Origin of the sequence: Mycobacterium kansasii ATCC 12478, from assembly GCF_000157895.3 — a bacterium.
In the GTDB taxonomy this organism is placed as follows: Bacteria; Actinomycetota; Actinomycetes; order Mycobacteriales; family Mycobacteriaceae; genus Mycobacterium; species Mycobacterium kansasii.
The window spans coordinates 5,297,549-5,355,219 of the sequence record NC_022663.1 but is presented as its reverse complement, the minus strand read 5'-3'; the positions used below and the strand labels follow the sequence as shown (position 1 = coordinate 5,355,219).

Annotated in this window: 36 protein-coding genes (2 of these 36 running past the window's edge); 17 read left to right on the top strand and 19 right to left on the bottom strand. The window is 66.4% G+C overall.

What is annotated here, in order from left to right; genetic code table 11:
- A protein-coding gene (ffh, locus tag MKAN_RS23090; RefSeq protein WP_023372302.1) for a signal recognition particle protein crosses the window boundary here: on the bottom strand, positions 1-811 show its 5' portion. The gene continues 785 nt to the left of window position 1, outside the view; 811 of the gene's 1,596 nt are visible here — the first part of the coding sequence; the start codon lies at positions 809-811; the stop codon falls past the left edge of the window.
- 360 nt (positions 812-1,171) lie between these two features.
- Between ffh and MKAN_RS23085 the strand changes: the two genes are divergently transcribed.
- Entirely contained in the window at positions 1,172-1,387 is a 216-nt protein-coding gene (locus MKAN_RS23085; RefSeq protein ID WP_023372301.1) for a hypothetical protein, read from the top strand.
- Between the two features lie 236 nt (positions 1,388-1,623).
- Here MKAN_RS23085 and MKAN_RS23080 read toward each other — a convergent pair whose 3' ends face one another.
- Positions 1,624-2,382 carry an META domain-containing protein gene (locus tag MKAN_RS23080; protein ID WP_041327414.1) on the bottom strand — a complete coding sequence of 253 codons (759 nt, stop codon included), beginning with the start codon at positions 2,380-2,382 and terminating at the stop codon, positions 1,624-1,626.
- A 459-nt stretch (positions 2,383-2,841) separates the two neighbouring features.
- On the opposite strand from MKAN_RS23080, the gene MKAN_RS30785 reads away from it, so the two are divergent.
- Positions 2,842-3,006, top strand: coding sequence for a hypothetical protein (locus tag MKAN_RS30785; protein ID WP_155254713.1), 165 nt, complete (start codon positions 2,842-2,844; stop codon positions 3,004-3,006).
- A 431-nt stretch (positions 3,007-3,437) separates the two neighbouring features.
- Here MKAN_RS30785 and MKAN_RS32230 read toward each other — a convergent pair whose 3' ends face one another.
- The gene (locus tag MKAN_RS32230) at positions 3,438-3,626 is read right to left on the bottom strand and encodes a hypothetical protein (protein ID WP_225722987.1); all 189 of its coding nucleotides are present in this window, start codon (positions 3,624-3,626) and stop codon (positions 3,438-3,440) included.
- Between MKAN_RS32230 and MKAN_RS23075 the strand changes: the two genes are divergently transcribed.
- The 7 genes from MKAN_RS23075 (at position 3,564) to MKAN_RS23045 (ending at position 13,006) form a co-directional block, all read left to right on the top strand.
- Positions 3,564-6,389, top strand: coding sequence for a type 2 lanthipeptide synthetase LanM family protein (locus MKAN_RS23075; protein WP_225722960.1), 2,826 nt, complete (start codon positions 3,564-3,566; stop codon positions 6,387-6,389). The genes MKAN_RS32230 and MKAN_RS23075 overlap by 63 nt on opposite strands.
- 45 nt (positions 6,390-6,434) lie before the next feature.
- On the top strand, positions 6,435-6,632 hold the full coding sequence (locus MKAN_RS23070; protein ID WP_023372298.1) for a hypothetical protein: 198 nt from the start codon (positions 6,435-6,437) through the stop codon (positions 6,630-6,632).
- A 39-nt stretch (positions 6,633-6,671) separates the two neighbouring features.
- The gene (locus MKAN_RS28935) at positions 6,672-7,604 is read left to right on the top strand and encodes a tetratricopeptide repeat protein (RefSeq protein WP_023372297.1); all 933 of its coding nucleotides are present in this window, start codon (positions 6,672-6,674) and stop codon (positions 7,602-7,604) included.
- Complete coding sequence (locus tag MKAN_RS23060; protein ID WP_023372296.1) at positions 7,601-8,896, top strand: hypothetical protein; 1,296 nt, start codon at positions 7,601-7,603, stop codon at positions 8,894-8,896. Before MKAN_RS28935 ends, MKAN_RS23060 begins: the two co-directional genes overlap by 4 nt.
- Positions 8,897-9,055: 159 nt before the next feature.
- The gene (locus MKAN_RS23055; protein ID WP_036391972.1) at positions 9,056-10,801 is read left to right on the top strand and encodes an ABC transporter ATP-binding protein; all 1,746 of its coding nucleotides are present in this window, start codon (positions 9,056-9,058) and stop codon (positions 10,799-10,801) included.
- Positions 10,798-12,705, top strand: a complete 1,908-nt coding sequence (locus MKAN_RS23050; RefSeq protein ID WP_023372294.1) for an ABC transporter ATP-binding protein — start codon at positions 10,798-10,800, stop codon at positions 12,703-12,705. Before MKAN_RS23055 ends, MKAN_RS23050 begins: the two co-directional genes overlap by 4 nt.
- Positions 12,706-12,832: 127 nt before the next feature.
- Positions 12,833-13,006 (top strand): hypothetical protein, encoded by a 174-nt coding sequence (locus MKAN_RS23045; protein WP_155254712.1) that lies wholly within the window; start codon positions 12,833-12,835, stop codon positions 13,004-13,006.
- Between the two features lie 20 nt (positions 13,007-13,026).
- Here MKAN_RS23045 and MKAN_RS23040 read toward each other — a convergent pair whose 3' ends face one another.
- Positions 13,027-16,191 (bottom strand): type 2 lanthipeptide synthetase LanM family protein, encoded by a 3,165-nt coding sequence (locus MKAN_RS23040; RefSeq protein WP_023372292.1) that lies wholly within the window; start codon positions 16,189-16,191, stop codon positions 13,027-13,029.
- Positions 16,192-16,374: 183 nt separating this feature from the next.
- Here MKAN_RS23040 and MKAN_RS30780 point away from each other — a divergent pair, with 183 nt between their 5' ends.
- Positions 16,375-16,539, top strand: coding sequence for a hypothetical protein (locus MKAN_RS30780; RefSeq protein WP_023372290.1), 165 nt, complete (start codon positions 16,375-16,377; stop codon positions 16,537-16,539).
- 47 nt (positions 16,540-16,586) lie between these two features.
- Here the strand turns inward: MKAN_RS30780 and MKAN_RS23035 are convergent, their stop codons facing one another.
- A complete protein-coding gene (locus MKAN_RS23035; protein WP_023372291.1) occupies positions 16,587-19,748 on the bottom strand; it encodes a type 2 lanthipeptide synthetase LanM family protein in 3,162 nt (1,053 codons plus the stop codon).
- Positions 19,749-19,931: 183 nt separating this feature from the next.
- Between MKAN_RS23035 and MKAN_RS30775 the strand changes: the two genes are divergently transcribed.
- Complete coding sequence (locus tag MKAN_RS30775; protein ID WP_023372290.1) at positions 19,932-20,096, top strand: hypothetical protein; 165 nt, start codon at positions 19,932-19,934, stop codon at positions 20,094-20,096.
- A gap of 110 nt (positions 20,097-20,206) precedes the next feature.
- Here MKAN_RS30775 and MKAN_RS23030 read toward each other — a convergent pair whose 3' ends face one another.
- Both MKAN_RS23030 and MKAN_RS23025 read right to left on the bottom strand, forming a co-directional pair.
- The gene (locus MKAN_RS23030) at positions 20,207-21,049 is read right to left on the bottom strand and encodes a GerMN domain-containing protein (RefSeq protein ID WP_023372289.1); all 843 of its coding nucleotides are present in this window, start codon (positions 21,047-21,049) and stop codon (positions 20,207-20,209) included.
- A 208-nt stretch (positions 21,050-21,257) separates the two neighbouring features.
- On the bottom strand, positions 21,258-21,461 hold the full coding sequence (locus MKAN_RS23025) for a hypothetical protein (RefSeq protein WP_023372288.1): 204 nt from the start codon (positions 21,459-21,461) through the stop codon (positions 21,258-21,260).
- A 430-nt stretch (positions 21,462-21,891) separates the two neighbouring features.
- Here MKAN_RS23025 and MKAN_RS23020 point away from each other — a divergent pair, with 430 nt between their 5' ends.
- On the top strand, positions 21,892-23,613 hold the full coding sequence (locus tag MKAN_RS23020) for a DEAD/DEAH box helicase (protein ID WP_023372287.1): 1,722 nt from the start codon (positions 21,892-21,894) through the stop codon (positions 23,611-23,613).
- An 11-nt stretch (positions 23,614-23,624) separates the two neighbouring features.
- Here MKAN_RS23020 and MKAN_RS23015 read toward each other — a convergent pair whose 3' ends face one another.
- The 12 genes from MKAN_RS23015 to sepIVA all read right to left on the bottom strand — a co-directional run bounded on the left by MKAN_RS23015 (position 23,625) and on the right by sepIVA (position 39,034).
- A complete protein-coding gene (locus tag MKAN_RS23015; protein WP_023372286.1) occupies positions 23,625-26,072 on the bottom strand; it encodes a [protein-PII] uridylyltransferase in 2,448 nt (815 codons plus the stop codon).
- Positions 26,073-26,129: 57 nt separating this feature from the next.
- Positions 26,130-26,468 (bottom strand): nitrogen regulatory protein P-II, encoded by a 339-nt coding sequence (gene glnB / locus MKAN_RS23010; protein ID WP_023372285.1) that lies wholly within the window; start codon positions 26,466-26,468, stop codon positions 26,130-26,132.
- Positions 26,465-27,898 carry an ammonium transporter gene (locus MKAN_RS23005; RefSeq protein ID WP_023372284.1) on the bottom strand — a complete coding sequence of 478 codons (1,434 nt, stop codon included), beginning with the start codon at positions 27,896-27,898 and terminating at the stop codon, positions 26,465-26,467. The genes glnB and MKAN_RS23005 overlap by 4 nt, the downstream gene beginning before the upstream one ends.
- Positions 27,899-28,040: 142 nt before the next feature.
- Positions 28,041-29,330 carry a signal recognition particle-docking protein FtsY gene (gene ftsY, locus MKAN_RS23000; protein ID WP_023372283.1) on the bottom strand — a complete coding sequence of 430 codons (1,290 nt, stop codon included), beginning with the start codon at positions 29,328-29,330 and terminating at the stop codon, positions 28,041-28,043.
- A 57-nt stretch (positions 29,331-29,387) separates the two neighbouring features.
- Positions 29,388-32,993 (bottom strand): chromosome segregation protein SMC, encoded by a 3,606-nt coding sequence (smc, locus tag MKAN_RS22995; RefSeq protein ID WP_023372282.1) that lies wholly within the window; start codon positions 32,991-32,993, stop codon positions 29,388-29,390.
- 55 nt (positions 32,994-33,048) lie between these two features.
- A complete protein-coding gene (locus MKAN_RS22990) occupies positions 33,049-34,473 on the bottom strand; it encodes an EspA/EspE family type VII secretion system effector (RefSeq protein ID WP_023372281.1) in 1,425 nt (474 codons plus the stop codon).
- Positions 34,474-35,228: 755 nt separating this feature from the next.
- Positions 35,229-35,510, bottom strand: a complete 282-nt coding sequence (locus MKAN_RS22985; RefSeq protein ID WP_023372280.1) for an acylphosphatase — start codon at positions 35,508-35,510, stop codon at positions 35,229-35,231.
- Positions 35,497-35,910 carry an OsmC family protein gene (locus MKAN_RS22980; protein ID WP_023372279.1) on the bottom strand — a complete coding sequence of 138 codons (414 nt, stop codon included), beginning with the start codon at positions 35,908-35,910 and terminating at the stop codon, positions 35,497-35,499. The genes MKAN_RS22985 and MKAN_RS22980 overlap by 14 nt, the downstream gene beginning before the upstream one ends.
- Positions 35,911-36,031: 121 nt before the next feature.
- Positions 36,032-36,883, bottom strand: a complete 852-nt coding sequence (gene mutM / locus MKAN_RS22975; RefSeq protein WP_023372278.1) for a DNA-formamidopyrimidine glycosylase — start codon at positions 36,881-36,883, stop codon at positions 36,032-36,034.
- Complete coding sequence (gene rnc, locus MKAN_RS22970) at positions 36,884-37,609, bottom strand: ribonuclease III (RefSeq protein ID WP_023372277.1); 726 nt, start codon at positions 37,607-37,609, stop codon at positions 36,884-36,886.
- Positions 37,606-38,199 carry a YceD family protein gene (locus MKAN_RS22965; RefSeq protein ID WP_080674136.1) on the bottom strand — a complete coding sequence of 198 codons (594 nt, stop codon included), beginning with the start codon at positions 38,197-38,199 and terminating at the stop codon, positions 37,606-37,608. The genes rnc and MKAN_RS22965 overlap by 4 nt, the downstream gene beginning before the upstream one ends.
- A 97-nt stretch (positions 38,200-38,296) precedes the next feature.
- Positions 38,297-39,034: a cell division protein SepIVA gene (gene sepIVA / locus MKAN_RS22960; RefSeq protein ID WP_036391957.1), complete on the bottom strand. Its 738-nt coding sequence runs from the start codon at positions 39,032-39,034 to the stop codon at positions 38,297-38,299.
- Positions 39,035-39,346: 312 nt separating this feature from the next.
- Between sepIVA and MKAN_RS22955 the strand changes: the two genes are divergently transcribed.
- The 5 genes from MKAN_RS22955 to MKAN_RS22935 all read left to right on the top strand — a co-directional run.
- Entirely contained in the window at positions 39,347-40,078 is a 732-nt protein-coding gene (locus MKAN_RS22955; RefSeq protein ID WP_023372274.1) for a thioesterase II family protein, read from the top strand.
- A 678-nt stretch (positions 40,079-40,756) separates the two neighbouring features.
- Positions 40,757-42,508, top strand: coding sequence for a long-chain-fatty-acid--AMP ligase FAAL26/FadD26 (gene fadD26, locus MKAN_RS22950; RefSeq protein ID WP_023372273.1), 1,752 nt, complete (start codon positions 40,757-40,759; stop codon positions 42,506-42,508).
- Positions 42,505-48,057: a type I polyketide synthase gene (locus tag MKAN_RS22945; RefSeq protein ID WP_023372272.1), complete on the top strand. Its 5,553-nt coding sequence runs from the start codon at positions 42,505-42,507 to the stop codon at positions 48,055-48,057. The genes fadD26 and MKAN_RS22945 overlap by 4 nt, the downstream gene beginning before the upstream one ends.
- A complete protein-coding gene (locus MKAN_RS22940; RefSeq protein ID WP_023372271.1) occupies positions 48,054-52,661 on the top strand; it encodes a type I polyketide synthase in 4,608 nt (1,535 codons plus the stop codon). The genes MKAN_RS22945 and MKAN_RS22940 overlap by 4 nt, the downstream gene beginning before the upstream one ends.
- Positions 52,658-57,671: the 5' portion of a type I polyketide synthase gene (locus MKAN_RS22935; protein WP_023372270.1), read on the top strand. 1,532 nt of this gene lie beyond the right edge of the window; only the first 5,014 of its 6,546 coding nucleotides appear in the window; its start codon is at positions 52,658-52,660; its stop codon lies beyond the right edge, outside the window. Before MKAN_RS22940 ends, MKAN_RS22935 begins: the two co-directional genes overlap by 4 nt.

Below are 57,671 nucleotides of genomic sequence, written 5' to 3'. Positions count from 1 at the left end.
CTTCGCGGACCGACAGCGCCGCGCCGCCGCGGGCATCGCCGTCCAGCTTGGTCAACACCACACCGCTGAAGCCGACGCCCTCGCCGAACGCCTGAGCGGTGGCTACCGCATCTTGACCGATCATCGCGTCCAGGACGAACAGCACCTCATCGGGGTCGATGGAGTCCCGGATGGCGGCGGCCTGGGCCATCAGCTCCTCGTCGATGCCCAGCCGTCCGGCGGTGTCGACGATGACGACGTCGAAGTGTTTGGCCCGGGCTTCGGCCAGTCCCGCCGCGGCGACGGCGACCGGGTCGCCGGGTCCGGATTCAGGTGATGCGCCGGGATGCGGGGCGAACACCGTCACCCCGGCGCGTTGGCCGACGACCTGCAGCTGATTGACCGCGGCCGGGCGCTGCAGGTCGCAGGCCACAAGCAGCGGTGTGTGTCCTTGGCTCTTGAGGCGCGCGGCGAGCTTGCCGGCCAGCGTCGTCTTACCGGAGCCCTGCAGACCGGCGAGCATGATGACGGTCGGCGGCGTCTTGGCGAACACCAGTTCGCGGGTCTGGCCGCCGAGGATGCCGATGAGTTCGTCGTTGACGATCTTGACGACCTGTTGTGCCGGATTGAGTGCCCCGGACACCTCGGCGCCGCGGGCGCGTTCTTTGATCCGGTGGACAAACGCCCTGACCACGGGCAGCGAAACGTCGGCTTCCAGCAGCGCCAACCGGATTTCACGCGTCGTGGCATCGATATCGGCGTCGGTCAGGCGACCTTTGCCGCGCAGGCCCTGGAGGGCACTGGTCAACCGGTCGGACAGCGATTCAAACACGCCCGCCAGCCTAGCCGGGCACCGATACGGGCCTCACCATCGAGCCCGTGGGCAGGGCCGTGCCCGCGAAGCGGGACGGCCCTGTGCCGCGACATCTACACCGCCACGACGCGCCAGGGCAGATCGCGCTGAGGTAAATCTCGGTGAGTGCGTCCGGCCCAACGTGGCCGAGCCGAGCAGGGCGGCTCGCGAAAGAAACGCCTTGGCCGGTGACAGCGGGGCCGCCTTATGGCGTTTATGGCCCCAGCGGTCTACCGGTGAGTTTTCGCGCCGACTATGGGCTGCGCTGACGAGCTGCCCGACTTGGCCGCTGCACATTACCGACGATTGAAGGCAGTGCGAAAAGGATAATCAGGTCGCATGGTTGAGTTTCGAGTAATCGACCCACACGGCGCGATTGTCGCAACGAAGAATCTTGCCAGTGCCGAAGCCGCGCATGCCTGGTTTGACGGCTCTGTCGCGGACAAGTCCGAGCTGGGATGGCGTATGGAGGTCAACGACTCCGGGACGTGGGCGTTCTTCGACGACACCGGAGGTTTTACCGCGCTGGCGAGCCGCCGTCCCGCACGACACTGAATCGCCGTCTGGGCGACACCCGGATCGCTCCCATTTCTCTTCCGGGTTCGCAGACGGCGACTGGTCCCCATAATCGTGCTCCGATTCGTGCGACGGGCGGCTTGGCGGTCATTGCGCGAAACCAACTTCAAGCTTTCCGGTGCGACGGCAATCGCCCTCCGGCATTTTCCTATTCCCACAAGTCCCCTACGAGGACCGAGCCAGAGCGTTCCGAGCTTGCAGAGCTTTCACAGCCCTCAAGGGGCGACCAAACGCGCAAGCGTGGTGCCGTCGGAGGCCAACAGGTAGAGCTCACCTGGTGGGCCGGTCACGCTACGAGTGCGATCCAGCGCGGCCTGCACTCCGTACTCCACCTGCATGATGTCCGGATCGCACATCTTCTTGGTGTAGGAGAGCCCCGAAAAGGCCAGGACGGAACCATCCATTTCGTAGCGCCCGAAAAAGTGGTTGCAGCCCGAGAACCCTACCGCCTCGCCATTTGACAAAAGCTCCAATGTTGCCGCGATCGTCGTCGGCGTGGCTGCACCCATAACCTCGGCGAATCGCCAGGTTGTCCCCACCACGTCTGACGGGGCGGGCTCATCCAACGGCACCGTCTCCGGCCGACGAGCGTGTTCACCCGACCCGGTGCGGCTGGCCGACGCGGGGATGTAACCGACATCGCGGCCGCGCACCGGGCCGGCATCGGCCGTCGCGCGGATCGTGCACGTCAGAGCGACCACGAGGGCTGCGGCCGCACATGCGACCAGCCTGATGGCCAAACCTGACCGGCCATTGCCAAGCCTGGACATGCGGCGACGTGTGCGATGCCAAGAGCTACCCAGGCCGCTGAAAGCGACGATTTTCACCGCCCCCGCGTGGGCCCCCAGCGTGCGTCCAACCCGTCGGACGATAACCGCATCCCACAAATGCCACCTGAAATCATCACTGGCAGAGACGATCTGCTCGCCGTCGCGACTGAAAACCCCACTCTCCACCACGTGGAAGCCGGTCATCGGGATGACGGGCCAACCGATACGTCTGCCGGCCGCAGGTCGCACGCCGACGACGTGGTCCTTGCGGACGGCCCGGACGCCGACCCATTCACCCACCGACCCATCTCCTTCTTCCCGCTAAATCATTCCAGATCAAAGCAATTCAGCCGAGGGCTTTGCTTGCCTGCTTGCCGCCAGAACATCGATGCGTCGAGTCTCGCCTTTCCAGCGATGTGGCGGCAGGGCCTTTCGACTCTCGTCCGGGTCGACCGTCCATCACGGGCCGGGAACCGGTAGAGATCGACGCCGGCGCCGGAACGAGCCTCGGTATCTCCGGGGACCTTTGGCCCTACCGCGCCGGTTTGCGGGCGGCTATCGTTAACGAACGGGAGACTGTTCCGCGCTGATTTCGTCTGCACACGGTGCGATTCGCATCCTGAACCCCGCGGCTCAAGGAACGGGAAGTTGGAGGGAGTTAACGTGACCGGTAACAAGCTGACTCTGGAATTGCCGCCTTTTCTGATGGTGGAGAAGCTTCAGGAAGAGCCTGGCGATGAGGAACGCGCTGACAGCAACTTCCAAAGTTCCATTATCTACAACTGCTGCAGTCAATTTCCCTGTACGTTCTCGAAGTCCCGCTACTAGGCTCGACGGCACCGAGTTCAAACGTTGCCCAGGCGACGCCGTCGAGGCAGCGGGTTGTTGACGCGGGTTAGCCCCGAAGCCTCGGGACTGCTGCCGTCGGGGGTGATCAACACGTGCAAGTGAAAGGGCCGGCAACGCGGCCCGAGGTGGAACTGAGCCATGCGGAGCGCCTCGCGTTGGTGTCCCGAGCGAGTTCCCTGCGCGAACGCATCACGCATACAGATGCCTTCGACTCGGCCGGGGTTTCGCGTGAAGCCGCGGCACGGCTGAAGAAGTGGTGCAAGATCGTCGCCGACGGCGACGCCGGCCAGTTTCGCCGCCGGTTGTCGCTCGACTCGCTGGACCAGGAAAGCGTACGGGCATTGCTCGGAGACGTAGCGAGGCCGGAAGTCTTCGCCATGCCGACGTGGACTGAGGTGTTGGACGAGGTGTTACGGGCGGGCGCTGCCGGTGGCATCGGTACCGGAGGCGACCGCGAGCCGCCCTTTCTGCACGCGGATACGCCGGTGCCATTCGAGGATCTGCTGCTGCCATTCCTCGCCGTTGCCGAAAACCGGCTGACAGAAGCCGCCAGCGACTACCGCACGCTGCCGGTCCAGGTTCGCGGCAGCATGGAACATTCTCTGCTGCAAGCCCTCTCACGAATTTCCTCGCGGGTGCTGGAGTTGGAGTTCCGCACTTATCTGGCGTGCCGTCAACTCGACGGGCTGCCCTGTCCGGACCCCGCACGGGCACACGAGTCAAGGACCGCGTATCTGGAGTTTGTCGCGGACATCCGGAGAACCGGCTGGCGGCCCTTGTTCGCAGAGTATTGCGTGATGGCAAGGCTGATGGCGGTCGCTGTGCTGCAGTGGGTGGCCAACAGCGCCGAGTTCCTCGCCCGGCTGCGAGCCGACCGCGCAGACATCGGCCGGATCTTCGGTATCGCCAACCCCGGTGATCTCGCGGCCATCAAGATGGATTTGTCAGATCCCCACTTCGGCGGCAAGTCGGTGGTCGCCATCGAGTTCGCCACCGGGGAAATGCTGATCTACAAGCCGAAGGATCTGGCACTGGAAGCGGCGTACTTCCGCTTCACCACTTGGCTGAACACACTCGGTGCAGATCCCGCGTTTCCGGTGCTGAAAATGCTCGAGCGCGACGGATACGGGTGGGTGGAATTCATCGACAACCGGGCCTGCGAGTGCGACGACCAGGTTAGGCGCTTCTACCGCAGGTCAGGCGCGCTCCTGTGCTTGCTCTACGCCTTCAACGGCACCGACTTTCACTTCGAGAACCTGATCGCCTGCGGGGAATATCCGGTGCCGGTGGACCTCGAGACCATCTACAGCCATCCGATGGCCACCGACGATTCTGAACTCACGGATGAAGTCGCCCGGCGGCTGGGGCGATCCGTCTTGGCCACCCACTTCCTCCCGAATCCTGTCAAGGGCCAACACCGCCACTACGACATTTCGGCGATCGCGCGATCTGCGGATGAAGAAGGCGAATATGAAGTCTTGACCTGGCAGCACATCAACACCGACGGATTGGGATATCGATACGGAAGGGTCAAGGCCAAGCAGGGGGATAACCTGCCGCGTTTCGAAGAGCAATACCTGTCCCCGGACAGCAATGTCGAGGAGATTGTCGACGGCTTCCAGTCGGTCTACCGGCTATTGACGTCCCACCGGGAACAGCTTCTGGCGCCGGACAGCCCATTTCGCGAGATCTTCACTTACCCGGCACGTTTCATCCTTCGCAGCACCATGCATTACATGTCCGTCCTCAACAGCGCCTGCCACCCCGACTGCCTGCGCGAAGGCATTGACTTCGACATCCAGTTGGACGTGCTGTCGCGGCCGTTCCTGCATGACAAACGGCGGCTTGAGCTTTGGCCGCTCGTCCGCGAGGAGGTGGCGGCATGCTGGCGAACCGATGTACCGAAATTCACCGCGCGCGGAGACAGCGATTCGCTCGTACTGCCGTCCGGCGAAACGGCGCAAGCGTGTTTCACCGATTCCGCATTCAACCAATCGCAGCAGAATTTGTCGCATTTCGGCGAGGATGACCTCTGCTGGCAGGTCAAGCTGATCAGGGGGTCGATGGATGCGCGCGATGCAAGAAGATTCATCTGGTATGCCCCGCCCGCCGAGTACGACGACGAGCAGATGGAGCCGTTGGACCGGGCGCAATTGGTGGACCAGGCGGTCGCGTTGGGACGCGGTCTGGAACGCGCCGCAATTCGCCAAGCCAATGGCGAGCCGGGATGGCTGGTTCTCAAGAGCCTACCTCAGGGTGACGAATTCGCTTTGCGGGCAATGGAATTGGAACTCTACAACGGCCGGTGCGGGGTAGCGCTGTTCTTCGCCGCGCTCGAAAAGGTGGCCCCGGATCTCGGATTCGGTGAGTCGGCGCGGGCCGCCTTGGCGATCGTGCGCCGCTGGCTCGCCAAGGCCGACAGCCACGACATCGCATCGCTCGGGATCGGCGGCCTGCTGGGATTTCCCTCGGTGGCATACGCCCTCGCGCGCGTCGGGGTCCTGCTGGACGATGGCGGCCTGGTCGAAGAAGCGGTCGGCGCGGCCCGCCGGATCGGCCCGGAGATGGTGAACGGGGACAAGGCATTCGATGTCCTCGGAGGCGGGGCCGGAGCGATCCTGTGCCTGCTCGCGTGCTGGCGTGCCGGCAACGATCCGGAATTGCTCGCCATCGCCGAGGCATGCGGCCGACATTTACTAGACGCACGCAGCCCGACGGCCTCCGGGCACCGGACGTGGGCCACCCTTGCCGGCAAACACCTGACCGGCATGTCGCACGGAGCGGCGGGCATCGCCTACGCCCTGGCCGCGCTGTTCGGCGCAACGGACGAACGCGAATTCCTGGAAGCAGCCAGGGAAGCGGTGCGCTTCGAAGCTTCGGAGTTTTCTCCCGAAAAGAACAACTGGCACGACCGCCGGGAGGTCCGCTATCCGGGAATGACTGTGGACCAGCCCGGGTTTGGCGTGTTCTGGTGCCACGGCGCCCCCGGGATCGGCTTGGCACGCCTGGGTGGCCTGCCCGCACTCGATTCCCCTGAGATCCGTCGCGACATCGCGGCCGCGTTGGCAACCACCCGTGATTGCGGTCTGTTGCCACGCGATCATATCTGTTGCGGCAACATGGGTTTGGTGGAGACGCTACTGACGGCCGGTCAGGTGCTCGATGACCCATCATGGACCCGGGAAGCGCTCCAGATCAGCTCGCGCGTGGTAGCACGGGCCGGGCGCATCGGGGATTTCGCGATCACTTTCCGCCATGGCTTCCGAAGCCCGAACTTGTTCATGGGCGCGGCCGGAGTCGGCTATGAGCTGCTGCGCGTTGCCTATCCCGACGATTTGCCCGCGGTTCTGCTGCTGACGTAATCATCGGCCAAGCACGACCGGAGCACCGAGACCAGAGGAGCGAGAATGGACGATCCCCCGATCCTGACCGAGGACGAACTACGATCCGCGGTTCGCCAGGTGTTCAAGCGCGCCCAGACCGACTGGGAATTCCGCCAGCTATGCCTGTCCGATCCCGCCGCAGCGATTCGTCAGGTCAGCGGCAAGTCGCTGCCGTCCGGCTTCGCACTACAGTTCACGGACACGCGAGAATCCGTCGGCTGAACGTTCATTCACCCAACCGATTGCCCGCGCTTGCTCCACATGGAACTCTACGAAGTTGTCAGAGAAGCGGTGAACCCGCAGATGCTCCAACTCATCAAAGATTCACTGGTCATCTCGAAAGATGCTGCCTACGCCATGAACGGCGTGCCGCTGTCCGACACCAAGCACTTCGGGGACCGTCAATGCCCGGACAGCTGGGCGTGTTATAGCCACCCGGTATGCGAGGCACTGCTGCTCACGGTCGCGCCCGTTGTACGGCAGGTCAGCGACAAGGAGTTGGTGCCCACGTATAGCTACTGCCGGATCTATTGGAACGGCGCCGTGCTGGAAAAACACACCGACGGTGCGAGTTGCCAATACAGCGCATCGCTGTGCGTTGATGTTGACCCTGAGCCGTGGCCTCTTTACATGGCAGACACCGAACTAGTCTTGAACCCCGGCGATTTGGTCTGTTACCGGGGCATCGACGTGGTGCACTGGCGCAAGGCCTACACCGGCAATCAGCAGATCCAGGTCTTCTTGCATTACGTCGACAAGAACGACGAACACGCGGCGTGGGCCTTCGACAAACGGCCCACGCTGGGCTTCGACACGAAGGCGGCGGAAATCCGCACCCATGACCTCGTCCGGCAAGCGCTGGCCGCACACCAGCAGGGCCGTTCAGATGACGCTCGTGCGACGTGCGAAGAAGCCCTGCGCATCGAGCCGCGTCAGTTTGATGCCATGCACGTGTTAGGTGTGATTGCGCGTCAATCCGGGCAACCAGAGCGCGCGCTTGAGTTGATTTCACAAGCAATCGAGATTTACCCGAAGGACCCGGCGTTCTATCTGAACTTGGGCAAGACCCACCAAGACCTGGGTAACTCAACTGCTGCGATCGCCGCTTTCGAAAGCGCACTGCAGCTCAAACCCGACCTCGAGGCGGCGAAAGCTGCGCTGAGGACTGCTCGAGAACAACCATTGGGCCGGTGATGCTCGCGATGAAAGCCGCGTCTGTTGAGGCCGCCTTCGGCAAGCTCGGCGAGGGCATCGAAAGACAATGGCGCACTCTTGACTATGACCAGGACGCCTTCAACGCGATCGCGGTCGAGATGCTCGCCTCCGCCGGAATCGTCGGCTCGATCGGCTCCGAGGACATACTCGACTGGGCCATGACGTCGCGCCAGCTACCCGCGCAACACGACCTCGCAGCAACTTTCGGGCAGCCGCCGTTGACCATGTACCGGACCGAGCGCTTTCACGTGTCAGTGCTCTTCTGGCTGTCTGCGACCGTCTCCATTCACGAGCACGGCTTCGAAGGCGCATTCGGCGTCCTCGATGGCTCCAGCATCCACTCGAGTTGGACATTCGAACAGACGCTGTCGATCAGCACCAACCTCAAGCTCGGCACGGTCCGCCGTAACTCGACCGAGCTGCTGGAAATTGGTGCGATACGGCCGATCCTGGCGGGACCGTCCGGCGCGCATTCCCTGGTGCATCTGGATACGCCGTCGGCGACCGTGGTGATTCGCACCTGCGCCGACCCCCGTCACCACCTTCAGTACAACTACCTGGTGCCCGGTGTGGCCATCAATCCCGAATATCCCGACCAGACGCTCGTCAAGAAATGCCAGCTGATCAAGCTGATCGCGTCCCACTACCCAGATCGACTCGGTGCGCTCATCGACGCATCGTTGGCCGGCGCCGATGCTCTGTCCGAACTCGAACTGCTCTCGGCGGCAATCACGACCGGCGCGTGCCGCCGCTGGTTCCCGAGCGACAACGCAGCGGTCCCGGTACCCGCCGCGAGCGCGCCGTGGATCCAGTCCGTCGTCGACGAACGGCGCCGGGAAAGCATGTTGATGTCCCTGCGGAGCCGCAGTCAGGATCCGGCCCACCGGCTGGCGCTTGCCATCATCATGAACCACCTCGACGCCCCTACCGCCATCGAGCTCTTTGCCCGCAAGGGGTTCGCCGACCCGGTTGCGAGGATGGCGTCGGCAATCACCGAGCTACTGGCCAAGGGGCCGTTCAAGGAGGTCGAAGATCCTCCAACACCAACGCTGCTGCACGATGTGATATCCAGGTTGATCGATGGCTGGAGCCTGGACCAGATCCGATCGTCGTTCGCGGACAAAGCAAGTGGCACCACCACGGACCAGGAACTCCTGACGCTCGCGGAGATTCTTCGGCGCTCGACCTTCCTAGCCGACCTGATCCCGGCCGATCCGCTCATTTCACATCAGCGTTGCGTCGGGCCGACATCGTCGGTGTTCGACCATTGACCCGGTGCTGGCTGAGGCCCCCAGCACCGCAATCCGATCCGGCCGCGACCGCGATGGTGACGCTTCAGATGTCGATCGGCCTACCGTCTTGTCGATCGCGGTGCACTTTCGAAGCTAAGCCCCCTGCACCCCACTACGGTGTTGTGCGACAGTAACCGGATGCTGGCGGGACTACTACGGCACTATGCCTGGCCGTATCGATGGCTGATCGCGGTAGTTGCCGGACTCCAGCTGATCAGTACCCTTACGTCGCTGTACTTGCCGACGGTCAATGCGTCGATCATCGACAACGGCGTCGCCAAGGGTGACACCCACACGATCATCCGGCTCGGTGGGCTGATGCTGATGGTAACCGGCCTGCAGGTGCTGTGTGCGCTGGGCGCGCTCTACGCCGGGTCACGCGCCAGTATCGGGTTCGGCCGGGATCTACGGTCGGCGATGTTCGATCACGTCACCGAGCTCTCGGAACCGGACACGGCGCGCATCGGAACACCGTCACTGCTGACCCGCACGACCAACGACGTACGGCAGATCGAGGTGGTGGTGCAGATGACGAGCACCGTGCTGATCACCGCTCCGATCATGTGTGTCGGTGGCGTAGCCATGTCGATTCACCAGGATGTCGGCTTGTCGTGGCTGTTGGTTGTCAGTGTTCCGGTGTTGACGGTGGCGAGCTACCTGATGATCTCCCGAATGCTGCCGCTGTTCCACCGCCTGCAAAGCCTGATCGACAACATCAATCGCGTCATGCGAGAACAGCTTTCGGGTATGAGGGTGATCCGGGCCTTCGCCCGGGAGCGTTTCGAGCAACGACGGTTCACCAAGGCCAACCGCGACGTGTTCGTGACCGCGCTGGCGGTCGGTCGGTGGCAGGTGCTGATGGCGCCGGTGACGATGCTGGTGATCAACCTGTCCAGCGTGGCGCTGACGTGGTTCGGCGGCCTGCGCATCGACGCCGGGCAGATGCAAGTCGGCTCGCTGATCGCATTCTTGTCGTATTTCCTGCTGATCCTGATGTCCGTGCTGATATTGATGGAATTTCTCGAGCTGTTGCCTCGCGCGTCGGTCTGTGCCGGGCGCCTGGGCGAAGTGCTGTCGACGGCTCCGGCTATCACCAGCCCGCCGGACCGGAAGCGGCCGGCATACGGCATCGAGGGGGCGGTGCGGCTCGATCGGGTGACGTTTCGCTATCCGGGCGCTGATCGCCCGGCGCTGCAGAATGTTTCGTTGACCGCGTCGCCGGGAACCGTGACGGCGATCATCGGTAAGAGTGGTTCGGGCAAGTCGACGCTGGTATCGCTGATCTGCCGGTTCTACGACGTCGCCGACGGCGCGGTGCTGGTGGACGGAATCGACGTTCGCGACTACGACACCGAAGAGCTTTGGTCGGCGATCGGGCTGGTGCCCCAGCGCGGTTATCTGTTTTCCGGCACCGTGGCCGACAACCTGCGCTTCGGCCGGCCGGGTGCCAGTGAAGCCGAGATGTGGGAGGCGTTGCGGGTGGCCGCCGCCGACGATTTCGTCCGCGAGCATGCAGATGGCTTACACATGCAGCTGGCTCAGGGCGGCATCAATCTTTCCGGCGGGCAGCGGCAGATGTTGGCGATCGCACGCGCGGTGATCAACCGGCCCGCCGTCTATTTGTTCGACGACGCATTCTCCGCCCTTGACGTGCAGACCGACGCCCAGGTGCGCACCGCCTTGCGTGAGGTGGCCCCGGACTCGACGGTGATCATTGTGGCACAACGTATTTCGACGGTGGCGGCGGTTGACCAGATCGTGGTGCTCGACGCCGGCGAGGTGATCGGCACCGGCACGCATGATCGGCTTCTGGCGACGTGCCCGGCCTATGCCGAACTCTCCGAACTGCAGTCGCTGCGCGCCGATGTGGTGGGCTGGCAATGACGTCGACATCGGCTCCCGTCCAAGGGCAGCTCGAGAATTCCCGCGAGAAGCCGCAAAGCTTCACCGGGTCGGCGATACGGCTCGCGCAGCGCCTCACGCCGCACGCCGGATTGATCGCAGCGGTGCTCGCCGCCGCTATCGCCGGGATCGCGTTGGCGGTGGTCGGCCCCCGCGTTCTCGGTCACGCCACCGACCTGTTGTTCAACGGTGTGATCGGCAAGCAGCTGCCGCCCGGCCTCACCAAGGAGCAGGCGATCGCAGCGTTGCGGGCGCGCGGCGACAACGGTTTCGCCGATCTGGTGTCCGGGATGAATGTCGTCCCGGGCCAGGGCATCGACTTCGGCGCGGTCGCACGGACGCTGATGGTCGCGTCCGGCATATATCTGGCGTCGTCGCTGCTGCTGTGGGCCAAGGGCCGCCTGCTCAACGTCATCGTGCAGCGCACGATCCTGGTCCTGCGCGCCGACGTGGAGGACAAGCTGTACCGGCTGCGGCTGTCGTATTTTGACGGGCATCAGCGCGGCGAGTTGCTGAGCCGGGTCACCAATGACATAGACAACATCGAGACATCGCTGTGGATGACGATCAGCCCGTTGCTGACCGCGGTGCTGACAGTGGTGGCGGTTTTGTCGATGATGCTGTCGATTTCGTTGTTGCTGACCGTGATTACCGTCCTCACCGTGCCGCTGTCCATATGGGTCACCCGGGTGATCGCGCCGCGTGCACGGCGGCTGTTCGTGGAGCAGTGGGCCGTTATCGGGCGGCTCAATGCCCACGTCGAGGAGACCTACAGTGGGTTGCCGTTGGTCAAGACCTTCGGTCAGCGCGCGCGTGCCCAGGAGCGGTTTCGCGACCTCAATGCCGGGGTCTACCGCGCCAGTTTCGGCGCCGAATTCCTGTCCGGGCTGATCTCGCCGGCGGCCGAGTTCATCGCGAACCTCAACTACGTTGCCGTGGCCGTGCTCGGTGGTATGCAGGTGGCGTCGGGACACATCACGCTGGGCAGCGTGCAGGCGTTCATTCAATATGTGCGCCAGTTCAACCAACCGGTCATCCAGATCGCCTCGATGTATTACGTCGCTCAGTCGGGGGTGGCGAGCGCCGAGCGGGTCTTCGAGTTGCTGGACGCCCCGGAGCAGGAACCCGACCCCGCGGCGACGCTGCCGGCGGCCGTCGAGCCGGGATCATCCGGGCGGGTGGAGTTCCAGCAGGTGAATTTCAGCTACCGACCGGGCATCCCGGTGATCAAGGATGTGTCGCTGGTCGCCGAACCGGGAACCACGGTCGCGATCGTCGGACGTAACGGATCGGGTAAGACCACGCTGATGAACCTGCTGATGCGGTTCTACGAAGTCGATTCGGGTCGAATTCTGATCGACGGTGTGGACATCGCGACCGTGAGCCGGCCCTCATTGCGTTCCCGGATCGGGATGGTGCTACAGGACACCTGGCTGTTCGAGGGGACGATCGCCGACAACATCGGCTATGGGCGTCCGCACGCCAGCCGCGACGAAATCACCGCGGCTGCAAAAGCAGCCTGCGTGGACCGCTTCGTCGAGACGCTGCCCGACGGCTACGACACGCGGATCAGCGATGAGGGTGGTGACGTCAGCGTCGGCGAAAAGCAACTGATCACGATCGCTCGGGCTTTCCTGGCCCGCCCGCAGCTACTGATCTTCGATGAAGCCACCAGTTCGGTGGACACCCACACCGAGGTGCTGATTCGGCGGGCTATGCGTGAGCTGCGCCGTGGACGTACGAATTTTATTATCGCTCATCGCCTTTCAACTGTCCGCGCTGCCGATATGATCCTCGTGATGCAGGGCGGGAAGATCATCGAACGTGGCACCCATGCCGAGTTGCTGGCGCGCCGCGGCGCCTATTATGCGATGACCCGGGCCTGAACCGAAGCCTGCGGCCTACCGGTGACTAAAGGCCCTTGTAGGGATTTGCGGCTGCGGCCGACAGTAAACCTCTATGTCAGATCGCTCGATACACCAGCAGCAGGGCTTGATCAGAAGGGGTAGGGCCATGGACGACGTCAGGACCGACATGCAGCTTGCGGACGATGTTTTCGTGCAAGCTGTTTCCGACGACGCGCTGGAAGCTGCGGCGGGCAGTAGGTGGATCGGTTCGAAGAAGACCGATGCGGGTTCGGCATGGTGTTGCGGGGACGAAACGATTCTCCACACCTGCGGAGGCTAGTTGGCACCTACGCGGCGCGACTATTCCCACACCAAGACGTTGGGCAGCGAATCGTCAACCTGGCGTAGGGCGGTGTAACCGACGCCGGCGAGCCCGCGGAACATTCCGGGGTTGAAGCGGCTGTTGCCGGCGGTCCACCGGTAGTCGCCGCGTTCGCCGGCGGCCGAGATGACACCGGCCAGGCGACGCGCCGCCAGCTCGCGAAGATCGTTTTGGTCCAAGGCTATTCCCGCTTGGGAAAGAAATTCGACGCTACCCAGCGCGCCGCAGCACAGCGTGTCCCGCAGTTGGACCGACCATTGGCTTTCCACCGCCACCGCGGCATTGCGGATGTCGGCGGTCAGAACCGCCGTATCCGCCCCGGGCAGCCTGGCCATGGCGATGCGTGCCAGACCGATACCGGGGGCTCCATGGCACCACTGGCTGGGCCAGCGCATGTCTTCGTCTCCGCGCAGATCGGGCCAGTTGTGCCGTCCCGGGTCGTAGCTGGAGTTCTCGAACGCGACGCATTCGGATGCGGCCAGCGCGAAATCCTCGCGCCCCGTCGCCGCCGCCAGTGCGGCCAGAGCGTAGGCAAAGCCGGCCGCGCCATGCGATATCCCGTTGAGCGCCTTCCCGGAATCGGGTCTGCTCCAGCTGCGGCGCCCCTGGGGCCCGACCCTGCGTTCACCCAGCAGGTGCTCGCCGCACCGCGCCGCGCGCGCGAGCACGTCGCCGCAGCGGGTGTCGCGATAGAGCCGAAGCAGGCCGAGGATCGCGCCGGCGCTGCCGCCCATGACGTCCAATTGCCTGTCGGCGGAGATCAGGTCGTCGGTGATCAGCGCCGCCACCATGTGCGCGTCGGCCAGCAGTGCGTCATCGCGCAGGCACTTCGACATGACGGCGAGTGCATAGACGATCGACCCCAGGCCGCTACCGCCGCCCAGTCCCAGCGCGCGCGCCGCCGGCGCCGCATTTCCGCCTCGAAATTCCTTGCGCAGGTGCGCAACTGCGGCCAGCGCCAACTCGCTTGACGGAGCACTCCCCGTCACGGCCGCATGCGCGGCGAGGAAGAGCGCAATGCCCGACACGCCGTTGTAAAGGTCGTGGCCCAGGCAGATCAGCTGGAAGGTGTCGGAGTCGCTCGACCAGTCGAGCGCGATCCACGCCGCGGACGGTCCCCGGCGTACCGCGTATCGCACCAGCTCGGCGGCGGCCCGATCGGCCTCCGCGACGAACATCTCCCGGGTCGGTGCGATGTCTGCGATGTTCTCGCCCGAGTTCGGCGCCGGGTCCCCGCTGTCGGCCGTCAATGCGGCCATTTTCACGAACGACGCCATGTTTTGCCGGATGACCGTGACCTGCCAGTCGATTTCGCCGCTGTCGAGGCCGCGAACTCGGGCCGACGCGCGCTGCAGTCCGGACGCGCCGTTCGGCCGGATGCAGGTGCCGGTGCGGTCGCGAATGTCGGCGCCATCGCTGGCCGAGAGGAAAAACGGCACGTTCAACGTGATGAGGGCCGATCGTTCGGCCTGCAGCAACGGCCATCGGGGGTCGTCGTCCTTGTCCCAATCGGCCAGCCTGGCAACGAAATCGGCCTGCGCGGACCACAGTGCGCCGTCATCCATGCTGCGATGGTCGTGGAGCCGCGCGAGCAGCATGGCGTAGAACTTGGTCGGACGGGCCACGGTGCGGACCGGCAGGCCGGCGAACCCGTCGAGCAACCCGCCCGTCGTCGTATCGATCTGCCACCGGGCGAGAAACCGCGCGTAGGTCCGGAATCCCGCGACGAAAGTCTCCAAGTGGTCAATGAACCTGGCGTAGCGACCGCCGAGGTACGGAAGGTTCGGCGTGGTCTTGCCGGCTTCGGTCGATCGTGTGGGTCGCATGTCGTCGGTGTTGATGTCCGTCCAGCGGATCGGTGCCTTGACGTTCCAGTTGGAAACCAACCCGCCGCTGGCATAGATCTTGTTGTCGGGAGACCGCTCGTAGGACGGGAGCAGGCCCACGCTCATGGCCGAATCGGCAATGAGCGTCAGCGCGTCACGAAACGCCTGACTTTCCGGATCGGGGTCCGCGGGCTCCGCCATCGTTGGCTGCAGGATGGTTTCGATGTCGATGGGTACGGGGTGGGCGCCGGCGGCGATGATGTTCTCCTGGTGCATGTCGCCGGCGGCAAAGCAATAGAACAGCGCCAGCCATGCACCGGCCCGGGTGAAGTAGGTCTGGACGTCGCGATCATCGGCGCAGGGCGCATGCTCGACGAACTCGGTCCACCCGTAACCGTCGCGGGCCAGCGCCCGCACCGCCCGCAACCTGACCGGCGCCACCGCGTTGAGCCGCTCCACCAACGCACACCACGCGACGTCGACCCGTAAATCCTTGGGCTTATACACAATTCGAGTACCATCCTCGAACACCACGACATGCACCGACCGACCGCCATTGTGCAAATCACCAAGCCCACCCTCGACACGGGCCACCCGACCCGCCTCCGGCGCACCCAACAACTCAGCACTGATCACCGCCGAATCCGCACCCAACCGCACCACCAACTCCGCGCTGGCATCGATCCACTGCCGAGTCACAACCGCCATCAGCCGCAACAACACCGGCTTGGCCTCAAACAACCGCCGAAACCCCTGCCCCCGCATATCCACCACGAACTGCCCATAACTCAACGACCCCGCACGCGCAGTATCGAACAACGCATACAACGCCGGCGCACACAACTGCGAAAGCTGCTCCACCAACGCCCGACGCAAACTCGCCCGCCCACCCTCACCAAACAACCCGGCCACCGGCGCCGCCACCGCCGACCACAACCGCGCCTCAGCCTGCACCACCACCGGCATCAACAACTGCTCAAACGCACACCCCAACCCCCCACCACCACCGGCATCCACCCCCCGCAGCGCCGCCTCGATCCACACCGCATCCTGCAACCACCCCGGCACCGGCGCCGACGAAACCCGCCGAACACCGGCAAACCGCTCCAACACCAACGCAAAATCCCAGCCATCGCGATCCAACCGCCGAGCAAACTGCCGCCAATCACCACTGGCACACGACCGACACCACGCCGCCAACCGCCGCCCCGCCCGATCAGCATCCGACTTCTGCCCCGGCACCGACTCGAAATCCCGCGACAACAACTCATCAACACTGGCCGCACCCACCAACACCCGCTCAAAAAACGCGTCCATCCCGTCCCTTTCGCCGCAACCCGGCGTAAACCCCGCCCCACCACCATAATTGGCCACCACACCCACCAAAACACCCGACGACCATCAGCGCCCACCTTGAGGACCAAAGTCCCTACAAGCCCACACCACTACGACAGACAGTAAAAGTCCACCAACCACCCACACCCAGAAAGGACCACCCCGATGAACCACACCACCATGCAATTCCCCCAACTCGACGACGACATCTTCGCCTTCAACTTCTCCGACGAAGCCATCGAAGCCGCCGCCGGCATCAGCAGCGGCATCGAAGACACCACCCAATGCACCTGGTCAGTCACCACCCTGTGCAACCCCTGCAAAGAATAAGCCCCCCAACACCATTCACACCCCTGGTGCCGGTCGGTGCGCTGCGGCTATTCCCACACCAAGACGTTGGGAAGCGAGTCATCGATCCGGCGCAGGAGCGTGTAGCCGACACCGGCCAGGCCCTGGAACATTCCGGGGTTGAACCGTCTGGTACCGCCGCTCCATCGGTAATCGCCGCGAGTGGCGGCGGCCGAGATGACCCCGGCCAGGTGCCGTGCCGCCAGATCACGCAATTCGTCTCGTCCCAAAACGGTTCCGGCTTCGCTGAGGAATTCGACGCTGCCGAGGGTGCCACAGCACAAGGTGTCCCGACGGATGCCGGCCCAGCTGTTCTCCACGGCGGTCAGCGCGTGCGTTACGTCGTTGTACAGCAATGCGGTATCGGTTCGTCGCAGTCCGGCCATGGCGATGCGCGCCAAACCGATGCCCGGAGATCCGTGGCACCACTTACACGGCCACACCTTTTCTCCGTTACTGTCCAGATCGGCCCAGGCGTGGCGGTGCGGGTCGAAGTTGGCGTTTTCAAACGCAATGCATTCCGCGGCGGCGTCGGCGAACTCGTCGATTCCGGTTGCCTCGGCCAACGAGGCGAGGGCGTAGGCGTAACCCGCTGCGCCGTGAGAAATGCCGTTGAGATCCAGTGACCCTGATCCCTGCCCGCTCCAGCTGCGACGCCCCGCTGAGCCGATACGCGGTTGACGCAAGAGGTGCTCGCCGCAACGGGCTGCGCGGTCGAGCAGATCGCGCGATCCGGTGTCGCGGTACAGACGAAGCAACCCGAGGACGGCACCGGCGCTGCCGCCGATGACGTCAAGTTGATTGTCCGCCGCGATCAGGTCGTCGGTGAGCAGCGCCGCCGCAACCTGCGCATCGGCGAGCAGCCCATCGTCTCGCAGGCACGCTGACATCACGGCAAACGAGTAGATAACCGATCCCAGACCGCCACCGGCGCCGACTCCCAGCGACCGGGCGAAGCGGGCCGCGTTGCCGCTGTTGAGTTCCTTGCGAACGTGGGCCAATCCGGCCAGCGCCAGTTCCCCCGAGCGGGCGCAACCTGTCACCGCCGCATGGGCAGCCAGGAAGACCCCGATACCCGACACGCCGTTGTAGAGGCCGGGGCCCAGGCAGATCAGCTGGAAGAGTTCGGAATCCCCCAGCCAGTCGAGCGCGATCCATGCTGCGCTGCGTCCCCGGCGAATCGCGTACCGCGACAGGTCCTCGGCGATCCGGTCCGCCTCGCAGCGAAACATCTCTGTCGTCGGCACACCGTCTACGTCGGGGCTTTCTGTCGGCTCCGGCCCGACCGCTTCCGCGGATATGCGGCCCCGCGCGAAGGATTCCATGTTCTGCCGGATGATGGTGACCTGCCACTCGATCCCCGCGCCGTCGAGGCCGCCGGCCAGGGCCAGTGCGTGGCCCATGCCGGATACGCCGGTGGCATGGACCGAAATGCCGGTGACGTCACGGATGTCGGTGGTGTCGCTGGGCATCACAAAATACGGAGTGTTCAACGCCAGCAGCGCTGAGCGTTCCGCCCGCACGAGCGGCGACTGCGGATCGATGTCCTTGTCCCAATCGGACAGCCGGGCAACGAAGTCGGCCTGTGCAGACCAGATGACGCCGTCGTCCATGCGCCGTGGGTCCTTCAGCCGCTGCAGCAGCATGGCGTAGAACCTGGTGGGACGCAGTAGTTTTCGGACCGGCAGGCCGACGAAGCCTTCGAAGAGCCCGCCCGTCGCAGCGTCGGCACGCCACTCGGCCAGGAACCCCGCATAGGCCCGGAAGCCCTCGACGAAAGCCTCGACGTGGTCGGCGAACTTGGCGTAGCGGCCGGCCAGGTGCGGCAAGTTCGGTGTGGTGCTGTCGGTTTCACGCGGTCTGGCCGGGCGCATCGCGTCGGTGTTGACGTCGGTCCAGCGGATTCCTTCAGCGGGCGCCCAATCCGACAGCAACCCGCCGATAGCCCCGACCTCATTGTCGGGATAACGCAGGTAGGACGGGATCAGGCGGACCATCATGACGGAGTTGGCGATGGTCTCCACGGCGGCCCGATGGGCGTCGCTCTCCGGATCTCCGGCATCGGGCCGGTCGATGGTGGCCTGCAGGATGGTTTCGATGTCGATGGGTACGGGGTGGGCGCCGGCGGCGATGATGTTCTCCTGGTGCATGTCGCCGGCGGCAAAGCAATAGAACAGCGCCAGCCATGCACCGGCCCGGGTGAAGTAGGTCTGGACGTCGCGATCATCGGCGCAGGGCGCATGCTCGACGAACTCGGTCCACCCGTAACCGTCGCGGGCCAGCGCCCGCACCGCCCGCAACCTGACCGGCGCCACCGCGTTGAGCCGCTCCACCAACGCACACCACGCGACGTCGACCCGTAAATCCTTGGGCTTATACACAATTCGAGTACCATCCTCGAACACCACGACATGCACCGACCGACCGCCATTGTGCAAATCACCAAGCCCACCCTCGACACGGGCCACCCGACCCGCCTCCGGCGCACCCAACAACTCAGCACCGATCACCGCCGAATCCGCACCCAACCGCACCACCAACTCCGCGCTGGCATCGATCCACTGCCGAGTCACAACCGCCATCAGCCGCAACAACACCGGCTTGGCCTCAAACAACCGCCGAAACCCCTGCCCCCGCATATCCACCACGAACTGCCCATAACTCAACGACCCCGCACGCGCAGTATCGAACAACGCATACAACGCCGGCGCACACAACTGCGAAAGCTGCTCCACCAACGCCCGACGCAAACTCGCCCGCCCACCCTCACCAAACAACCCGGCCACCGGCGCCGCCACCGCCGACCACAACCGCGCCTCAGCCTGCACCACCACCGGCATCAACAACTGCTCAAACGCACACCCCAACCCCCCACCACCACCGGCATCCACCCCCCGCAGCGCCGCCTCGATCCACACCGCATCCTGCAACCACCCCGGCACCGGCGCCGACGAAACCCGCCGAACACCGGCAAACCGCTCCAACACCAACGCAAAATCCCAGCCATCGCGATCCAACCGCCGAGCAAACTGCCGCCAATCACCACTGGCACACGACCGACACCACGCCGCCAACCGCCGCCCCGCCCGATCAGCATCCGACTTCTGCCCCGGCACCGACTCGAAATCCCGCGACAACAACTCATCAACACTGGCCGCACCCACCAACACCCGCTCAAAAAACGCGTCCATCCCGTCCCTTTCGCCGCAACCCGGCGTAAACCCCGCCCCACCACCATAATTGGCCACCACACCCACCAAAACACCCGACGACCATCAGCGCCCACCTTGAGGACCAAAGTCCCTACAAGCCCACACCACTACGACAGACAGTAAAAGTCCACCAACCACCCACACCCAGAAAGGACCACCCCGATGAACCACACCACCATGCAATTCCCCCAACTCGACGACGACATCTTCGCCTTCAACTTCTCCGACGAAGCCATCGAAGCCGCCGCCGGCATCAGCAGCGGCATCGAAGACACCACCCAATGCACCTGGTCAGTCACCACCCTGTGCAACCCCTGCAAAGAATAAGCCCCCCAACACCATTCACACCCCTGGTCGGTCTGATCACTCGTCTGTCGAAAGAGCCTGATTCTCTTGGCAATCGAGTTGCCGAGCTGTCTAGGGCTACCCGGATTGGGTCAGAAGTTCACCGGAACCTCGTAGACGTTGCGGTGGGATCCGTCCTTCATGCTCACTTCCCAGACGGTGACACGGCCCAGGCCATGCTGTTGCGTCGAGTAATTCGAGGTGAATGCGAAGGGGCCCCAGTTTCCCCATTCCAGCCCCGTCACCGTGGTGAAACCCTGGTCGAGTTCGGCGCCGTCCGGGGCGTTGACCGAATACGTGACCGTTCCCTCGAAGACGTTGGCGATTCCGGAGACCTTCAACGGTGACGTCACAGCTTCCCCGGGCACCGGAGACTCGATCAGAATCCTCGGTAGCACGGCGTCGACGTCGGCGCGTTTGAGGTTGGCCGCCCCATCCAGCGGCTTCCCGTCGACGGTGATGGTTACCTGGTCGACGCCGGCGAACTGGGTGAGCGTGCAGACGACCTCGGCGACACGCAGCTGCATCGGGACAGCGGACAACGCGGCGCCGTCGGCCCGGAAGTCATTGGACAGGTCGACAGTCGCGGTGCCGCCCGCGACGTTGAGGCCCAGCAGCTTGGTGGCGGCCGGAATCTCCGTCGACAGGCCGATTCCCCGCTCGAAGTCGTCGGGCCCCGCCAGTAGCGCCCGGACCGCAAGTTCGGCTGCCATGGATGAGTGGGGATCGGCCGCGTTCCGCCCGGCAGTGGCGACCTTGCCAGCCCGCACGAAGTAGACCCGAAGGGCAACGCCGGTACCGGGCATCGTCGTCGGCGCCGTCGACGTCGCACCGGACTTCGACGACGTAGTCGCAGCCGGCGGCTGGTGCGTGGCGCATGCAGCTCCCGCGTATAACCAGCCGATGGCCGAGATCAAGCACAGTGCCCGCCGCATGGGCTGAGAGTGCCACCAGAACATCGTGGTGCGCCAGGGACGAATGGCCCCTCCTGGCGCCTCCTGGCGCCTCCTGGCGCCTCCTGGCGCCTCCTGGCGTCGCTCCCCTGCCCAAACCGCACCCCGGATCGGGTCACATCATGCGGTGGAGCCATCCGTGTTCGGCGATGGGCCAGCCCGCCCACCGTAGAGCAGGCCGCGCCACCTATTACGATCGGTTGGCTTTCCACCAGTTGTACAGGCCGGCGAGGTCGGGTCCGCTGGCCAGAGCCAGGAGCAGGTCGCGGTCTTTCGTCCACTCGACCGCGACATCGTCGCCGCCTTCGACGCGTCCGCACAGGGTCGAACCGGCGGTCGTGTTCGGCGCGCTGTCGTACCCCCAGGGCCCGGGCGAGGGTTGCCCTCCGGGCACGGCACGGGGTGTGGATGCCTGGCACTGACGTCCCTGAGGAACTGAGCGGCCAGCATCGAGGGGTCTGCGAACAACTCGTAATACGCGTATTCCGGACCAACCCGACGCCGGCCAACCTTCACACCGATACCCGCTTTCAGCGATGTGACGTCTCCGGCGCAACCGTCGGCCCGAAGAACGCGGCGGGCCGATCCGGACGTGACCCATGTCGCGACTGCACCGAAAAGCGTTGCCATGCTAGATTTCACACTCGCGGCCCAGCCGCACTGATCCGACCCGCAACGTATTCGTCGCGCCCGCCGGTGTGCCGACAACGGCTCCCCGCGTGTTGTGCCGCGACATGCCAGCGCGTCGGGTCGGCGTGCGGAGCCATGTGACGGCGTGAACGTGAACCGCCACGCGCGGGTGAGCATCTGGGGGGCAGTGTTCGATGCAGCAGGTCAGTCACGCCGACGCCGAAGGCAGTCGGCCGTTGCGGGGCTGGCAGCGCCGCGCAATCGTCAAGTACCTGGCCGCCGAGCCGCGGGATTTCCTGGCCGTGGCCACCCCCGGATCGGGCAAGACGACGTTCGCCCTGCGGATCACGGCCGAATTGCTGAGCCATCGCGCGGTCGAGCAGGTCACCGTCGTGGTGCCCACCGAGCACCTGAAAATTCAGTGGGCACAGGCCGCCGCGCGGCACGGGCTGGCCCTGGACCCCAGGTTCACCAACTCCAACCCCCAGACCTCACCGGAGTACCACGGCGTCGTCGTCACCTACGCCCAGGTCGCCGCGCATCCGACGCTGCACCGAGTGCGCACCGAACAACGCAAGACGCTGGTCGTTTTCGACGAGATCCACCACGGCGGCGATGCCAAGGCCTGGGGCGACGCCATCCGGGAGGCGTTCGGCGACGCCTCCCGCCGGCTTGGCCTGACGGGCACACCGTTTCGCAGCGACGACAGTCCGATCCCGTTCGTCAGCTATGCGCCCGACGGGGACGGGGTGCTGCGTTCCCAAGCCGACCACACCTACGGCTATGCCGAAGCCCTTGCCGACGGCGTGGTCCGGCCGGTGGTGTTCCTCGCCTACTCCGGGCAGGCGCGCTGGCGCGACAGCGCCGGCGAGGAGCATGAGGCGCGCCTGGGTGAGCCATTGTCGGCCGAGCAGACCGCACGGGCCTGGCGCACGGCGCTGGACCCTGCCGGCGAGTGGATGCCGGCGGTCATCACCGCCGCCGACCAGCGGCTGCGTCAACTGCGCGCCCAGGTGCCCGACGCCGGCGGCATGATCATCGCCTCGGACCGGACGGCGGCCCGAGCCTATGCCGGGTTGCTGACCAAGCTGACGTCCGAAGCGCCCACCGTCGTCCTCTCCGACGATCCCGGATCTTCCTCCCGCATAGCGGAATTCGCCTCGAGCACCAACAGGTGGCTGGTCGCCGTGCGAATGGTTTCCGAAGGCGTCGACGTCCCTCGCCTGTCGGTCGGGATCTATGCCACCAGTGCGTCGACACCGCTGTTCTTCGCGCAGGCGGTTGGCCGGTTCGTGCGGTCACGCCGACCCGGTGAAACCGCAAGCATCTTCCTGCCGTCGGTTCCCAGCCTGCTGCAGCTGGCCAGCGAGCTGGAGGCCCAGCGCAACCATGTGCTGGGCAAGCCGCACCGGGAATCGGGCGACGATCCACTTACCGGTGATCCCGCCACCAGGACGCAAACCGAACCGGGTGAAACCGGCTTCACCGCACTGGGAGCCGACGCCGAATTGGATCAGGTCATCTTCGACGGGTCGTCGTTCGGCACCGCCACTCCGGCGGGAAGCGACGAGGAGGCCGACTACCTCGGCATCCCGGGGCTGCTCGACGCGGAGCAGATGCGCGCCCTGCTGCACCGGCGCCAGGACGAGCAGCTCCAAAGGCGGGCCCGCCTTCAGCACGCGGCCGCGCAGTCGGGCCCGGCCCAGCCGGCTACCACCCACGGCCAACTCCGCGAGCTGCGCCGCGAGCTCAACAGCCTGGTGGCGATAGCTCATCACCGCACCGGCCGGCCGCACGGCTGGATACACAACGAACTTCGCCGCCGCTGCGGCGGCCCGCCGATCGCCGCCGCAACCCGCGAGCAGCTCAAGGCGCGCATCGAAGCGTTGCACCAGTTGAACGCCGAGCAGCTGTGACCGGGGCCGGGCTAATCGCCGACGGGCTCGTCGACCAATACGTCGGCGGGGGTACCCAGCACCGCCGACAGCTGCTGCTCGACCGCAGCAGGTACGTCGAACTCCCCGGGAACGGTCACGCAGAAAACGTCGGCCGCGGTCGACCCGAAAGTGTTGACCTTGGCCCACCGGATATCGGCGCCCGCGCGCTCCAGGGCGTGCGCGAGCAGCGCGAGCAATCCCGGTCTATCCATGGCACGAACCTCAAGGAGGAGCTGGCCGGGGATCGCGGATTGGAGCCACAGGATGCGCGGCGGGGCGGCCGAACGCGTGACCGGCACTCCGGCCACCACCTCACCGGCTCGTTCGGATGCGAAACTGCTGGCCTCGCTGTCCCGCTTTTCGACCATGGCCAGCACGTCGACATCGCCGCCGAGGGCACCGACGAACTGCTGGCGCAGCAGTTCGGCCGCCGGCGGCGAACCGAACAGCGGGGACACCACGAATTCGGTGATCGCAACGCCGTCGTGGCTGTTGACCGCCGCGGAATGGACGCCCAGCGAATTCAGCGCCAGCACGGCGGCGGCTTTGGAGACCAACCCCGGTTTGTCCGGTGCGACCATCACCACCTGGTACATCCGCGCGCTGTCGCCGGGTCCGATCTCCACGTGCACCCCGTGATCGGCTGCCAGTGAAAGATAATGTGGCGCAAGCGGTTTCGCCTGCGGCAGCGCCTCACCAGCCATCACCATCCGGCAGCGTGACACCAGTTTTTCGACCAGCGAAGCCTTCCAGTCACTCCATACTCCCGGGCCGGTGGCCTTCGAGTCCGCCTCCGTCAGCGCGTGCAGCACCTCCAGCAGTTGCGGGTCTCCGCCCAGGGCCTCGGATACGCCCTCGATGGTTTTCGGGTCGTTCAAGTCGCTTCGGGTGGCTACCACGGGTAGCAGCAAGTGGTGACGCACCAGCTTGGACAGCACGTCGATGTCCGCGGGCGGCAGACCCAGCCGTTCGCCGATCTGCATGACCATTTCGGAGCCGAGCACGCTGTGATCGGCGCCCCTGCCCTTCCCGATGTCGTGCAGCAGCGCGCCGAGCGCCAGCAGATCGGGTCGCGCCACTCGGGTAGACAGCGGCGCGGCATGGATGGCGGTCTCGATCACATGACGGTCCACGGTCCATTTGTGGGCGACATCGCGGGGCGGGAGGTCGCGGATGCTGCCCCATTCCGGCAGCAATCGGCCCCACAACCCGGTGCGGTCGAGCGCTTCGATCGTCCCCACCGCGGTGGGGCCGGCCAGCAGTACCACCAGCAGGTCGTCCAATACCTCACGCGGCCAGGGCGTCGGCAGCTCCGGAGTGCACGTGGCCAGCCGGCTCAAGGTAGCGGCGCCGATGGGCAGTCCGGTGTCGGCCGCGGCGGCGGCCACGCGCAGCATCAGCCCGGGATCACGTTCGGGGTGAGCGTCACGGGCCAGCACGATCTCGCTGGCGTATTCGACCACGCCCTCGTCGAGCGGCCGCCGCTTCGGCCGGTGCCGCAAGGCCGAGATGCCCCGCCGCGGCAACGCGTTGACGGCGGTGCGCAGCCCGGTTTCGGAGTGGTAGGCGATGGTGCGGCCGGCGCCGGACAGCATTCGCGCCAGGTCGAATCGGTCGCCGAAATGCAGGGCTGCGCTGATGTCGTCGGCGTGCTGGGCCAGCAGCAGATCGTGTCCGCGGCCCGATACCCGGTGCAGTTCGGTGCGCACGTTGAGCAGCGTGAGGTAGGCGTCGTCCAGCGAACCCACCGGCAGGCCCGGAGCGGCCATGCCGTGGCGGTCGATGAGCTGCGCGATCGCCAGCGCGTTGAGCAACTGCACGTCACGAAGGCCACCGCGACCCGACTTGAGGTCGGGTTCGGCGCGCTGGGCGATGCGGCCGTAACGCAACCAACGGTCATGTGTGATTTCGACGAGTTCGTCCATGCGCGAACGTATTCCGCTGCGCCATTGCCGCCGCACGCCTTCGATCAACCCGTCGGAAAGTCGCTTGTCGCCGGCGATGTGACGGGCTTCCAGCATGCCCAGGGCGGCCACCAGGTCGGAATTGGCCACAGCCAGCGCGTCGGGAACGGTTCGCACGCTGTGGTCGAGCCGAATGTTGGCGTCCCACAACGGGTACCACAGCTTGTCGGCGACCTCCCCCAGCACCTCGGCAGGCTTGCCGTCGTGCACCAGCAGCAGATCCAGGTCGGAATGCGGCAGCAGCTCGCGTCGGCCGAGCCCACCGACCCCGACGATCGCGAACCCGCTGTCGTCGGTGATCCCGATTTCTGCGGCCTTGGCGGTCAGCCAGGACTCGTGCAGGTCCAGCCAGGCCTGTCGCAGCTCCGCAGGATGCGGTGCCCGCTGGTCGTGGGAAAGCAATTGGCGCCGTCCGGCAACCAAATCGCTTGCCGGGCAGGCGGTTCCGCACTGACCTGGCTGGTCGGGAGTCATCCCGGGTGGGGCCGGCGCCGGCCCGTCCCAGATCTGTTCAGCAATGCGCGGCGACTCTCACAGCGCGTCCGGTCCGCGTTCACCGGTGCGTACCCGCACGATGGTGTCCACGGGGCTGACCCACACCTTCCCGTCGCCGATCTTGCCGGTGCGCGCCGCCCGCACGATGCTGTCGACGACCTTGTCGACAATGGAATCGTCGACGACGACTTCGACCCGGACCTTGGGCACGAAATCGACCGAGTATTCCGCACCCCGGTAGACCTCGGTGTGGCCCTTCTGCCGTCCATAGCCCTGGATTTCGCTGACGGTCATCCCCAGGACGCCGGCGTCCTCGAGGCTGGCCTTGACGTCGTCGAGGGTGAACGGCTTGACGATCGCGGTGATCAGCTTCATTTCGGCTCCGCCTCCACTTTCTCGCTCACTCGCTCTTCCAGGCCGTTACGCGAACCCAGCGCCGGGCCGGGACGGGGAAGAACCGAACCGCTGGTGACCGCGAAATCATAGCCGCTCTCGGCGTGCTCAGCCTCGTCGATGCCCGCGTATTCTTCCTCCGCACCCAACCGCAGCCCGATGGTGTACTTCAGGATAAGAGCCAAGATAAGCGTGACGACGCCAGAGTAGACCAGAACGCTGAACGCGCCGACCGCTTGCCGTTCCAGCTGCGCGAACCCGCCGCCGTAGAACAACCCCTTCGACACTCCGGCCACGCCGTTGATGGCCACACTCTCGGGTGCGGCCAGCAGACCGATCAGCAACGTGCCCACCAGACCGCCGACCAGGTGTACCCCGACCACATCCAGCGAGTCGTCGAAACCGAACTTGAATTTCAGCCCGACCGCCAGGGCACACAGCACACCGGCCACCGCGCCGACCGCCAATGCGCCCAGAACGTTGACCGACGAACAGGACGGGGTGATGGCGACCAGCCCGGCGACGATGCCCGAGGCCGCACCCAGCGTCGTGGCCTTGCCGTCGCGGATGCGCTCGGTGAGCAGCCAGCCCAGCATGGCCGCGGCGGTCGCGACGGTGGTCGTGATGAACGTCGACCCGGCGGCGCCGTTTGAACTGGTGGCCGACCCGGCGTTGAACCCGTACCAGCCGAACCACAGCAGCCCGGCCCCGAGCATCACGAACGGCAGGTTGTGCGGCCGGAACAGCGTCGTGGGCCAGCCCTTGCGCTTGCCCAGCACGATCGCCAGGACCAGGCCGGCCACACCGGCGTTGATGTGGACCGCGGTGCCCCCGGCGAAGTCGATGGCATGCAGCTTGTTGGCGATCCAGCCGCCGTGCGCGGAGGCGAATTTGTCGAACGCGAAGACCCAGTGCGCCACCGGGAAGTAGACGAACGTCGCCCAAAGCCCGGCGAACGCCAGCCAGGCACCGAACTTGAGCCGGTCGGCCACCGCACCCGAGATCAAGGCAACCGTGATGATCGCGAACATCAGCTGGAATGCCACGAACACGGTGGCCGGCAGGGTGCCGGCCAACGGGATGTTCACCGCCGCGGTTTGCGTCGCGGGATCGGCGGCCACCGCGTTGCCACCGATCAGGCCCTTCAGGCCCCAGTATTCGGTCGGGTTGCCGGCAATGTTGCCGACGTCGTCGCCGAACGCCATCGAGTAGCCGTAGAGCACCCAGAGCACGGTGACGACGCCCATCGCACTGACGCTCATCATGATCATGTTCAGCACGCTCTTGGCGCGCACCATGCCGCCGTAAAAGAAAGCCAGGCCCGGCGTCATCAACAGCACGAGGGCGGAACTCGCCAGCATCCAGGCCGTATCGCCGGTGTTGGGCACGCCCATGATCGGGAATTGGTCCACTCGCTATCACCTCCAGTCAGCGTTGGGAGGGCCCCAGGACTATGACTGGCGACCTGATCCAGAACCATGCGCAGTAGTTGTTGCGGCGATGGTGCGGCGATGTTTCGTGAGGATTAACGTAAAACTTGCTGTGTAAGAGCTGCTAGCCGAGCAGGGCGTCGACGAAGGCGGCCGGTTCGAACGGCGCCAGGTCGTCGGGGCCTTCACCGAGCCCGACCAGCTTGACCGGCACGCCAAGCTCCTGTTGGACGCGGAAGACGATGCCGCCCTTGGCCGTTCCGTCCAGTTTGGTGAGCACCACGCCGGTGATGTCGACGACTTCGGCGAAAACCCTGGCCTGCGCCAGTCCGTTCTGCCCGATCGTGGCGTCGAGCACCAGCAGTACCTCGTCAACGGCGGCACGGCGGGTAACCACCCGCTTGACCTTGCCGAGTTCGTCCATCAACCCAACCTTGGTGTGCAGCCGGCCGGCGGTGTCGATGAGCACGACGTCTGCGCCGTGTGCGATGCCCTTGTCGACGGCATCGAAGGCCACCGATGCCGGGTCGGCGCCTTCGGCCCCGCGCACCACCTCCGCACCCACCCGGGCCGCCCAGGTCTGCAGTTGATCGGCCGCCGCGGCCCGGAAGGTGTCGGCCGCGCCGAGCACGACCCGCCGGCCGTCGGCCACCAGCACCCGCGCCAACTTACCGACGGTGGTGGTCTTGCCGGTGCCGTTGACACCCACCACCAGCAACACCGAGGGATGGTCGGCGTGCGGCAGCGCCCGGATCGAGCGGTCCATGATCGGCTGCAGTTCTTTGACGAGGACCTCTCGTAGCACGGCCCGGGCATCCGCCTCGGAACGCACATCGGCGCTGGCCAGCCTGCTGCGCAGCTGCGACACCACCGACTGGGTGACCACCGGGCCCAGATCGGCGACCAGCAAGGTGTCCTCGACGTCCTGCCAGGAGTCCTCGTCCAGGTCGCCGCCGCCGAGCAAACCCAGCATGCTGCGGCCGAAGGCGTTCTGCGACTTGGCGAGCCGCCCGCGCAGCCGCTCCAACCGCCCTTCCGGCGGCTCGATCGCCTCGACTTCCGGCGCTACCGGCGGCGCAACGGTCTCGGGTCCGGGCTCGACCTCGGGGAGATGGACATCGGAGATGGTGCGTTTGACGGCGTCACGCGGGAGGGTCGCATCGTCGCCGACTGCGGGCAGTCCGCTGGTGTCGATCCGATCGGCCGGTTCGACGGTCTCGACAGCCGAGGGCGTCTGGCTGAAGGTGATGCCGGACGACGCCGTGTAGCCGCCCGAACGGTCGATTACCCCCGGTTTCGGCTGGGTCGACAGGCGGATCCGGCGACGGCGATAGCGCACCAGGCCGATGACCAGCGCGGCGATGACGACCAGGACGGCGACGACCGCAATGGCGATCCACAGACCTTCCGACACACTGACATCCTTCCAGGGGCTTACCGGGGCGCCCGGGCCCCACGCTACGGGTCACCGTCACGAAGAATTGGCGACCAGCTCATCCAGCTGCTGACCCCGCATGCGCTGCGAGATCACCGCGGTGATGCCATCACCTTGCATGGTCACGCCGTAGAGGGCATCCGCGACTTCCATCGTCGGCTTCTGGTGCGTGATGATGATGAGCTGAGATCGGTCGCGCAGCTGTTCGAAAAGGCCGAGAAGCCGCCGCAGGTTCGTGTCGTCCAGGGCGGCCTCCACCTCGTCCATGATGTAGAACGGCGACGGTCGGGCCCGAAAGATCGCCACCAGCATCGCCACCGCGGTCAGCGCCTTCTCCCCACCGGACAGCAACGACAGCCGGGTGACCTTCTTACCCGGCGGACGGGCTTCCACCTCGATACCGGTGGTCAGCATGTCGTCGGGCGCAGTCAGCCGCAGTCGGCCTTCGCCGCCGGGGAACAGCGAGCCGAACACGACCCGGAATTCGCGTTCCACGTCGACGAACGCATCGCTGAAAACCTGCAGGATGCGGGCGTCGACGTCGGCGACGACGTCAAGCAGATCCTTGCGGGCGGCCTTGACGTCCTCGAGTTGGGTGGACAGGAAGTTGTAGCGCTCTTCCAGCGCCGCGAACTCCTCGAGGGCCAGCGGATTGACCTTGCCGAGTTCGGCCAGGTCACGTTCGGCGCGTTTGGCCCGGCGCTCCTGGGTAGCGCGGTCGAACGGCATCGGGGCGGGCGCGACCACCTGCTCGCCGCGTTCGCGGGCCTGCTCGAACTCGGCCATCTCCAGCTCGGTGGGCGGCAGCGGAACCTCGGGACCGTACTCGGCGATCAAATCGGCCGGCGCCATCCCGAACTGCTCCAGCACCATGTGTTCGAGCTGCTCGATTCGCATTGCCGCCTGGGCATCTGCCACCTCGTCACGGTGCAGCGAATCGGTCAGCGCAGCCACCCGCGCGCTCAACGTGTTGGTCTCCTCGCGAACCGCCGCCATCGCCGCCAACCGCTGCCCGCGTTCGGCGGCGAGCTCGTCACGAAGTTGCGACGCCGCGGCCACCACCTGGTTCAATCGCCCCGCCAACAGCCGCCCGGACTCGGCGACGGCCGCGGCCACCGCCGCCGAGCGCAGTCGCGCTTCCAGCGCCTGCTGGGCCCGCAGCCTCGCCTCCCGTTCGGCCGCAGCCGCGCGGCGCAGCGAATCTGCTCTTCCCCGAACGGCATTGGCGCGCTCCTCGGCGGTCCGCACCGCCAATCGCGCCTCCACTTCAACGGCCCGCGCGCTTTCGGTCGCAGCCGCGATCGCCTCCCTGGCTGCTGCCGTGCTGGGCTCAGCCGCCTGCACGTGTTGGGTCTGTTGGGCGTTGCGCAGCCTGGTCTCGAGCTCGATGACCTCCTCGAGCGTCTGCGCCCGCCCGTCTTCCAGTTCCTCGCGCTGCCGCAGCAGCCTGGTCCACTCTTCCTCGGCCGCACGCGCGTCCTGACCGAGCCGGCCCAGCTGCTCGTAGGTCGCCGAAATGGTGGCGTCGGATTCGTTGAGCGCGGCCAGCGCCTGGTCGGCCGAGTCCTGGCGAGCCGCTTGTTCGGTCAGTGCGCCGGACAGCGCCGCACTCAGGTGAGCCACCTGCGCCTCGGCCGCGGCCAGCTCGGTGCGGGCCTTGTCGATCTCGGAAGTGATCTCCAACGTGCTGGGCTTGCGGTCGGACCCGCCACTCACCCAGCCGGCTCCGACCAGGTCACCGTCCAGGGTGACGGCTCGCAGCTGGGGCCGAACCGCCACCAGGTTCAGCGCCTCGGCCAGGTCGTTGACCACCACGACGCCCGAAAGCATCGCGGTGATCGCCCCGCGCAATCGCGGCGGCGCCTCGATCAGATCCAGTGCCCACCGCGCGCCGCCAGGTAACTCCGGGGCGGGATTGTCCGGGGCCGGCCAGTCACTCAACACCAGCGCCGCCCGGCCGCCGTCGGCCTCCTTGAGCGCGCTGACCGCGGCGCGAGCCGCGCCGGGGCCGTCGACGGCCAGCGCATCGGCCGCCGCTCCCAGCACCGCCGCCAGTGCGGCCTCATAGCCCGGGCGGACCTTGACGAGCTGGGCGATCGGCCCGAGAACTCCCGCGCCACCGTGGTTGCGGGCAAGCCACGCCGCGCCGTCCTTGCGGTCCAGTCCCACCGAGAGGGCGTCGATGCGGGCCCGCAGCGACGCCACCCGGCGTTCGGCGTCGCGTTCGGCCACCTGGAGTTCGGCCACCCGCTGATCGGCCAGCCGCAATGCGGCCACCGTCCGCTCGTGCTGCTCGTCCAGGCCGACCTCGCCCTGGTCCAATTCGCCGACGCGGCCCTGCACGGCTTCGAATTCCGCGCGAGCCTGCTGAGCACGCGCGGCGGCCTCGTCGATCCGTTCAGACAGCCTCGCGACGCTGTCGTCGATCGACTCCACGCGTGCCCGCATGGTTTCCACCTGCCCGGCCAGGCGCGCCAGCCCCTCGCGCCGATCGGCCTCCGCGCGGACCGCCGCCAGATGGGCGCGGTCGGCCTCGGCGGCTTGGCGCTCCCGCTGGGAGAGCTCGGCCCGCGCGGCATCCAGCCGGGTACGCGCGGCAGCGAGTTCCGCCAGCAACTGCTGCTCGGCGGCGGCCACCCGCTCGGCCTCGGCTTCCAGCGCCTCGGGGTCGGTATCGCTGGCCGCCACCGGCTCGACATCGAGATGCTGAGCGCGCTCGCTCGCGATGCGTACCGTCGCGCCCACCCGTTCGGCCAGGGCCGAAAGGCCGAACCAGGTGTGCTGTACCGCCTCGGCCCGTTGGGAGAGCTCGGTCAGCGCGGCCTCGTGTGCGGCCAGCTCCTCGGCGGCCACCGATAACCGCGCGGCGGCCTCGTCATGTTCGCGACGCATCGCGTTCTCGGCGTCCAAAATCGATGCGCGCTCAGCACGCCGGCCGACCAGATCGTCGGCGGCCAGCCGCAGCCGGGCGTCGCGCAGGTCGGCCTGGATGGTCGCCGCACGCCGAGCCACCTCGGCCTGGCGGCCCAGCGGCTTGAGCTGGCGGCGCAGTTCGGTGGTCAGATCGGTGAGCCGGGCCAGGTTGGCCGCCATCGCGTCCAGTTTGCGCAGCGCCTTCTCTTTGCGCTTGCGATGTTTGAGCACGCCCGCAGCTTCTTCGATGAAGGCCCGGCGCTCCTCGGGCCGCGACTGCAGGATCTCGTCGAGCTTGCCCTGCCCGACGATCACATGCATCTCGCGGCCGATGCCGGAGTCGCTCAACAGCTCCTGCACGTCCATCAAACGGCAACTGCTGCCGTTGATTTCGTATTCGCTGGCGCCGTCGCGGAACATCCGCCGGGTGATCGACACCTCGGTGTACTCGATCGGCAGCGCGTTGTCGGAGTTGTCGATGGTGACGGTGACTTCGGCCCGGCCCAGCGGGGCACGCGACGAGGTGCCGGCGAAGATGACGTCTTCCATCTTGCCGCCGCGCAGGGTCTTGGCCCCCTGCTCCCCCATCACCCACGCCAGCGCGTCGACCACGTTGGACTTGCCGGATCCGTTGGGACCGACGACGGCGGTGATACCCGGCTCGAACCGCAGAGTCGTTGCCGCGGCGAAGGATTTGAAGCCCTTCAGCGTCAGACTCTTGAGGTACACGAGCAGCCAGATTACCTAGCCGCGTGGGACAGTAACACGCCGAGCGGGGGTGGCATCACGAGACGCGCTGCTGGGGTTGTTGGGGGGGGCCGGTCGCGGCGTCGACAGGAGCGCGCCACGCGCCGGTTGGTCCCGAAGCGGCGCCCGCGCTGGCGTCGTCGTTGGTGACGTGATCGGCCGGGCTTGCCCCCGGCTGGACGCCCTGCTGGGCCAGCAAGGAGATCATCTGTGCCCGTTGATCGTCCACGCCGGCGAGTTGGCTTGGCCCGCCGGCGGCGCCCGAGAGTCCGGTCAGCCGACTCAGGGCTGCCCTCAGCTGATCCATAGCGGGCGGTTTGGTTACGGCCGGCGGGTTGGCCAAGCCAAGGCCCGCCAGGCCGGCCACGCCGCCCGACAAGTCGGGCAAGCCGGCCAAGACGGGGATGGGCATGTCGGGTGCGCCGAAATCGGGGAATCCAGGGATCGGCGACGTGGGCCCGCTGAACTCGGGCGAGCCGGGTAAGTCAGCGAAAACACCGACGGCATCGGGCGTGCCCGGAAGCGGCGCGGTGACATCCGGCGAGCTCGCGACCGAGGGAGGCAAAGTGAGGGCGGGGACATCGAATCCGGCAGGGGAATCCGATCGGGGGATGTCGACATCGGCCACCCCGGGAACGGGGTCGGACAATGAAGGCAACGCCGCCAACACATCCGTCGCCCGCCGCGTCACCACCAGCAGCTCGGTTGCGTTCCGCGATGTCCTGACCGCCAAATCGATCAGGAAACCACCGACGGTGGCCAGCGCGAGACCGCATACGCCGAGGGCGACTGTACGCGAAAGACGTAGACCGGCGAGCGCCGCTGCAATGTTCCCCGCAGCAAGTCCTACATACGCGGCTTGTTCAAGATGGAGACAATAGAGTGCCGTAGCGCCAACGGCCCCCTGCGCCACGCCCGTGACCAGGCGATTGTTCCCGACCACCTGGGCCTGAGCGGAAACCATGTCGGCGGCGAGACGGTCGAGTTCAGCCATTACCTGCACGCGACGTGACTGTGCGAGGTTCTGGACTGAATAGGCTCGCGCCGCCGAGCCCTGCCAACCACCGTCCGGGGCATGCAGAGCCGCGATCCGGTCACCGACCTCGCTGAACATCGACGCACCACTGGCCAAGCCGTCACCGCGATCGGGAAATCCAGCTCCAAGGCCTATCTGCACGCCGCTAAGAAGAACCTCGGTCACAACGCAAATGGCGACTCCCCACCACTGTCGTCCCCATTCTTCCGCTAGTTCTTTTCGCGCCTGCTGAAGTACTCTTTGTCGGTTCTGCTCCGCCGTTAATTCGCCTATTTCACCAGCCTGTTCGCCGGTAAGGTTGAGAAGGTGGTGGATCTGCTGGGTGCGCGTATCAATTGTCTCCTCAAGCTGATGAATAAGCTGAATTAACGCCGGGTCCATCGGGGCAGTCATGGTCTGAACTTTCCTCTCGGTGCACGCCTGCAAAGTCGGCTGTCGGGTCCGGGTTGGATTCAAACCAGAGACGTCACCCGGCCAGTGTCGTACTTCGGTGTGAGTACGTCGGCTTGACCCCAAGGAGCGGTGAACAGGCCCCGGTCCGATCTCGGCGGAACTGGTGGGTCCCCCGCCTCCATCCGTGGTCGGAATCCCTCGCCTGCTGGATGGAGCTGGGCGCGTTGCAGGAAGGGACGGCACGTCACTTCGAAGTTGACGAGCCTCGGAGACGATAGCGGTTTCAGACGATCTCGTCACATTTCAGAGGAACTGGTGTCTTGCTCATAGCCGCGGGCGACAATGGCAGAAATAACCGGCGTTCGCGCAGCTCATAGCGCTCTGGCAGCGAGGTATGTCCCGCTTGTTATCGTTTCTGCTACGTGAGATATTTCACACGGGCAGGCCGCCGGGTAAGGGAATGGCGTCACCTCGGACGGCAATTCCGTCCCGGAGATAAACAGTTTCGGTCCAACACCGTGGCCAGCCGCAGCGGAACTGCCACCTGAATGGCGTACTGACCACCAGACCCGACCCCAGGGCTTAGAGCCAAGACCCTAACGCCCTCGGCGCACACCCACGCCATGCCCGACCCTCACGGCCCCCGAAGCCCTCATCCGCCTACCCCATCACCGTCGGGGACCCGATCGGCAATACCGACCCGCACTGCTAGCGGCGCATCCGAATCACCACCGGCAGGGTGGCGGTGCTCCCGCACCCTCAGTCGCAGCGCGCATCGTCGCCGAGGATTAGCGCTCGCTGAATCCGACGATCGGCTCCGTAGACTGCGACCAGTCGGCGACGACCTTATCCACCCGTCCAGGGGTGGCGCCGCCCTGCAGCAGCCTCAGCAACTGCTCCCCCGACTCACGCGGCCCCTGGGCGACCACCAGCACGCGGCCGTCGGTCTGGTTGGCCGCGTAGCCGATCAGGCCCAGCTCCAGCGCCCGGCAGCGGGTCCACCAGCGGAAACCGACGCCCTGGACCCGGCCGTGCACCCACGCGGTCAGCCGTACATCAGGTGCCGACATCGGTGACCTCGACGTTGACGGCGGTGCCCGACTTCAAGGTGCGCCCGACGGTGCACACCAGGTCGATGGCCCTGTCGACGACCAACAGCAGGCGCTCCTTCTCCTCGGCGGCCAGACCCGACAGGTCGAGCTCCAGGGTTTCCTCGAGCAGCGGATAGCGCTCCTGGTCGCGGTCGGCCGCACCCGATACCTTGATCACCGCCTGGTAGTCGTCGCCGAGACGGCGGGCCAGCGGCTGATCACTGGACATGCCGCTGCACGCGGCGAGCGCGATCTTCATCAGCTCACCGGGGGTGAACACCCCGTCGATGTCTTCGGAGCCAACGAGCACCTGCGCGCCGCGCGAGCTGTATCCCGTGTAGCGGCGAGTACCGGTGCGTTCGACCCACAGTTGCGTCATGTGCTTCTTTCTACCGGGTTCTACTCGCGTCCTGTTCGCGCCGAGATCGACGGCAGCGCGGAAAAGTTCGAGGGCGCACCACGCTGACGTTGATCTCGATGATCTCGCCGATCTCGATGCGCTAACGCCGCGGCCGCGGCTGGCATCGGGGACAGTAGAACGACGAGCGGTTCATGAACTTCTCCCGGCGAATCACCGCGCCGCAGCGCCGGCAGTTCTGGCCGTCGCGCCCATAGGCGTCCAGCGATCGGTCGAAATAGCCCGACTCGCCGTTGACATTGACATACAGCGAATCGAACGACGTCCCGCCCTTGGCCAGCGCTTCCCGCATCACCTCGGCGGCGGCATCAAGGACGGCGCCCAGTTGCCGGCGGGTCAGCGTGGCGGCCACCCGGGCGCCGTTCACCTTGGCCCGCCACAGCGCCTCGTCGGCGTAGATATTGCCGATTCCGGAGACCACCTCTTGGTTCAGGAGCTGGCGCTTGAGCTCGGAATGCTTGCCCCGCAACACTTCGACGACGGCACGGGCGTCGAACCGCGGGTCGAGCGGATCCCGCGCCAGGTGGGCGACCGGCGCCGGCACCACACTGCCGTCCACGGTCACCAGGTCGGCAAGCAGCCATCCGCCGAAGGTGCGCTGGTCGGCGAAGCTCAGCACGGTCCCGTCGTCGAGCAGGGCGGAGATCCGGACGTGGTCGGAGCGCGGCACTACCCCCAGCAACATCTGCCCGCTCATGCCCAGGTGCACCACAAGTGCGCTATCCGGGCTATTCAGCGTCAACCACAAGTACTTGCCGCGCCGGTCGGTTCCGGTAATTCGCGCGCCCAGCAGCCGCGCCGTCAGGTCGGCGGGTCCGGCCTCGTGGCGCCGTACCGCACGGGGGTGATGGACCCGAACCGCGGTCATCGTCTTGCCTACCACATGGGCCGCCAAGCCACGCCGCACCACCTCGACCTCAGGTAGTTCGGGCATCTAGGGCGAAGGTTTCCCAGCCGTGTCCAGCACGTCCAATGCCTCGAGCGCCTTATAGGCGGCTGATGCGGCTTTCTGCTCGGCTTCTTTTTTGGACCGACCCATACCCGACCCGTACTCGGCGTCCATCACGACGACCACCGCGGTGAACTCCTTGTCATGGTCCGGGCCGGTGGAGGTGACCAGGTAGGACGGGGTGCCCAGCCCGCGCGCCGCGGTCAGCTCCTGCAAGCTGGTCTTCCAGTCCAGCCCGGCACCCAGCGTCGCCGCCGCGTCCAGCAGCGGCCCGAACAACTTCAGGATCACCTTGCGCGACACCTCGATGCCGTGCTGCAGATAGATCGCGCCCAGCAGCGATTCCATGCCATCCGCCAGGATGCTGGACTTGTCGGCTCCACCGGTGTTGGCCTCGCCGCGGCCCAGCAGGATGTGCACACCGAGGCCGTTATCCGACAGGTTGCGCGCGACGTCAGCCAGCGCTTGGGTATTGACCACGCTGGCTCGCAGTTTTGCCAGGTCGCCTTCGGAACGGTCAGGGTGGCGGTGGTAGAGCTCGTCGGTGATGGTCAGCCCCAGGACCGCGTCGCCGAGAAACTCCAGCCGCTCGTTGGTCGGTAGCCCGCCGTTCTCGTAGGCATAGCTGCGGTGCGTCAACGCCAGTGACAGAAGTTCATCGGAGAGGTCGACACCGAGCGCGTCGAGCAGGCTCTGCCGTGACGCCGTCACCGCTCACCTCGATCCGCGGCGTCGGGGCTCTGTGCCGTGACGATTTCGGCCAGTTTCGCCCACCTGGGGTCGATCTGGTCATGGTGATGGTCGGGGTCCGTGTCCAGCACGACACCACACTGCGGGCATAGCCCGGCGCAGTCGGGGCGGCACACCGGGGAAAACGGCAGTTCCAGGCCAACCGCGTCGATGATCGACTGCTCGAGATCGATCTTCTCGTCGACGACGTGCCCGACCTCGTCTTCCTCGGTGGTGGCCGCGGTGGTGCTGTTGGGATAGGCGAACAGTTCGGTCAGAGCAACCCGTACCCGGCCCTCAATTGCGGTCAGGCAGCGAGAGCACTCCCCGATAGTGGGGGCGGTAACCGTCCCGGTGACCAACACTCCCTCCGAAACCGATTCCACCCGCAGGTCCAGGGCCAGCGGCGCACCCCGCTGGATGGCGATCAGCTCCACGCCGATGCGGGTGGGGCTGTCCACGGTGTCCTGCACGCTGAACATGGCCCCGGGGCGACGCCCCAGCCGGGCGATGTCAATCGCCATCGGCGCGCTCAGACGTCCGTGGGCTGTCTGGCTGTGCTGCCTCGCCATAGCAGAGATCCTACGGCGCGCGCCGGGCTCTGGCGGGAATCCCCGCCCGCCGCGCCGAACCCACTGCCGGGCCGACCCTCCCGCGGCGGGAACTCGACTAGCGCGTTGCGTAGTCGTGCGTACCGGCAGCGGTGCGAAGCTGATGACGGCCTCGCCCGACGGACCGGAGTGTGCCGTTGAGCATTTCTTCGAACTCGGCAAGCTTGGTGTCCACGTAGACATCGCATTCGCCGCGCAGCCGGTCGGACTCGGCGTGCGCCGTGTCGATCAGGCGGGTGGCCTCCGCACTGGCCGCCTGCACGACCTCGTTCTGCGACACCAGGCGCTGCTGCTCCTTGATGCCCTCTTGCACCGCCTTCTCGTAGGAGATATTGCCGCTTTCGATCAGTCGATCGCATTCGGACTTGGCCCGGCTGATGCTGGCCTCGTACTCCCGCTTGGCTGAGGCGGCAATGCGCATCGCCTCCTCTCGGGCGTCCGCGACCATCCGCTCACTGTGCTGGCGCGCTTCACCCACCATTCGATCGGCCTGGGATTTCGCGTCGGACAGAATCCGGTCCGCCTCCGCGCGGGCATGGTTCAGCATCGAGTCCGCCTCGGTGGTCGCCGCGGAAACCATGGAGTCGGCATGCGCTTTTGCGTCGTGCAGCATCGAATCGCGGGCGTCGAGTACGTCCTGCGCGTCATCGAGTTCGCCGGGAATCGCGTCCTTGATGTCGTCGATCAGCTCGAGCACGTCGCCGCGTGGCACCACGCAGCCCGCCGTCATCGGCACGCCGCGGGCTTCTTCGACAATTGCGCTCAATTCGTCGAGCGCTTCAAAGACTCGGTACACGGCCATATCCTCCCGGCATCCCTGGCATGATTTGTTGTTACCAGTGTGCCTGTTGTTATCCCTGTGACGCTGGTGGCGACGTCGGTGTGTCGGCCTGTTTCCCGGCATCGGCCGACACCGCGGGCCGCACCCGCTCTCCCCGACGCCGCCCGGCTCGGCAAGGTATCGATGGCGACGGACGCGATGTCTCGCCACCTCGGTCGACGGGTGCCCGGCATCGATGTTGAGTGACGCTGAGTGACGCTGGGTGACGCTGGGTGACGTTAACCGACGTCGATGTGCGCGTTCGGTGGGCCACGGTAGGGTGGCGCCGTGCACGCCCGCTCGAACGACGGCAAAAGCCCTACGCTGTATATCTTCCCGCATGCCGGTGGAACCGCAAAAGACTATGTCGCATTCTCTCGCGAGTTTTCCGGTGATCTGAAGCGAATAGCTGTCCAGTACCCGGGACAGAACGACCGGTACGGCCTGCCGCCGCTGGAAAGCATTCCGGGTCTCGCTGACGAAGTGTTCGCCATGATGAAGCCGACCGCCCCGATCGGCGATCCGGTCATCTTCTTCGGTCACAGCATGGGCGGGATGCTGGCCTTCGAAGTCGCATTGCGGTTTCAATCAGCCGGGTACCGCATCCTCGCGCTGTTTGTGTCGGCCACCTCGGCACCCGGCCATATCAGGTACAAACAACTCGAGGGTTTCTCGGATAACGAGATGCTGGATTTGGTAGCCAGAGCGACCGGCACTAATCCCGATTTCTTTGCCGACGAAGAATTTCGGGTAGGGGTGCTACCCACATTGCGAGCTGTCCGCGCCATTGCGGGCTATACCTGCCCCCCGGAGACAAAATTATCGTGCCCAATTTATGCGTACATCGGGGATAAGGATTGGATTACCACCCGAGAAGACATGGAGCCGTGGCGTGACCGAACGACTGGCGAATTCGCGATCCGCGTCTTCCCAGGGGATCATTTCTATCTCAACAACAATTTGCCAGAGCTCGTCGGCGACATCGAGGACCGGGCACTCCAGCAGCTCCACGAAGCTTAGCTGCGACAAACTTTCGACAACCTAGCCCGCACCTCACACGCCAGCGGTGCCATTACCGGCGGCTTGCTGCCGAAGTTCGCCACAGCTCGGCGCCAGAGCCGGCCGGATGCCGCATCAGTAGGCGTATGGCGAACCCCGGGGCGGGTTTGGCCGACCGACCGCCGCGCGCCCGCTGGCGCAGCACCCGGGGCGAGCCTGTGAACTTTGTCACAACGAGACGCCGGTCCCAAAGTGCTGGCACGAGCGTGCCAGAATCGAGATACCAACTCTCACTGTACTAGTCATCTGTCACTGATGTATCAAACGTCACATCTGCCACCCCGGTTCACAGCGGACTGCCTGGTACAAAGGCTTAATGCCGGTCAGAACGGTGCGATAGCAGGCGGTAGCATTGGCGGACGCTGTGGGGAAAGTGTGGATTTTCCAAATAGTGCCCGCACCCGTCCCGAGAGGTGGTTACCTTACGTAGACCGACTAGTCGTATGGGGAACGGGGTCATTCTGGGGGCGGTCAGCACAGGCACATCGGTGTGCTTCAACAGCAAAAGCTGCCTCCTCGTCATAGCGGACTAGTCAGCTCAGACCCGCGGGTTCCAGGATGCTGGTCAGTCGCACTGTGCCAGTGATTCGCAGGTGCAACACACAATCAAAACCGACAAGCCGATGGGAGTTAAGTGCGATGCCGGTGATCGACTCTTCCGTCCCTGCTTTGCTGAAGCAGCGGGCGGATCTGGACGCTGACACCACCGCGTATACATTCATCGACTACGGATTGGACCCGAAGGGGTTCGCTGAGAGTTTGACGTGGTCGCAGGTGTACGGTCGTGCCTGCATCATCGCTGAAGAGCTCAAATTGTACGGGTCACCGGGTGATCGCGTGGCTATTCTGGCGCCGCAGGGTCTGGAATATGTCATTGCATTCCTCGGAGCCCTGCAGGCCGGATTTATCGCAGTTCCGCTCTCCACCCCGCAGTATGGTATTCACGACGATCGCGTTTCCTCGGTATTGCGCGACTCCAGCCCGGTCGCCATTCTGACGACGTCGTCGGTCGTCGCCGACGTCACGAAATACGCAAACGCGCAAGACGGACGGCCTACGCCGTTCGTCATCGAGGTCGATCTGCTTGATCTGGACTCGCAACGTCAGCTCGCGGCGCCGCCGCGGCTGTCGACCGGAGCGGCTTACCTGCAATACACCTCCGGTTCGACCCGGACGCCGGCCGGTGTCATCGTGTCGCACAAGAACGTCATCGCCAATGTGACGCAGAGCATCCATGGCTATTTCGGTGGTCCCGAAATGCCGATCGGCGCGGTGCTGCTGTCGTGGCTGCCCTTGTTTCATGACATGGGCCTGATTCTTGGAATATGCGCGCCACTGGTCGCGGGCCGAAGTGCAGTCCTATTCAGTCCGATGTCGTTCTTGCGCCGGCCGGCCTGCTGGATGCAATTGCTTGCCACCAGCGGACGCTGCTTCTCCGCGGCACCGAATTTCGCCTTTGAATTAGCCGTGCGACGGACGTCCGATGAAGACATGGCGGGGCTCGACCTCGGCAACGTGGTCGGAATCGTCAGTGGCAGCGAGCGCATCCACGTGGCCACCGTGAAGCGCTTCACCGAACGTTTTGCCCGGTATAACCTCAGCTCGACGGCCGTACGGCCCTCCTACGGGCTCGCGGAAGCGACCCTCTACGTGGCGGCTCCCGAGCCGGGCACCGCGCCCAGGACCGTTCGTTTCGACTACGAACAGTTGACTGCCGGGCAGGCCAGGCGCAGCGGAACCGCCGGGTCGGTCGGCACCGAACTCATCAGTTACGGTTCGCCGGATCCGTCGGCGGTGCGCATCGTCGACCCCGAGACCATGATCGAGAATCCGCCGGGGACGGTCGGTGAGATCTGGGTGCACGGTGACCACGTTGCGCTGGGATATTGGCGCAAACCGGAGCAGACCACGCGCACGTTCAACGCCAAGCTGGTCAATCCCACCCCGGGAGCGCCCGATGGACCGTGGCTGCGGACCGGAGACCTGGGTGTCATATCCGACGGCGAACTGTTCATCATGGGCCGCATCAAAGACCTTCTCATCGTCGATGGCCGCAACCACTACCCCGACGACATCGAGGCGACGATCCAGGAAATCACTGGGGGCCGCGTCGCGGCGATAGCCGTCCCGGACGACATCACCGAGCAACTGGTCGCGATCATCGAGCTGAAGAGACGCGGAGCCTCGGCCGAAGAGGCCATGCGCAAGCTGCGTTCGGTGAAACGTGAAGTCACCTTTGCCATTTCGAGGTCACACAGCTTGCGCGTGGCCGACCTGGTTCTGGTCTCCCCCGGATCGATTCCGATCACAACCAGCGGTAAGGTCCGCCGTTCGGCCTGCGTCGAAAGGTATCGCCGCGACGGCTTCAAACGCCTGGACGTGAGCGCATGACGGCGAGTATCAATGACGAAGCCGACCTTCGCCATTGGCTTGTCGACTACTTGGTGACGAATATCGGCTGCACACCCGACGAGGTCGACCCCAATCTGTCACTGGCCGATCTCGGGGTGAGTTCGCGTGACGCGGTGGTGCTGTCCGGGGAATTGACCGAGTTATTGGGCAAGACGGTATCCCCGATCGACTTCTGGGAACACCCGACGATCAACGCCCTGGCCGCATATCTCACTGCGCCTGAGCCCGATTCCGAGTCGGACGTGGCGTTCAAGCGCCCCGGTCGAAGCTCGCTGGAAGAGCCGATCGCCGTGATCGGCATGGGGTGCCGGTTTCCCGGGGGGATCACCAGCCCGGATGCGTTGTGGCAGTTTCTTTGTGACCGCCGTTCGGCGATCGGGAAGGTCCCCGACGAACGGTGGGAACAGTTCGACGACGGCTCACCGGAAGTACGGGCATTGCTGGACCGCACCACGCGGTGGGGCTCATTCCTGCCCGACATCGACGCATTCGACGCGGAGTTCTTCGAGATCTCCCCCAGCGAAGCCGACAAGATGGACCCCCAGCAGCGCCTGCTGCTGGAAGTGGCCTGGGAAGCGTTGGAGCACGCCGGAATTGCGCCCAGCGCGCTACGACGCTCGCAGACGGGAGTATTCGCCGGGTCGTGCTTGAGCGAATACGGCGCCATCGCCTCCACCGATCTGTCGCAGGTCGACGGGTGGAGCAACACCGGTGGCGCGATGAGCATCATCGCCAACCGCCTCTCGTATTTCCTCGACCTACGCGGCCCGTCGGTGGCGGTGGATACCGCATGCTCGTCGTCGTTGGTGGCGATCCATCTGGCCTGCCAGGGCCTTCGGACGCAGGACTGCAACCTGGCCATCGCCGCCGGGGTGAATTTGTTGTTGTCCCCGGCCGTATTTCGCGGCTTCGACCAAGTCGGTGCGTTGTCGCCCACCGGTCATTGCCGCGCCTTCGATGCGGCCGCCGACGGTTTTGTGCGCGGCGAAGGCGCCGGGGTGGTGGTGCTCAAGCGGTTGACCGACGCGCAACGCGACGGCGACCGCGTGCTGGCGGTGATCTGCGGCTCGGCAGTCAACCAGGACGGCCGCTCCAATGGACTGATGGCCCCCAACCCGGCGGCCCAGATGGCCGTGCTCCGCGCGGCCTACACCAACGCGGGGATGCAGCCCAACGAAGTCGACTTCGTCGAGGCTCACGGCACCGGAACGCTGTTGGGTGATCCGATCGAAGCCCGAGCTCTCGGTACCGTGCTGGGCCGGGGCCGCCCCGAGGACGCTCCCCTGCTCATCGGCGCCGTCAAGACCAATCTCGGCCACACCGAGGCGGCGGCCGGCATCGCCGGCTTCATCAAAACCGTGTTGGCGGTACAGCACGGCCGGATTCCGCCGAACCAGCGCTTCGAAAGCCCCAACCCGCACATCCCGTTTGCCGACCTGCGGATGAAAGTCGTTGACACGCTGACGGAATGGCCGGAGACAGGCCATCCGCGGCGCGCTGGTGTGTCGTCGTTCGGATTCGGCGGTACCAACGCGCACGTGGTGATCGAACAGGGCCAGGAAGTGTCGCCGTCACCTGAGCGCGACCTGGACCCGGCGGTGTCGACGCTGGTGGTGGCGGGTAAGACGGCGCAGCGGGTGGCCGCGACGGCAGGGGTGCTGGCCGACTGGATGGAGGGCCCCGGCGCGGAGGTGCCGTTGGCCGACATAGCCCATACCGTCAATCATCACCGGTCCCGGCAGGCCAAGTTCGGCACCGTGGTCGCGCGTGACCGTGCGCAGGCGGTAGCCGGATTGCGTGCGCTGGCCGCCGGTCAGCACGCCATTGGTGTGGTCGGCCCCCAGGAGGGTTCGCCGGGGCCGGGCATCGTGTTCGTCTACTCCGGTCGCGGCTGGCAATGGCCCGGCATGGGCCGCCAATTACTGGCTGACGAGCCCGCTTTCGCTGAGGCCATCGCCGACCTGGAGCCGGTGTTCGTCGAACAGGCCGGCTTTTCGCTGCACGACGTGCTCGCCAATGGCGAGGAACTGGTCGGCATCGAACAGATTCAGCTGGGTCTGATCGGCACGCAGCTGGCGCTGACCGCGCTGTGGCGCTCCTATGGAGTGCAACCCGACGCGGTGATCGGCCACTCGATGGGCGAGGTGGCCGCCGCCGTGGTCGCCGGGGCGCTGACACCTGCCGAGGGCTTGCGGGTGACCGCGACGAGGTCTCGCCTGATGGCCCCGTTGTCCGGGCAGGGCGGCATGGCCCTGCTCGAACTCGACGCCACCGAGACCAAGGCACTCATCACCGACTACCCGCAAGTGACATTGGGGATATACAACTCGCCGCGCCAGACCGTGATCGCCGGTCCCACCGGGCAGATCGACGATTTGATCACCCGGGTGCGGGCCCGGGATCGGTTCGCTAGCCGCGTCAATATCGAAGTGGCGCCGCATAATCCGGCCATGGATGCGCTGCAGCCCCGGATGCGTTCGGAGCTGGCCGATTTGAGCCCGCGGACCCCGACGATTCCGGTGATCTCCACCACCTACGAAGACGTCGACACCTGCCCGGTGTTCGATGCCGAGCACTGGGCCACCAACATGCGCAACCCGGTGCATTTCCAGCAGGCCATCGCCCGGGCCGGCGGCAACCACCACGCCTTCATCGAGATCAGCGCACACCCGCTGCTGACTCAGGCCGTCATGGACACACTGCGCAGCGCCCAGCACGGAACCCGATACACCAGCATCGGCACCCTGCAACGTGACAGCGATGACACCATCACCTTCCGCACCAACCTCAACACCGTCCACACCGACCACCCACCGCACACGCCGCACCCGCCCGAGCCGCACCCGCCCATCCCGACCACTCCCTGGCAGCACCACCGCCACTGGATCACCACCAAACGTTCGGGCCACGTGGCCGCTGCGGCTCCCGCGGCGGGCACCCTGCTCGGCCAACACACCTCGGTCCTGTCGAGTCCGCCGTCACACCTCTGGCAAGCACGGTTGGCACCGGATGCCATGCCGTACCGGGGCCGGTATCGATTCCACGGGGTCGAACTCGTCCCAGCCTCCGTTGTGCTGCACACAATGGTCTCCGCCGCAACGGAATTGGGCTATGGCGCACTGACCGACATCCGATTCGAGCAACCGGTTTTCGCCGACCAGCCGCGACTGATCCAGGTGGTCGCCGACAACCTGTCGATCAGCCTCGCCTCGGTTCCGGCTGCCGAAGCGTCGTCGAACCGGTGGACACGGCATGCGACAGCGCGACTTTCGTCGTCACCGGCGGGTTCGGCTCTTCCCGACAACGGATACCACCGTCAGAGTGTTCACGGCGACGAGATTCCCGACGTTGCAGCGCTGTTCGCGGTCCACGGCGTCGACGGCCTGCCCTTCACCTGGTCGGTGGATTCATGGGCGCCGCGGGACACCGGGCTCGTCGTCGGGGTCGAGCTTCCCGAGGCACTGCCCGAGGGCTCGATCGCACCGCTGCTGGACGCGGCAGTGCACGTCGGGGCGCTGGCCGACGACACCGACCCGCGGCTGTACGTGCCGGCCGGCATCGAGCAGATGTGGTTCGGTGACGCCGTAGCGGCACCGCGTGCTTCGCTGATACTCGACCGCACCGCCCGCGACAGCGACGGGATCACCGTCGATGTCGCCATCGCCGCCCGCGGCGGCGCGGCCGCTGTGTCGATGCGTGCACTTCGCTACCGGGCGCTGGACTTCGGCGACGGGCAACCGGTCGCCGAGAGCTCCGACGCCAGGAGCTTCGTGCACACGATCGACTGGCAACCGCGCGTCGATGTCGTTGACGCGCAAGCCCACCCGGCACCCGGTCGGTTGACCGGGCCACAGCCCGTCGCGGTGATCGGTGATGACGGCGCCCCGCTGCGGGCACATCTCGAGAACGCCGGATACCCGCCCGCAGCGGTATCGGATGCCGGTTACCTGCTTTACGTCGCGGATTCCCAGCCGGCAACCGCCGAAGAGACCGACGTCGACTTCTGCGTGCGGGTCACCGCCGAAATCGGGTCTCTGGTAAGGACTCTGGCGGCAGAAGGCGCCGAAAGATCCGCCGCGCTGTGGATCGTCACCCGCGGAGTTCACGAATCGGTGACCCCGTCCGCGCTGCGCCAGAGCTTCCTGTGGGGCCTTGCCGGCGTCATCGCCGCCGAACATCCCGAGCTGTGGGGCGGCCTGGTCGATCTCCCCGCCGGCGCCGACCTGGCTGAATCCGCGCCGATACTTGCCGAGCTGCTTGTGGCGCCAAGCAAGTCGATCCTGGTGGCACGCGACGGTGTGGTGCTCACACCGGCGTTGGCGCCGGTGCGCGGCACGCCCGTGCGCCAACCATTGCAATGCCGGCCGGACGCGGCCTACCTCATCACCGGCGGAATGGGGGCGCTGGGTCTGCTGATGGCCGATTGGCTCGCCGACCGCGGCGCCCGCCGGCTGGTCCTGACCGGTCGTACCCCGTTGCCACCGCGACGGGACTGGGAACTCGACACCCTCGACGGCGAACTGCGAAAGAAGATCGGCGCCATCCGGGCCCTGGAAATGCGCGGCGTGACGGTCGAAGCGGTCGCGGTCGACGTCGGATGCCGCGAGGACGTGCAGGCCCTGCTGACCAAGCGCGATCGCGACGGAGCTGCGCCGATTCGCGGGATCATCCACGCCGCCGGTGTCACCAACGATCAGCTGGTGACGCAGCTGACCGAGGATGCGGTGCGACAGGTGGTGTGGCCCAAGGTCGCCGGCAGCCAGGTGCTGAACGAGGCGTTCCCAGCCGGCAGCGTGGACTTCTTCTTCCTGACGGCGTCGGCTGCGGGGATATTCGGCATCCCAGGGCAGGGTTCGTATGCGGCCGCCAACGCCTACCTGGACGCCTTGGCGCGGGCACGCCGCCAACAGGGCTGCCACACCATGAGTCTGGACTGGGTCGCATGGCGAGGGCTCGGTTTCGCCGCCGACGCTCAGATCGTCAGCGAAGAGTTGAAGCGCATGGGTTCACGCGACATCACGGCGCCGGAAGCTTTCACCGCGTGGGAATACGCCGACGGTTATGACGTCGCGCAGGCGGTTGTGGTGCCGGTGCCCTCGACGGCCGCCGTGCCGGGAGCCGTCGGCGCGGCTGCGCATCTGAAGCCGGCGCAGGACTGGTCGCAAATGCCGGCCACCGCGGTGCGCACCGAACTCGAGAAAGGTTTGCGCCGTATCATCGCCGCCGAACTGCGGCTGCCAGAAACCGACCTGGACACCGACAGGCCGTTCGCGGAACTGGGGCTCAACTCCTTGATGGCGATGGCGATTCGGCGCGAAGCCGAGCAATTCGTCGGGATAGAGCTGTCGGCGACCATGCTGTTCAATCATCCTACCGTGGCAACGCTGGCCCGGTACCTCACTAATCGCGTTGCTCCGCAACAGGATTCGTCAGCAGACGAGATGGCTGCGCTGTCCGCCTCGGCGGGAAGCGTGTTGGACAGCCTGTTCGACCGCATCGAATCAACGTCGGCCGAGGGCGAAAGGTGATACGCACGGCCTTCAGCCGGATCTCCGGTATGAGCGCACAGCAACGCGCCACCTTGGCCGAGGAGTTCACCAAGATCTCCCGGATCGCGGTGGCCGAGCCCGTCGCGGTGGTGGGCATCGGATGCCGTTTTCCTGGCGATGCCACCGACCCGGACAGCTTCTGGGACTTGCTGATAGAAGGTCGTAACGCGATCTCGCGGGTGCCGGCCGATCGGTGGGACGCGGACGCCTTCTACGACCCCGACCCCTTGGCCCCGGGCCGGATGACCACCAAGTGGGGCGGTTTCGTACCCGACGTCGCCGGCTTCGACGCCGAGTTTTTCGGCATCACCCCTCGCGAAGCCGCCGCCATGGACCCCCAGCAGCGGATGCTTCTCGAGGTGTCCTGGGAGGCCCTCGAACATGCCGGCATACCGCCGGATTCGCTGGCCGGCACCCGAACCGGCGTGATGATGGGCGTGTATTTCAACGAGTACCAGTCCATGCTGGCGGCCAGCCCGGAAAATGTGGACGCCTACAGCGGCACCGGCAACGCCCACAGCATCACCGTGGGTCGCATCTCGTACCTGCTGGGACTGCGCGGTCCCGCGGTGGCGGTGGACACCGCGTGCTCGTCGTCGTTGGTGGCGGTCCACCTGGCCTGCCAGAGCCTGCGACTGCGCGAAACCGACCTGGCCCTGGCCGGGGGCGTCAGCATCACCCTTCGGCCCGAGACTCAAATCGCAATTTCGGCATGGGGGCTGCTGTCGCCGCAGGGCCGGTGCGCCACCTTCGACGCCGCGGCCGACGGATTCGTGCGCGGTGAGGGCGCCGGCGTGGTGGTGCTGAAGCGGTTGACCGACGCGGTGCGCGACGGCGACCGCGTCCTGGCGGTGGTGCGCGGCTCGGCGGTCAACCAGGACGGTCGCTCCAACGGGGTGACTGCGCCGAATACCGCGGCCCAGTGCGACGTGATCGCCGATGCGCTGCGATCCGGTGACGTGGCCCCCGAAAGCGTGAACTATGTCGAAGCCCACGGAACCGGCACGGTGCTGGGCGATCCGATCGAGTTCGAGGCGCTGGCGTCGACGTACGGCCGGGGCCAGGGTTCGTGCGCGCTGGGCGCCGTGAAGACCAATATCGGCCATCTGGAGGCAGCGGCCGGGATCGCGGGATTCATCAAGGCCGCACTGGCCGTGCAGCACGCCACGATCCCGCCGAATCTGCATTTCTCGCAATGGAATCCAGGTATCGACGCCGCGCCGACGCGGTTTTTCGTTCCCACCGAGAACACCGCATGGCCGGCCACCGAAGGTGGCGGTGGGCCACGGCGAGCCGCGGTGTCGTCGTTCGGATTGGGCGGGACGAACGCGCACGTCATCATCGAGCAAGGTCCCGAACTGACACCGGCAAGTGACGCCGGCAGCCACCCGGACACCCATCCCGACGCCCAGGTGTCGACGCTGGTGGTGACCGGCAAGACGGCACAGCGGGTGGCCGCCACGGCGGCGGTGCTGGCCGAGTGGATGGACGGCCCGGGCGCCGCGGTCGCCCTGGCGGATGTGGCCCATACGGTGAATCACCACCGCGCGCGGCACGCCAAGCACGGCATCGTGGTCGCCCGCCAACGCGCGCAGGCGGTGGCCGGGTTGCGCGCCCTGGCGGCCGGGCAGCACTCCCCCGGCGTAGTTCGCCCACTGGACGGATCACGCGGTCCGGGAACGGTATTCGTCTACTCCGGCCGTGGGTCGCAATGGGCCGGCATGGGCCGCCAACTGCTGGCCGACGAGCCCGCGTTCGCCGCTGCCGTGGCCGAATTGGAGCCGGTGTTCGTCGAACAGGCCGGGTTCTCGCTGCATGAGGTCATTGCCGGCGGCCTCGAACTGGTCGGTATCGAGCGGATTCAGTTAGGTCTCATCGGCATGCAGCTGACGTTGACCCAGCTGTGGCGTTCCTACGGGGTGCAGCCCGACCTGGTGATCGGCCACTCCATGGGCGAGGTGGCCGCCGCTGTGGTCGCCGGAGCCCTGACCCCCGCCGAAGGATTGCGGGTTACCGCCACTCGTTCGCGGCTGATGGCGCCGCTGTCCGGGCAGGGTGGCATGGCCATGCTCGGCCTGGGCGCCGAGCAGACCGAAGCGCTGATCGCCGACTACCCGCAAGTGACGCTGGGCATCTACAACTCTCCGCGCCAGACCGTGATCGCCGGGCCCACCGCGCAGATCGACGAGCTGATCGCCCGGGTGCGCGCCCAGAATCGCTTCGCCAGCCGGGTGAATATCGAAGTGGCCCCGCATAATCCGGCCATGGATGCGCTGCAGCCCCAGATGCGCTCGGAGCTGGCCGATTTGACCCCGCGCACCCCGACGATCCCGATCATCTCCACCACCTACGAGAACCTGGACACCCGACCGGCCTTCGATGCCGAGCACTGGGCCACCAACATGCGTAACCCGGTGCGGTTCCAGCAGGCGATCGCCAGGGCCGGCGCCCAAACCTTCATCGAGATCAGCGCACACCCGCTGCTGACCCAGGCCATCGCCGACACGCTGGAAGCCGCACGCCCGGAGCCTGCGATATACGCGAATATCGGTACGCTGCAACGCGACACCGACGACACCGTCACGTTCCGCACCAACCTCTACACCGCCCTGGACCACCCACCGCAGACCCCGCATCCGCCGGAGCCGCACCCCGCCATCCCCGCCACCCCGTGGCAACACACCCGCCACTGGATCACCGCAGCGGCGGGCGCCGGACGTCGGACTCCCAACACGGTCGCGGCGCCCGGACAGGTGCGCTCCGAGAACGGCGCGCTCGACGATTGGTGCTACGAACTGGCCTGGCCGGCTCGCCCGGCACCGGACACCGAGACGTCAAACCCCGCACGCTGGCTCGTGGTGGCAGATGCCGGACTGTGCGCCGAAATGCGCCGCGCCGCCGGTGCGGACACTCGGGTGGAGCTCCTGGCCCAGGCGGCGCTGGCCGCAGACGGCGATCCGGGCACACTGCTGGAAGCGCTACGCGACGTGGATCACGTGCTCTACGCACCGCCGGTCGGCGACGACCCGCTTGACGTTGCCCAGGCCTACCGGCTATTCCACGCGGCGCGAAGGCTTTCCGCCGCGATGACCGGCAGCAGCTCGCCGGCGAAGTTGTTCATCGTCACCCGCAACGCCCAACCCGTCGCGGAAGGCGACCGGGCCAACCCCGGCCATGCGGTGCTGTGGGGCCTGGGCCGCTCGCTGGCGCTGGAGCATCCCGAAATCTGGGGCGGGCTCATCGATCTCGACGACTCGGTGCCCACGGCGCTGGCCGCCCGGCAAGTGCTGGCCGCCGCCGGCAGTGCCGACGAGGAAGACCAGGTCGTGTACCGGCTGGGCACCCGCCTGGTGCCCAGGCTGCGGTGGCGTCCGGTGACCACCGAACCGGTCACGCTGAGTTCTGACACCAGCCAACTGGTGATCGGGGCTACCGGCAACATCGGGCCGCATCTGATCCGCCGGCTCGCCCAGATGGGCGCCGGCACCGTCGTCGCGGTCTCACGCAACCCCGGTGACCGGCTGCACGAGTTGGCCGAAACCCTTGCCGCAGCAGGCAAGAACCTCGTCACGGTGGCCGCGGATGCCACCGACGAAGACGCCATGACCGCGCTGTTCGACCGGTTCGGCGCCGACTTGCCGCCGCTGGAGGGCATCTATCTGGCTGCCTTCGCCGGACAGCCGGTGCTGCTCAGCCAGATGACCTACGACGACGTCACGGCCATGTTCGCGCCCAAGCTGGATGCCGCCGCCCTGTTGCACCGGCTGTCGGTGACGACGCCGGTGCGCCACTTCGTGCTGTTCTCCTCCATTTCGGGTTTGACCGGTTCGCGGTGGCTGGCCCACTACACCGCGACCAGCGGATACCTGGACGCCCTGGCGTATGCGCGCCGGGTGATGGGGCTGCCGGCCACCGTCGTCGATTGGGGCTTGTGGAAGTCCCTGGCTGACGCCGAACATCAGGCCGGCCAGGTCAGTGTCGGATCCGGGCTGCTGCCCATGGACGACGAGATCGCCATCGGCGCGCTGCCGCTGGTGCTCAACCCGCAGGCCGGCGTGCGCACCGCCGTGGTCGCCGCGGATTGGCCGCTGCTGGCGGCTGCATATCGCACCAGAGGGTCGCTGCGTATCGTCGACGACCTGCTGCCGGCGCCGGCAGATGTCGCGTTGCCGGAAAGCGAATTCCGCAAAGCCCTGCGTGATTGCCAGGCCGAACGACGCCACGACATGCTGTTCGACCATGTCGCCGGCCTGGCCGCCACGGTGATGGGAATGCCCGCGACCGCGACACTGGACCCGGCGGCGGGCTTCTTCCAGCTCGGCATGGATTCGCTGATGAGCGTCACGCTGCAGCGGTCGCTGTCGGAAAGCCTCGGCGAGTTCCTGCCCGCGTCGGTGGTTTTCGACTACCCGACGGTGTACAGCCTCACCGACTATCTGGCCACCATCCTGCCCGAGCTTCTCGAAACGAGCCAGGCAGCGGGAACCGCGGCATCCGATCAGCCGGCTGCTGAGACCTACGAAGAATTCACCGAAGACGAGTTGCTGGAACAGCTTTCCGAACGACTAAGGGGAACGCGATGACCGCCGCGACACCCGATCGCCGAGCGATCATTACCGAGGCGCTGCACAAAATCGACGACCTTACGGCCCGCCTGGAACTCGCGGAAAAGTCCAGCACCGAACCGATCGCGGTGGTGGGCATGGGCTGCCGGTTCCCGGGTGCGGTGGACAACCCCGAGCGGTTTTGGGAGTTGTTGCGCGACGGCCGAAATGGCATCGTCCGGGTGCCCGCCGAGCGTTGGGATGCAGACGCGTACTACACCGACGATCACACCGTGCCCGGGACCATCTGCAGCCGGGACGGCGGATTCCTCACCGGCTGGCAGCCGTCCGAATTCGATGCCGAGTTCTTCTCGATTTCGCCGCGTGAGGCCGCGGCGATGGACCCCCAGCAGCGGTTGTTGATCGAGGTCGCCTGGGAAGCGTTGGAGGACGCGGGCGTTGCGCCGCACACCATCCGCGGCACCCAAACCTCGGTGTTCGTCGGTGTGACCGCCTACGACTACATGCTGACCCTGGCGGGCCGGCTGCGGCCCGAAGACCTCGACGCCTACATCCCCACCGGAAACTCGGCGAACTTCGCGGCCGGACGGCTGGCCTACATCCTGGGCGCTCGGGGTCCCGCGGTGGTGATCGACACGGCCTGCTCGTCGTCGTTGGTGGCGGTGCACCTGGCATGTCAGAGCCTGCGCTTGCGCGAAAGCGACATGGCGTTGGTCGGTGGGACCAACCTGCTGCTCAGCCCGGGACCGAGCATCGCGTGCTCGCGATGGGGGATGCTGTCGCCCGAGGGGCAGTGCAAGACCTTCGACGTGTCCGCCGATGGGTATGTGCGCGGTGAGGGCGCGGGCGTCGTCGTGCTCAAGCGGTTGGACGATGCCATGCGCGACGGCGACCGTATCCTGGCGGTGGTACGCGGCTCGGCCGTCAACCAGGACGGCGCCAGCAGCGGAGTGACCGTGCCCAACGGCCCTGCTCAGCAGGCGTTGCTGCGCACCGCGTTGACGTCGTCGAGGCTCGATCCTGCCGACATCGACTACATCGAAGCCCACGGCACCGGTACCCCGTTGGGGGACCCGATCGAACTCGATTCGCTGAGCAAGGTTTTCAGTGATCGGCGCAACTGCGAGCCCCTGGTGATCGGCTCGGTGAAGACCAACCTCGGTCACCTGGAAGCCGCGGCCGGTGTCGCCGGCTTCATGAAGGCCGTGCTCGCCGTGAACAACGGCTACATTCCGCGGCATCTGAACTTTCGGCAGCTGACACCGCATGCCAGCGAGGCCGCAACCCGGCTGACCATCGCGACCGACGGCATGGCCTGGCCGGACACCGGTCGGCCGCGCCGGGCCGGAGTGTCGTCGTTCGGTGTCAGCGGGACGAACGCGCATGTGGTGATCGAGCAGGCGCCCGCCCCGGTGACTGCCGCCCGGCAGGACCCGGTGCCGGCGGTGTCGACGCTGGTGGTGTCGGGCAAGACGCCGCAGCGGGTGGCCGCGACCGCGTCGGTGCTGGCCGACTGGCTGGATGGCCCCGGCGCCGAGGTGCCGCTGGCCGATGTCGCACACACGCTCAACCATCACCGGGCCCGGCACGGCAAGTTCGCCACGGTCGCGGCCGTCGACCGGGGCCAGGCGGTGGCGGGGCTGCGCGCACTGGCCGCGGGTGAATCCGCCCCCGGCGTGGTCGCGCCCCGGGACGGCTCGGTCGGCCCCGGCACGGTGTTCGTCTACTCGGGACGCGGATCTCAGTGGGTCGGCATGGGCCGCCAACTGCTGGCCGACGAACCGGCCTTCGCCGCCGCAATCGCCGAACTTGAGCCGGATTTCGTTGCGCAGAGCGGATTTTCGCTACACGAGGTGATCGCCGAAGGCAAGGAGCTCGTCGGCATCGAGCAGATCCAGCTGGGGCTGATCGGTATGCAGCTGGCGCTGACCGCGCTGTGGCGCTCCTACGGGGTGCAACCCGATCTGGTGATAGGCCACTCGATGGGTGAGGTGGCCGCCGCGGTGGTCGCCGGTGCGCTGACGCCGGCGCAGGGCCTGCGGGTCACCGCCACTCGGGCCCGCCTGATGGCCCCGTTGTCCGGGCAGGGCGCGATGGCGCTGCTGGAACTCGACGCCGCCGAGACGCAGGCGCTTATCGCCGACTACCCGCAAGTGAGTCTGGGGATCTACGCCTCACCACGGCAAACCGCGATAGCCGGACCGCCGCAGCAGATCGACGCGCTCATCGAGACGGTGCGTCAACGCAACGGCTACGGCACTCGAGTGAGCATCGAGGTGGCCCCGCACAACGCGGCCATGGATCCGCTGCAGCCGCAGATGCGTTGCGAGCTGGCCGATCTCACCCCGCGACAGCCCACCATCCCGATCATCTCGACCACCTACCCCGACCTGGGTGCGGGGCCGGTTTCGGGCCCCGTCTTCGATGCCGAGCACTGGGCGACCAACATGCGCAACCCGGTCCACTTCCAGCAGGCCATCGCCCGGGCCGGTACCGATCACCACATGTTCATCGAGATCAGCGCGCACCCGCTGCTGACCCACTCGATCAGCGACACCCTCAACAGCGCGCCCGATTCGGCCGATCACCGTGCCGACTATCTGATCGTGGGCACGCTGCAACGCGACACCCACGACACCCTGACCTTCCACACCAACCTCAACACCACGCACACCAACCGCCCACCGCAAACCCCCCATCCGCCCGAACCGCACCCCACGCTGCCCACCACCCCCTGGCAGCACACCCGCCACTGGGTGGACGCCACATCGCCTTCCGGGGCCGCATATCACCTGGGCGACGTCCATCCGCTGCTCGGCGTCGGTGTCACCGACCCCACCAACGGCATCCGGGTCTGGGAAAGCCAGCTCGACCCGGACCTGTTGTGGCTCGGGGATCACGTCATCGACGATCTGGTCGTGCTGCCCGGTGCGGCCTACGCCGAGGTCGCGCTGGCGGCCGCTACCGACACATTCGGAGCCGAGCCCGACGAACCCTGGATGATCTGCGAGCTCGATCTTCATCAGATGCTGCACGTGACCGCGGGCACCGTGCTGGTCACCACACTCACCGGCGACCAGCAACGCTGCCGGATCGACATACGCACCCGCAGTGGATCTTCGGAATGGACCACCCACGCCACCGCCACCGTTGCGCGTGCCGAGCGATTCGAGCCGTCCGACCCGCGCACCGGGGTCACCCCGGCCGATCCCGCAACCGAACTCGACCCCGACGATTTGTACCAGCGCCTGCGCGGCGCCGGTCAGCAGCACGGGCCGGCGTTTCAGGGCATCATGGGACTGGCCGTCGAGCAATCCGGCGCGGCCCGCGCCCAAGTGCGGCTGCCGTCGTCGGCGCGAACGGGTTCCCGCGACTTCTTGCTGCATCCGGTCATGATGGACATCGCACTGCAAACGCTGGGCGCCACCCGGATGGCAACCGATCTGGCCGGCGGGCAGGCCGCCCGGAAATCCTTGGTGGTGCCGGTGCGCTACGCCGGCGTGCACGTGTACGGCGATATCACCCGGGGTGTCTGCGCCGTCGGCACCCTGTCCGTGACCGAGGGTTCGGACCGGCTGGCCGGCGAGGTGGTCCTGACGGATCCGGATGGCCGGCCACTGCTGGTCATCGACGAGGTCGAAATGGCGGTGCTCGGATCCGGCGGCGGGGCAACGGAATTCGGTAATCGCTTGTTCACGCTGGAGTGGGAGCCCGTCCCGCTGCCCACGGCCGCCGGCCTGCCCGGTGCGCTGTTGATGATCGGTGATCCCACGAGCGACCCGCTGCTGTCCGCGCTGCAGTCGTCGCTGGCCGAGCGCACCGAGGTGGCGGTGGTCTCGCCGCACGACGAAGCGGCGCTACGCGAGGCGATCACCCAATCGGCCACCGCCTGGGACGGCATCGTCATGGTCTGTCCGCCCCGCAGCGTCGACGAATCGTTGCCCGACGACGCTCAGCTGGAGCTGGCGCGGACGCGCACGCTGCTGATCGCTCGCGTGGTGGAGACCGTGACGCGGATGGGCACCCGTAAGAGCCCACGGCTGTGGATCGTCACCCGCGGCGCCCAGCAGGTCGATCCCACCGACTCGGTCACGTTGGCGCAGACCGAGTTACGGGGAATCGCCCGGGTGCTCACGTTCGAGCATTCGGAACTGAAGGCCACGCTCGTCGACGTCGAACCGGACGGCACCGGCTCACCGGCCGACCTGGCCGAAGAGTTGCTCACCGGTTCGGACCACGACGAGGTCGCCTACCGCGACGGGCAACGCTACGTGAACCGGCTGGTGCCCGCGCCCACCACGACGAAGGGCGATCTCGCCGCCGAAACCCGGCGCACCGTCGTGAACCTCGACGGCACAGGGCCTTCCGGGGAAGCTGTCCGGCTGCAGATCGACCAGCCCGGGCGGCTGGACGCGCTCACGGTCCACGAGGTGAAACGGCCCAGGCCGCAAGGTGATCAGGTCGAGGTCCGGGTGGTCGCCGCGGGACTCAACTTCAGCGACGTGCTCAAGGCGATGGGCGTGTATCCCGGGCTCGACGGCGCCGCGCCGGTGATCGGCGGCGAGTGCGTCGGCTATGTGACGGCCATCGGCGACGAGGTCGACTCCGTCGAGATCGGTCAGCGCGTTATCGCCTTCGGCCCCGGCACGTTCGGGACGTACGTGGGCACGCTCGCCGATCTGGTCGTCCCCATCCCCGACACGCTGCCCGACAACGAGGCGGCCACCTTCGGTGTCGCGTATCTCACCGCGTGGCACTCGCTGTGCGAGGTCGGCCGGCTGTCCCCGGGCGAACGGGTGCTCATCCATTCCGCCACCGGCGGTGTCGGAATGGCGGCGGTCTCGATCGCCAAGATGATCGGCGCCCGCATCTACACCACTGCCGGCTCGGAAGCCAAGCGCGACATGCTGTCCAAGCTCGGCGTCGAGTACGTCGGCGACTCGCGCAGCGTCGACTTCGCTGACGAGATTCTTGAGCTCACCAACGGCTACGGTGTCGACGTCGTGCTCAATTCGCTGGCCGGCGAGG

Coding starts and splice junctions, on each gene's coding strand:
- MKAN_RS23040 (WP_023372292.1), bottom strand. CDS start 16,191: ATGGACGCGTTTTTTGAGCGGGTGTTGGTGGGTGCGGCCAGTGTTGAT.
- MKAN_RS23050 (WP_023372294.1), top strand. CDS start 10,798: ATGACGTCGACATCGGCTCCCGTCCAAGGGCAGCTCGAGAATTCCCGC.
- MKAN_RS23085 (WP_023372301.1), top strand. CDS start 1,172: ATGGTTGAGTTTCGAGTAATCGACCCACACGGCGCGATTGTCGCAACG.
- MKAN_RS22965 (WP_080674136.1), bottom strand. CDS start 38,199: ATGGCGAGGCAGCACAGCCAGACAGCCCACGGACGTCTGAGCGCGCCG.
- mutM (WP_023372278.1), bottom strand. CDS start 36,883: ATGCCCGAACTACCTGAGGTCGAGGTGGTGCGGCGTGGCTTGGCGGCC.
- MKAN_RS22980 (WP_023372279.1), bottom strand. CDS start 35,910: ATGACGCAACTGTGGGTCGAACGCACCGGTACTCGCCGCTACACGGGA.
- MKAN_RS23020 (WP_023372287.1), top strand. CDS start 21,892: ATGCAGCAGGTCAGTCACGCCGACGCCGAAGGCAGTCGGCCGTTGCGG.
- glnB (WP_023372285.1), bottom strand. CDS start 26,468: ATGAAGCTGATCACCGCGATCGTCAAGCCGTTCACCCTCGACGACGTC.
- MKAN_RS30775 (WP_023372290.1), top strand. CDS start 19,932: ATGAACCACACCACCATGCAATTCCCCCAACTCGACGACGACATCTTC.
- MKAN_RS23080 (WP_041327414.1), bottom strand. CDS start 2,382: ATGACCGGCTTCCACGTGGTGGAGAGTGGGGTTTTCAGTCGCGACGGC.
- MKAN_RS30780 (WP_023372290.1), top strand. CDS start 16,375: ATGAACCACACCACCATGCAATTCCCCCAACTCGACGACGACATCTTC.
- MKAN_RS23045 (WP_155254712.1), top strand. CDS start 12,833: ATGGACGACGTCAGGACCGACATGCAGCTTGCGGACGATGTTTTCGTG.
- MKAN_RS23035 (WP_023372291.1), bottom strand. CDS start 19,748: ATGGACGCGTTTTTTGAGCGGGTGTTGGTGGGTGCGGCCAGTGTTGAT.
- MKAN_RS23055 (WP_036391972.1), top strand. CDS start 9,056: ATGCTGGCGGGACTACTACGGCACTATGCCTGGCCGTATCGATGGCTG.
- MKAN_RS22985 (WP_023372280.1), bottom strand. CDS start 35,510: ATGTCGGCACCTGATGTACGGCTGACCGCGTGGGTGCACGGCCGGGTC.
- MKAN_RS22945 (WP_023372272.1), top strand. CDS start 42,505: ATGACGGCGAGTATCAATGACGAAGCCGACCTTCGCCATTGGCTTGTC.
- MKAN_RS28935 (WP_023372297.1), top strand. CDS start 6,672: ATGGAACTCTACGAAGTTGTCAGAGAAGCGGTGAACCCGCAGATGCTC.
- MKAN_RS32230 (WP_225722987.1), bottom strand. CDS start 3,626: ATGTTCCATGCTGCCGCGAACCTGGACCGGCAGCGTGCGGTAGTCGCT.
- MKAN_RS23015 (WP_023372286.1), bottom strand. CDS start 26,072: ATGACTCCCGACCAGCCAGGTCAGTGCGGAACCGCCTGCCCGGCAAGC.
- MKAN_RS23070 (WP_023372298.1), top strand. CDS start 6,435: ATGGACGATCCCCCGATCCTGACCGAGGACGAACTACGATCCGCGGTT.
- MKAN_RS23030 (WP_023372289.1), bottom strand. CDS start 21,049: ATGCGGCGGGCACTGTGCTTGATCTCGGCCATCGGCTGGTTATACGCG.
- fadD26 (WP_023372273.1), top strand. CDS start 40,757: ATGCCGGTGATCGACTCTTCCGTCCCTGCTTTGCTGAAGCAGCGGGCG.